Raw genomic sequence first — 57,542 nt, forward strand, 5'->3', positions numbered from 1 at the left:
GCGCGCACCAGCGGCCCCTGCGTCAAATCGAACGGTTGAGTGGCCGCCTGACGGCACAGCGTGTCGGCTTGCGCGGGGTGACGTCGCAGATCGTGGAACGCAAGCGGCAGCCCGTTTGCCGGCAAAATCTGCACCTGTGGCCGATCTTCCCAAGTAATGAACCGGCTACGCAGCGATTCGTGACGCGCATAGAGCGCATCCAGACTATGTTGCAGCGCCTGCCGGTCCAACCGGCCGTGCAGCCGCAGCGCCAGGGGGATATGGTAGGTTTCGCTCATCCCCTCCAACTGGGTCAGGAACCACAGGCGTTGCTGGGCGAACGACAGGGGCAATTCGCCGTCGCGCGCCACCGGCAGTATCGGCAGCGGTTCCTGAGCCGGCGCAACTTCCAGCGCCTGCGCCAGCACGTGCAGTACCGGGCTGGCGAACAGCGCCTGCAACGGTAACTGCCATCCGGCCTGTTGCACGCGGTTAGCCAGGCGCACCGCCATCAGCGAATGCCCGCCCAGTTCGAAGAAGTGGTCATAGCGACCGACGCGCTCTACGCCCAGCAGCTCGCGCCAGATAGCCGCCAGCAGGTTTTCCGCCTCGCCCTGCGGCGGCGCATAGGCTTCACGCACGTAGGCGTCGACCTGCGGCACCGGCAGAGCCCGCTTGTCCAATTTGCCGTTGCCGGTCAGCGGTAACGCCTCCAGCCAAACGTAAGCCACCGGCACCATATAATCCGGCAGCCGCGCCTGCAGATGCTGACGCAGCCCGGTCGCCAGCGTAGCGCGTTCGGCTTCCGGTGCCGGAACCACCCACGCCACCAGTCGCTTGCCCCCATCGCCATCGTCAATCGCGTCCACGGCTACACTGCGCACGCGCGGATCGGTACTCAGCTGTGCCTCCACCTCGCCGCATTCGATGCGGAAACCGCGGATTTTTACCTGCTGGTCATTGCGCCCCAGGTATTCGATATCGCCCCCCGGCAGATAGCGCGCCAGATCGCCGGTACGATACATGCGCGCACCCGGCGCCCGGTTGAAAGGATCATCGAGAAAACGTTCCGCCGTCAATTCGGGCCGGTTCAGGTAACCCCGCGCCACCCCTTCGCCGCCGACGTAAAGTTCGCCGATCGCCCCCATCGGCACCGGTTCGCCGTCGGCGCCCAGCAGATACAAGCGCAAATCCGGGATGCGGCTGCCGATCGGACTGGTGGTGATCGCCGTATCCTGCGCCGACAGCGGCCGATAAGTCACATGCACCGTGGTCTCGGTGATACCGTACATGTTGATCAATCGTGTCTGCCGGTTCTCTGGACGAGCAAACCACGGCGCAAGATCGGAAGGCTTCAGCATTTCGCCACCGAACACGATCTCGCGTAGCTGCTGGCGCGCTTCGCTGTGCGCCTGAGCCTGGATAAAGGCTTTGAAAGCACTCGGCGTCTGGTTCAATACCGTGATGCCGCTGCGGCAGACGAAATGATAAAAATCCGGCGCCGAGCGGGCGATCGCCTGCGGTACGATGAACAGCTGGCCGCCATACAGCCAGGCGCCCCAGATCTCCCAGACGGAGAAGTCGAAGGCGAATGAGTGGAACAGGCACCACCTGTCGGCGGCGCTGAAGTTGAACCAGGCGTTCGTCGCGCTGAACAACCGCGCGACCTGCCGGTGCTCCACCATCACCCCTTTGGGTTTGCCGGTCGAGCCGGAGGTATAAATCACATACGCCAGGTGCGCCGGGCGCACCCCGACATCCTGCAGATCGTCGCCTTCCCCCGTCAGTGGCTGTTCCAGCGCCAGCAGCGGCACCTCGCAGTCACCCAGCGCTTGTCGGCCAAGCTCATCCGCCAACAGCAGCACCGGCGCCGAGTCCGCCAGGATGTACTGTAGCCGCTCGCCGCTATAGGCGGGATCCAGCGGCACATAGGCGCCGCCGGCTTTGAGGATCCCCAGCAGCCCGACCAGCATCGGCAGCCCGCGCCCGGCGCACAGCGCCACCAGGCTGTCCGGCTGCACGCCAAGCTGTACCAGCCGATGGGCCCAACGGTTCGCCTGGGTATTCAATTCCGCGTAGGTCAGGCTGTCATCGCCATACGTCACCGCGATCGCCTCCGGCGTCCGTCTGACCTGTGCTTCGAACAACCGGTGCAGACAAGCCGCCGGCGTGTGTGAAGCGACGGTGTGGTTGAGGCCCTGCAGCAACTGCGCACGTTCTTCCTCGGAAACCAGACTGAGTTCGCCGACGGTGCGACGATGAGAACCCGCCCTCACCGCGTCGTTGAGCAGCATCAGCAGATGTTGCGTCGCACGCAACATCTGTTCGTCAGCCACGGAGGCGGCGTCGTAGACCCAACGGAAAGCGCCGTCAGCCTTGCAGATTTGCAATACCGCGCGCGAACCGGAAGCCATGATGGCGGCAACCCCCTCGTCTTCAGGCTGCAACCCCTGCGCCGAGCGCCGACTGACGATCGATACCGCCGTCGGCCAAGTCTGAGGTGCTCGCAGGTCCGCATCGCGCGTCAGCAACGCGGGATGATAATCGGCATGAGCGCGCAGCTGGCTATATTCCTGTTCCAGCGCGGCCAACGCCTGCTGGAAATTGCTGGTGTGATCAACAGAGATCTGCAGCGGCAGCACGCGCGCGCTCAGGTGGGCCCAACGACCCCAATTCCGATCGTCCGGGCTGATCCACCCCAGCTGAAAATCGGTTTCATTGCACATACGCGCCAGATAAAGGGTTGCTGCCGCCAGCACCTGCTCGCCGGCAATTTTTTCCAGGCGCTGCCAGGCCGTCGCCTGCCAGCGTGCGGGAAGATCCGCCTGGCGGCCAGGCCCCGGCGGGAACGGCGCCGGATAATAACGCGTCAGGCGCGGTTGCCAAAACGCGGCGCTATCGGCGCTGGCGCCATACGCCGCGCCTAACAGCGAGGCTTCGGCAGCGTTAATCGTCGGCAAGACCGAGCCGACAGACAGGCCGCAGGCCTGCGCCAGCGCATCGCCTGGTTGAGTCGAGCCGTCGGCGCGCAAGAACGGCCCGACGTGCACCACGCCGGGGCTCGCGGCAATCACCCAGCCGTCGGCCTCGACGTGCAGCAGGGTACCGGGGTGGGCCTGTCGCTCATCGCTCACCGCCTGCAGCGCCGTCACGCCCAACACGCGATCCGCCAGCAGTATCTTCGCCGCGCATCCCGCGCCATGGCTCAGCGAGCTCACCAGGCGCTGCAGCGCCTCAGCCGGGCGATCCCAACGAATGATGCCGCCGGCAGGCGGTTGCCGACGATTGGTGTAAAAGCTGCCGCCGGCCTCGGCATCCGCCAGCGCCGCCACTTGCCGATCCAACGCCTCGATCGTCCCCGCCGTTGATGCGTTCAGCGCCCGTAAAATAAACTGGAAACGGCGCTGCAAAACATCCAGATCGCCTAATGAATTTGCATAAGCGGCGTCAGAAAAAGTGACGTCCAGCTCATTCGCCTGCTGGTCTTCATACAGCATAATCTGTAGATCGCCGGACGGAATATTCCCGCCATAATACCAACGGGTGCGGCATCCCCAGAAAGGATCGCCGTGGTCGAAAGAAACAATGTTAATTGAAGGGCCAAACCAGGCGGAATCCGTCGCGCCATTGTCACGCCGAATGTCCTCCCCACGATATAATTGATGGCGAACCACTTTTGCTATTTCGGCCGCAACCTTTTGGATAAATTCGGCCAGGCTCAGCTGGGGTTCGACCTTGATAATCAAAGGGACAACGTTAGAGGTCATACCAATACTGTTTCGTTCTCTCGTCCCGGTCACCGGCATGCTGAAATTAAGATATTCACTGCCGGTCAGGCTGTAGAAACATAATGCTACGGCGGCGGCCAATATATGTGCGCGGTGTACACCGATATTGTCAGCTTGTTGCTGCAGCTGATCCAATGCCTCTTTTTCCAGCAGCTGCGTGTTGCGGTTCATCGCGGCGTCCGGAGTCAATATGGCTCTACGCGACAAACTCTGCGGCGCAGCGGCAGTATATTCCCGCCAAAAAGCCTGATCGGAAGAAAAGCGTGAGGAATCGCGGTATTTGATGTCGTTTTCATAAAGCAGAGAGAAATTGCAGTTGGCGAATTCAGGGATGACGCCGCCGGACGCCAGCGCGTTATAGTAAGCCGCGATGCGTCGCATCACTTCCTCGGCACTGCGGCCGTCGGTGATCATATGGTGGAAACGCCGATAGAGGACATAGCGCTGCGGAGCTAGCGTAATCACATGAAAACTAAAAGGTTCCTCTCCCGTGGCACGGCGCGGCAGCGCCGCATCCGCCACCATCCAGCGTCTGGCCGCCTGGAGGGGATCGGGTTCCTTACTGAGATCGAGTGTGAACAGCGGCTCATGTGTGCGTGGCGCGCGGTATTGATAAAGCTCACCGTCTTTTTCCACAAAATGCGCTTGCAGAGCCGGCGTTTCTTCGACGATAGCATCGATGGCTTGCCGCAGCAGCTTAACGTCGAGAGGCCCGTCAACCAGCCCATAGCCCCAGATATTGAACGACAACTCTTTGGAAATGTTTTCCCCCAGCCAGAGTTCACGCTGGGCGATAGTCATTTCATGCAGTTCGACTTTCTCCGCCGCGGCCTGAGCATCCGTACGGAATTCCCCACTCTTCACATCAGTTTGTTTGTTCATAATATTCTCTAGCACGTTTTCATTACGTTAATGAAAGGGACCGTCCGGATTTAGGCAAAGCCTGGCCGTCCGACAGTTCAAGTCAGAATAAAAAACCGTAGAAAAGCTGGGTTTCCCCCAACTAAGAAAGAATGAAATGGTTAATCCAGAGGTTCCCCCTGTGCCTCAATTTGTAGAGCTGTGAAGTATAGGAGAGGATATTTTTTTTGGCGAAATGTGCGAAAGGGAATAAATGACCATTTTATTTCCCCGATATTACTTAGGGATGACAAGCGTATTCCTCTTGTATTAATCCGATATAATTAGAGAGAAATTCATATTCTTTTTTATTGTTCACTATAGTTAATGTGCAACAATGCTTACGATAAGAGCCTCTCCATATCAATAAGTTATACTTTATTGTTTTAATGACAATGATTTATTATTTAATTAATTCATTACCATGAAAAATGACCGCCAATTTTGCCCACGGCGCATCTATCGTTTTTTGTTATAACGATGGGAAAAATTATGCTGAAAAATTTCTTCGTTTTTTCGGGCGCTCATCGACGGCACCGTTCCCAACGACAGACAATGTAAAAATGGGGCGGCAGAGCCCGCCCCTAGAGGTCTTACCACATCAGCCGGCCGATCAGTGGCGCGGCCACCACCGTGATAATGCCGGCCAGCATCATCACCAGGCTCGACACCACGCCCTCCTGCGGCCCCAGTTCATAAGCGCGGGCGGTGCCGGCGCCGTGCGACGAGGCGCCAAACCCGGCTCCCTTGGCCAGGCGGCTGCGCACCGCCAGCCGCAGAAACAGAATGTCGCCCACCGCCATGCCGAACACCCCGGTGATCACCACGAACAGCGCCACCAGATCCGGCTGCCCGCCCATCTGTTTGGCGGCCTCCAGCGCGAACGGCGTGGTGATCGAACGCACCGCCAGGCTGCGCTGTACCTCTTCCGGCAGCGTCAGCAGGCGCGCCAGCCACACCGAGCTGTACACCGCCACCAGCACCGCCGTCGTTACCCCGGCGGTCAGCGACAGCCAGTGGCGGCGGATGATGTGCAGGTTCTCGTACACCGGCACCGCGAAGGCGATGGTCGCCGGCCCCAGCAGCCACAGCAGCCAGTGGGTTTCACCGATATAGTCCTGATAGGAGATGTGGGTGACCACCAGCAGCAGCACCAGGATCATCGGCGTCAGCACCAGCGGCATCAGCAGTAACGTGCGGCGGCGGCGATAGAGTTTCTTGTTGGCGAAATACAGCGCCAGCGTCGCCAGAAAGCAGGCCAGGCTGAGGATAAAGTCATTCATGGCGCTGCTTCCGTCGCTGCAGCCAAATCTCCAGCCGATACACCCTGTCCACCACCAGCCCGGTGGCGCCCAGCGTCAGCATGGTGCTGATCGCGATCACCAGAAAGATCTTCCAGCCCTCGACCATCAGCAGCTGAGCATAGTTGACCACCGCCACCACCGCCGGCACGAAAAACAGCAGCATTTCCGCCAGCAGCCAGCGGGAGCCGGCCTTGACCCAGCTCAGCGGCAGAATGCGCAGCAGGATCAGCGCCAGCAGCATCAACATGCCGACGATATTGGCGGGGAGCGGCAGGTGGAATTGTTGCACCAGACGATCGGCGATCAGGAACAGCGCCGCATACAACGCCACCTGAATCGGCACCTGCAAACGGGTCAGCAGGGAGGGGGCAACGCGGCGTAACGCCAGAGACATGAAAGATGACCTCAAACAATAATTGACGGCCTACAGTATACGCAGCCGGGAAACCACGCCTGAAATGAATTAAAATTATCGACATCATGCCGTCCGGGAATAGTTTCCCGCCGGTAGCGCCCTCAAGGAGAACCCTAACGTGGATGTCCGCACCCTGCGCTACTTCGTTGAAGTGGTGCGCCAGCAAAGCTTCACCCGCGCGGCGGAAAAACTGTTCGTCACCCAGCCCACCATCAGCAAGATGCTGCGGCATCTGGAAGAGGAGCTGGAATGCACGCTGCTGATCCGCGAAGGCCGCAAGCTGCGCCTGACCGACAGCGGCCAGGCGCTGTATCAGCGCGGCCTGACGATCCTCGACGAATTCCGCCAGCTGGAGGCGGAGCTGGAAGACATCAGCTCGTTGAAAAAGGGCGTGCTGCGGCTGGGCATTCCGCCGATGGTGGGCAGGCAGATCGCCGATCTGATCCGCCGCTTTCGCCAGACCTACCCCGGCATCGAATTGAAAATTTCCGAGCTGGGCGGGCTGTCGGTCGAACAGGCGGTGATGTCCGGCGAACTGGATCTGGCGATGACGGTGCTGCCCTTCGATTCGGAACAGCCGCTGACCTTTCTGCCGCTGCTGGGCCATCCGATGTGCGTGGTGGCGCCGCGCACGCCGCAGTGGCTCAACCGCACCAGCATCAATATCGCCGAATTGGCCGACAGCCCGATCCTGATTTATAACGAAGACTTTGCGCTGTACAAGATGCTGATGAAGGCGTTTCGCCAGGCCGGTTTTGAACCGCAAATCGCGGTGCGCAGCGGCCAATGGGACTTCCTCGCCTCGATGGTGCAGGCCGGCGTGGGCATCGCCATGCTGCCGGAGCCGGTCTGCCGCTGGCTGGACAAGGAAAACCTGGTCTGGCTACCGCTGGAACCGCGCATGGAGTGGAAAATCGGGCTGATCTGGCGCCAGGGCAGCTACCTGTCGCACGGCGCGCAGGCCTGGATCGCCTGCTGCCGCGACTACTGGCCGCCGCTCAAGTAGCCAAAAAACAAGGGCCGCACAGGCGGCCCTTCGGGACAGAAATAAAGAGGAAAACATGATTCCTCTTCTGAGGTTTACCCTTCGCGTTCGATCAGCAACGCTTCGAGCAGGTCGAGATCGTGCAGCAGTTTTTGCAGCGTCTCGTTGCTGATTTTCTGCGTGGCGCGCAGATGGTACAGCTCGCCGCGCTCGGCGCGCAGCGCCGTCAGGCGGAAACGCCGCTCGAGGTTTTCCATCGCCAACGCATTCTCGATATCGTCTTTCGACGCGATGCGCCGCCGTAGCATGCCCGTCACCCGCGAACTGACCTCTTTCAACACCTGCGGATCGAGGTTCTCTTCGGTATCGGCGACCAGACGCTCTTCCATTTTATTCACGCTCTCGATTGCCACTTCGGCCGCCATGGCGATCGCCATGCGCTCTTCGTGCTTGCTGGCGCTCTTGTCGGCCACCTGAACGCCGCGCAGCAGCAGCGGCAATGCCAGCACGCCGACGATCAACGACAACAGGATCACACCGGCGGCGATAAACACCAGCTGATAGCGCGCCGGGAAGGCGGTGCCGTCACTCAGCAACAGCGGTATCGACAGCACACCGGCCAGGGTAATCGCCCCGCGCACCCCGGCGAACGACGCCACCCACAGCTCACGCGTGCTGTAGTCGCCAAACTGCAGCGGGCGCTTTTTCATAAAGCGGTTGCTGGCCTTCTTCATCACCCACAGCCAGGTGAAACGCAGCACCAGCAGCGCGGCGTAGATGGTGGCCACGTCGGCGAACAGGTACCAGGTCTGGATGGTCGGATCCAGCTCCGCCTGCAGGATAGAGGTTTCAAGAATGCCCGGCAGCTGCAGGCCCAACATGATGAACACCATGCCGTTGAACACGAACTCCAGCATCGCCCATACGCTGTTGGCGCGCAGGCGCATCGCCAGCGGCGCGTTGCGGATCACGCCGGATTGGCTGATGGTCATCCCCGCCGCTACCGCCGCCAGGATGCCGGAGACGCCGATGTGTTCGGCGATCAGGTAAGAAGCGAACGGCAGCAGCAGCAGGAATACGATCTGGGTCGCCGGATCGTCGCCACTCCAGCGGCTCATCACCCGCAGCGATTTACTGTAGGTCCAGGTGACCGCCACGCCGGCCAACAGGCCGCCGATCGCCACTTTGAGGAACTCGAGGGTTGCGCCGCCCACGGTGAACACCATGGTGCCCATCGCCACCGCGATGGCGAACTTGAGCGACACCAGGCCGGATGCGTCGTTCATCAGCGCCTCGCCTTCGAGCACGCCCATGATCGGCTTGGGAATGCGCCCTTTGCCGACGATGCCGGACAGCGCCACGGCATCGGTCGGCGACAGCACCGCCGCCAACGCGAAGGCCGCCACCAGCGGAATGCCCGGCACCATGGCGTAGATCAGATAGCCGACGCCGACCACGGTGATCAGCACCAGCACCAGCGCCAGGCCGAGAATTTCACGCCCGTGGTGCAGGAATTCGCGCGTTGGCGTTTTCCAGCCGTCGGCGAACAGCAGCGGCGGGATGAACAGCACCAGGAACAGTTCGGGATCAAAGTCGACGTGCAGCCCGAAATGCGGCCAGGCCAACAGGGCCCCGATGGCGATTTGCATCAGCGGCAGCGGCACCTGGAACGGCAACATGCGCGTCACCACCCCGGACAGGGAGACCACCAGGATCAAAATGAGGATTGTAAAAAAGATTTCCATGCTTTCCTTAGACTCTACGATTCAGACGACATCGGCTCAGGGCCTGCGTTGGTCCCGATAGTAGATCACTTTTTTTACAGCCGTTAAAGCTTGTTGTGCCTTTCAAAACGCGGTGCAGAGCAGAAGAAGACTTATCTTAAGAAGGGAAATGCCGTGACAGCTTCCCTCGCCCGGCGGGCGAGGGAAACCTGAGGGTCTTAAATCGCCCAGCCGCCGGCGTAGAACGCCACCAGCGCCACGGCGATCAGCACGGTGCCGATGTTCAGCTTGCGCCATTCGCCGGAGAAGATGCGACCGATGACCAGCGAGCTGAAGCCCAGCATGATGCCGGTAACGATGTTGCAGGTCAGTACGATGAACACCGCGCACAGCAGGCCGGCCATCGCGTCGACGAAGTCGTTGAAGTCCAGCTTGGTGACGTTGCTCAGCATCAGCAGGCCGACGTACATCAGCGCCGGGGCGGTGGCATAGACCGGCACCAGATAGGCCAGCGGCGACAGGAACAGGATCAGCAGGAACAGAATGCCGACCACGGTGGCGGTCAGGCCGGTCTTGCCGCCCGCGGCGGTGCCGGCGGCGGATTCGATGTAGACCGCGGCGGGCGCGGCGCCCACCAGGCCGGAGAAGATGCTGCTCAGAGAATCCGAGGTCAGCGCCTTGCCGCCATTGATGATCTGCCCGTCTTTATCCAGCAGGTTGGCCTGCCCGGCCACCGCGCGGATGGTGCCGGTAGCGTCGAACACCGCGGTCATCACCAGCGCCAGCACGCTCGGCAACACCACCGGCTGCAATGCGCCCATGATATCCAGGCTGAAGATCAACGATTTGCCGTCAGCGTCCGCCAGGCTCGGCATGGCGAACAGCCCCTGGTATTTCACCGCCGGGTCGAAGATCAGGCCGATGATGGAAATGGCGATGATCACCAGCAAAATGCCGCCGGGCACGCGCAGTTTTTCCAGGCCGAAGATCACCGCCAGGCCGACCAGCGTCATCACCACCGGGAAGGAGGTGAACGCGCCGAGCGCCACCGGCAGACCATCCAGCGGGTTCTTCACCACCAGGCCGACGCCGTTGGCGGCGATCAGCAGCAGGAACAGACCGATACCGATGCCGGTGCCGTGCGCCACGCCCATCGGCAGGTTGCGCAGGATCCAGGCGCGGATGCCGGTGACCGAGATAATGGTAAACAGTACGCCCATCAGGAACACCGCACCCAGCGCCACCGGAATGCTGATGTGCTGGCCCAGCACCAGGCTGAAGGCGGTGAAGGCGGTCAACGAGATCGCACAGCCGATCGCCATCGGCAGGTTAGCCCACAGCCCCATCAGCAGCGAGCCCAGCCCGGCCACCAGGCAGGTGGAGACAAACACCGCCGCCGGCGGGAAGCCCGCTTTGCCCAGCATGCTCGGCACCACGATCACCGAATACACCATCGCCAGGAAGGTGGTCAGCCCCGCCACCACCTCCTGGCGCACGCTGCTGCCGCGCGCGGAAATTTTAAAATAGCCATCAAGCCCGCCGGTTGGTTTTGCGGCGTGGTTCGCTTGAGAGTTCGACATAGGTTACTTCCCCTGTGTTTCATGAATCGGCCCGTCGCAGCAGGCCTGTAATCTCGCCCGCGCCCGATCGTCACGTAATCGTTTACGTCACGTTCCGCATCCTTGCCCTTCTGTCGCAGCGCCAACGGCGATGCGCACCAAGGCAAACGTTTAACTCGCAGCGCGCGGTACGGGTGATTTATGGTGGTTTATTCAAGGCAAACGATTATCCTGCCTTCCATAGCGTCTAATCAACTAAAGATCGCGGCAATTTATGCAGAAAGCGGCGGGAATAGCGCCAGCACGATAAAACCGGGGCGACAGGCGCCCCGGCGAACGCCGTCACGGCAGGGTTATTGCGTCTGCACCGCGGCGGGATCCATATACATCAATTCCCAGATATGGCCATCCAGATCCTGAAAACCGTGGCCGTACATCACGCCGTAGTCCCGCGGCGGGTGGTAGGTGTTGCCGCCGCCGGCGACCGCCTTGCGCACCAGTTCGTCCACCGCCGCCCGGCTGGGTTGCGACAGGCATACCAGCACTTCGGTGGCCTGTTTGGCGTCGCCGATCGGGTTCGGGGTAAACATCCTGAATTTGTCGTGGGTCAGCAACATCACGTAAATCGTGTCGCTGACCACCATGCACGCGGCGGTGTCATCGGTAAATTGCGGGTTGAAAGTGAAACCCAGGTGGGTAAAGAACGCCATCGAGGCGGGCAGATCGCTGACGGGCAGGTTAACGAAGATTTGCGTAGCCATGGGCTACCTCCGATAAAGAATGACCCCATCGAGTATAGCCCATCCGATTAGCTCAGCAGGGCGTAAGGGCCGCCCTGCTCCAACGCCCGCTGGTAGGCGGGCCGGGCATGAATGCGCTGCAAAAAACCGCGCAGTTTCGGGCAATCATCCAACGCGCCTCGCGCTGCCATCGCCTCCAGCGGGAAGCTCATCTGAATGTCCGCCGCGCTGAAGTCATTGCCGACAAACCAGCTGCCCTTGTTCAGGTGCTGTTCGAGGAAGTCGCAGTGCGGCGCGATCTGCTTGTCGAGATATTCGCGCTGCACGCCCTTGCCGATCGCGCCGGCCACCGGCCGCAGCAGCCAGGGGATCGGCGGCTGGCCGAGCCGGCTGAACACCAGTTTCATCACCAACAGCGGCATCAGCGATCCTTCCGCGTAGTGCAGCCAGTAGCGGTATTGCTGGCGCGCGTGGAAGTCGGTCGGCATGAACATCCCTTGCGCGTCATAGGCTTCCTGCAGGTATTCGATGATGGCGCCGGATTCCGCCAGCGTCAGATCGCCGTCGACGATCACCGGCGATTTGCCCAGCGGGTGGATCTTTTTCAGCGCCGCCGGCGCCAGCATAGTCTGCGGATCGCGTTCGTAGCGTTGCACCTGATAGGGCACGCCCAGCTCTTCCAGAAACCACAGAATGCGCTGCGACCGCGAGTGATTGAGATGATGAACAATGATCATAAAGAAGCTCCTGTCCGCTGCCACACCAGTTCGCCCACCTGCACGCCGTTGCCGAGCTGCAAGGGCACCGCGCGCAACGTCAGTCGATCGCCGCTGAAAGCGTAAAAACGCACCTGACGGCTGCCTACCCAGTTGGGGAATGAACAGCCTTCGACCTGATGTACCACCCGCTGCTCGCTTTCCTCCACCTGATAACGGCCGCAGTAGCAAATCATATGATGAAGGCCGCGCGGATCTCCCGCTCGGCCCCCTGCGCCAAATCGTCAGCGGCGAAACGCGGCCGCACGGCGCTGTACAGCTGCGCCGCCATCGTGCCGTTGGCCTCATAGTGGATGCGCCCCAGCACCTGCTCACCCAGCGGGTGATTCAGCTCGCCGTCCTGGTTCTCAAATGCCGAGGACACCAGCGCCCTGCTGCCGATAAATGCGTTTACCGTCATTACGCTTCTCCGGTTAAGGATCGTCTGTAAAGGGTAGTGGCGATTTTTACCGCACGCCAGCGGATGAAAAAACAATCAATTTATTTGACAGAGATACTCAAAACTCTCCGATTTTTTATTCCAGCCTGCCGCACTACTATTTAATACATCGAGAGAAAACGGGCTCTAATCCAATCAATACGCTGAGGAACACATCATGAAAAACATCAAAATTTTTGCTACCGCTGCGCTGCTGGCTACCGCTTCTTTCGCTACCTTCGCCGCTGACCTGCCTTCCAGCCAACCCGCTGCAGACGCCCAGAAAATCGGCGTAGTCTCCGTTAGCGGCGCCACCAACCTGAGCGCGCTGGAAAGCGAACTGGCCAGCAAAGCCGCCGCGTCGGGCGCCAGCTCATACCGCATCGTCGCCGCCGGCGGCCAGAACAAACTGTACGGCACCGCAGAAATCTTCAACTGATCGTCGAACAGCCAACCGACGGAAGAAAGAAGCCCCGCAAGGGGCTTTTCTCGTTTTAGCGGCAAAGCTCTTTGTGAACAGTGGCCGCCAGACATTTCACCGATACTGGGAATAACGCCTTACCCTCACCCACTTTGGAGAAATAACATGACCACAGCACACCCTCTGCAAGGCAAAGTCGCGTTCGTTCAAGGCGGTTCACGCGGCATCGGCGCCGCCATCGTTAAACGGTTGGCGAGCGAAGGCGCTGCCGTCGCCTTTACCTACGCCGCCTCGGCCGATCGCGCCGAAGCGGTGGCAAGCGCCATCACTGCCGCCGGCGGCAAAGCCCTCGCCATCAAGGCCGACAGCGCCGATGCGGCGGCGCTGCAGCAGGCGGTGCGCCAGGCGGTCAGCCAGTTCGGCAATCTGGATATTCTGGTGAACAACGCCGGGGTGTTTACGCTGGGCAGCACCGAGGAGCTGGCGTTGGAAGACCTGGATCGCATGCTGGCGGTCAACGTGCGCAGCGTGTTCGTCGCCAGCCAGGAGGCGGCGCGCCACATGAACGACGGCGGCCGCATCATCCACATCGGCAGCACCAACGCCGAGCGCGTGCCGTTCGGCGGCGCGGCGGTGTATGCGATGAGCAAATCGGCGCTGGTCGGCCTGACCAAGGGCATGGCGCGCGATCTCGGCCCGCGCGGCATCACCGTCAATAACGTGCAGCCCGGCCCGGTGGACACCGAAATGAACCCGGACGCCGGCGAATTCGCCGATCAGCTCAAGCAGCTGATGGCGATCGGCCGCTACGGCAAAGACGAAGAGATCGCCGGCTTCGTCGCCTACCTGGCCGGCCCGCAGGCGGGTTATATCACCGGCGCCAGCCTGAGCATCGACGGCGGCTTCTCGGCGTAACGCCCTCTGAAATACAAAAAGCCCCGTGAAGGGGCTTTTTTGTTGGCTGCAAACAGCCGGATATCAGAACGGGATATCGTCGTCGAAATCCATTGGCGGTTCGTTGCTGGTTGCCGGAGCGCTGTTCTGCGCCGGGCGAGACTGCTGCTGGCCGCCGCTGAACTGGTTACCGCCCTGTGGCTGCTGAGGCTGGCCCCAACCGCCCTGGCCGCCGGCAGATTGACCGGCCGGTGCGCCGCCGCCCTGACGGCCGCCCAGCATCTGCATGGTGCCGCCGACGTTAACCACGATCTCGGTGGTGTAGCGATCCTGGCCGCTCTGATCCTGCCATTTACGGGTCTGCAGGGAGCCTTCGATGTAGACCTGAGAGCCTTTACGCAGGTATTCGCCCGCCACTTCGGCCAGTTTGCCGAACAGCACGACGCGGTGCCACTCGGTCTTCTCTTTCTGTTCGCCGGTCGCCTTGTCACGCCAGCTTTCGGAGGTCGCCAGGGTAATGTTGGCCACTGCGCCGCCGTTCGGCATGTAACGGACTTCTGGATCCTGACCCAGATTCCCGACCAGAATTACTTTGTTTACGCCTCTGCTGGCCATGAGCACTTCTCCCGATGATTGATTTCTACACAGTATAAACGCGTCAGTTTACCACGCTGAGTGCGAAACCACACCCGTGTTGATAAGTGCGAATTGCATTCCAGAATTGTCTTTTCAATCGACCTTGTTGCATTCGCATACTGGATATTCATTCAGGTTTTTTTGTGTCATAATTATGCGTTTCGACCAGGCTGTGCCGGTTTTTTGCGAGATCCATCACAAAATCCCCCGCAAAAATCGCGACAGGCGCGGTGTATCATCAAGACGGGAAGTGTAAATGGACAATATTGAAGTTCGTGGTGCTCGAACCCATAATCTGAAAAACATCAACCTGATCATCCCGCGTGACAAACTGATCGTCGTCACCGGCCTGTCCGGTTCCGGCAAGTCATCGCTGGCTTTCGATACGCTGTATGCCGAAGGGCAGCGCCGCTACGTCGAATCGCTCTCCGCCTATGCGCGCCAGTTCCTGTCGCTGATGGAAAAGCCGGACGTCGACCATATTGAAGGTCTGTCGCCGGCGATCTCCATCGAGCAGAAATCCACCTCGCACAACCCGCGATCCACGGTCGGCACCATCACCGAGATCCACGACTACCTGCGCCTGTTGTTCGCCCGCGTCGGCGAGCCGCGCTGCCCGGATCACCATGTGCCGCTGGCGGCGCAGACCGTCAGCCAGATGGTCGACAACGTGCTGAGCCAGCCGGAAGGCAAACGCCTGATGCTGCTGGCGCCGGTGGTGAAAGATCGCAAGGGCGAACACACCAAAACGCTGGAAAACCTGGCCGCTCAGGGCTATATCCGCGCGCGCATCGACGGTGAAGTGTGCGATCTGTCCGATCCGCCGAAGCTGGAGCTGCAAAAGAAACACACCATCGAAGTGGTGGTCGACCGTTTCAAGGTGCGCGACGACATGGCGCAGCGCCTGGCCGAATCGTTCGAAACCGCGCTGGAGTTGTCCGGTGGCACCGCGGTGGTGGCAGATATGGACGACGAGAAAGCGGACGAGCTGCTGTTTTCCGCCAACTTCGCCTGCCCGATCTGCGGCTACAGCATGCGCGAACTGGAACCGCGCCTGTTTTCCTTCAACAACCCGGCCGGCGCCTGCCCGACCTGCGACGGCCTGGGCGTGCAGCAGTTCTTCGATCCGGACCGCGTGGTGCAAAACCCCGAGCTGTCGCTGGCCGGCGGCGCAATCCGCGGCTGGGATCGCCGCAACTTCTATTACTTCCAGATGTTGCGCTCGCTGGCGGAGCACTATGAGTTCGACGTAGAGGCGCCGTTCAACACCCTGAGCGCCAACGTGCAGAAGGCGGTGCTGAGCGGCTCCGGCAAAGAGTCGATCGAATTCAAATCCATCAACGATCGCGGTGACACCACCGTGCGCCGCCATCCGTTCGAAGGCGTGCTGCATAACATGGAGCGCCGCTATAAAGAGACCGAATCCAGCGCGGTGCGCGAAGAGCTGGCGAAATTCATCAGCAACCGCCCTTGCGCCTCGTGCCACGGCACCCGCCTGCGCGAAGAAGCGCGCAACGTGTTCGTCGAAGACACTACGCTGCCGGAGATCTCCGATCTGAGCATCGGCCATGCGATGACCTTCTTCCAGAACATGAAGCTCAGCGGCCAGCGCGCCAAGATCGCCGAAAAAGTGCTGAAAGAGATCGGCGATCGCCTGAAATTCCTGGTGAACGTCGGCCTGAACTACCTGTCACTGTCCCGCTCGGCGGAGACGCTCTCCGGCGGCGAAGCGCAGCGTATCCGTTTGGCCAGCCAGATCGGCGCCGGCCTGGTGGGCGTGATGTACGTGCTGGATGAGCCGTCGATCGGCCTGCACCAGCGCGACAACGAGCGCCTGCTGGAAACGCTGATCCACCTGCGCAACCTCGGCAACACGGTGATCGTGGTGGAGCATGACGAAGACGCCATCCGCGCCGCCGATCACGTGATCGACATCGGCCCCGGCGCCGGCGTGCACGGCGGCCAGGTGGTGGCGGAAGGCACCGTCGACGACATCATGGCGCAGCCGGACTCGCTGACCGGCCAGTTCCTCAGCGGCAAGCGCGAGATCGCCATTCCGGCGCAGCGCGTGCAGGCCGATCCGACCAAGGTGCTGAAGCTGAGCGGCGCGCGCGGCAACAACCTGAAGGACGTGACGCTGACGCTGCCGGTCGGTCTGTTTACCTGCATCACCGGCGTGTCCGGCTCCGGCAAATCGACGCTGATTAACGATACGCTGTTCCCGATCGCCCAGCGCCAGCTCAACGGCGCCACCATCGCCGAGCCGGCGCCGTTCCGCGAAGTGACCGGCCTGGAGCATTTCGACAAGGTGATCGACATCGATCAGAGCCCGATCGGCCGCACGCCGCGCTCCAACCCGGCCACCTATACCGGCATCTTCACCCCGGTACGCGAGCTGTTCGCCGGCGTGCCGGAGTCGCGCAGCCGCGGTTATACGCCGGGCCGCTTCAGCTTCAACGTCAAGGGCGGGCGCTGTGAAGCCTGCCAGGGCGACGGGGTGATCAAGGTCGAGATGCACTTCCTGCCGGACATCTACGTGCCGTGCGATCAGTGCAAGGGCAAGCGCTATAACCGCGAAACGCTGGAAGTGAAGTACAAGGGCAAGAGCATCCACGAAGTGCTGGAGATGACCATCGAAGAAGCGCGTGAGTTCTTCGACGCGGTGCCGGCGCTGGCGCGCAAGCTGCAGACCCTGATGGATGTCGGCCTGTCGTACATCCGTCTCGGCCAGTCGGCCACCACGCTCTCCGGCGGTGAGGCGCAGCGCGTCAAGCTGGCGCGCGAGCTGTCGAAACGGGGCACCGGCCAGACGCTGTATATCCTCGACGAACCGACCACCGGTCTGCACTTCGCCGATATTCAACAGCTGTTGGCGGTACTGCATCAGCTGCGCGATCAGGGCAACACCATCGTGGTCATCGAGCATAACCTGGACGTGATCAAGACCGCCGACTGGATCGTCGATCTGGGGCCGGAAGGCGGCAGCGGCGGCGGCGAGATCCTGGTCGCCGGCACGCCGGAAACCGTGGCCGAGTGTGAAAAATCGCACACCGCGCGCTTCCTGAAACCGCTGTTGAACAAGTAGTATCGCCGGCGTGCGGGCCGTCGCTCAGGCGGCCCGCACGCTGACCCGTTTCGCTGCAATCAAACAGAAACGGGCAAGGTTTCGACATTTTCAGGCATTTCCCTCCGCGCTCACCGCTTTTATCATCAATGTTCCCTCGGCGGCCGCCCTGTCTGATTCAGGCCGCGTCTCACCGGCACTCCGCTGCCGGCCAAGCGTTGTCCCCCATACATTGATAACTGGAGCGACCATGAACATTACCCATGCCTATGCCGCGCATGATGCGAAGTCTGCGCTGGTGCCTTTCGATTACCCACCGCGCGCCCTGCGCGACCACGATGTGCAAATTCAGGTGCTGTTCTGCGGCGTGTGCCATTCGGACCTGCATCAGGCTCGCAACGAATGGAGCAATACGATTTACCCGGTGGTGCCGGGCCACGAAATCGTCGGCCGCGTTAGCGCCGTCGGTGGCCATGCCTCGCGTTACCGGGTCGGCGATCTGGTCGGCGTCGGTTGCATGGTGGATTCCTGCCGCAGCTGCCCGAGCTGCGATGAGGGGCTGGAACAGTATTGCGAGAACGGCTTTACCGGCACCTATAACGGTCAGGACCGCCAGACCGGCGCCGTGACCTACGGCGGCTACTCCACCAATCTGGTGGTGGATCAGGACTTCGTACTGCGAGTGCCGGAAAATCTCGATCCGGCCGGAGTCGCGCCGCTGCTGTGCGCCGGCATTACCACCTATTCGCCGCTGCGCCAGTGGGGCGCGGGACCAGGCAAAAAGGTCGGCATCGTCGGCCTCGGCGGGCTGGGGCACATGGGCGTCAAACTGGCGCGGGCGATGGGCGCGCACGTGGTGCTGTTCACCACCTCGCCGTCGAAAATAGAAGACGCCAAGCGCCTCGGCGCCCATGAAGTGGTGATTTCGCGCAACCCGGAGGAGATGGCGCAGCACGTCAACAGCTTCGATTTCATCCTCAACACGGTGGCGGCCCAGCACGATCTGAACCCGTTCCTCAACCTGCTGCGCCGCGACGGTACCCTGACGCTGGTCGGCGCGCCGGAGCACGATCATCCGTCGCCGCAGGTGTTCAATCTGATCATAAAGCGCCGCCGCATCGCCGGTTCGCTGATCGGCGGCATCGCGGAAACGCAAGAGATGCTGGACTTCTGCGGCCAACACGGCATCACGTCCGATATCGAGCTGATCCCGATGCAGCAAATTAATGAGGCCTATGAGCGCATGCTGAAAAGCGACGTGAAGTACCGCTTCGTGGTGGATATAGACTCGCTGCGAGCCTGATGACAACGGGCGCCCGGCGGCGCCCGTTTTTTTATAGGTGCTTGATGACCCTGGCCGGGTTGCCGCCCACCACGCAGTTGGCCGGCACGTCTTTGGTCACCACCGCGCCGGAGGCCACGACCGCATTATCGCCGATGGTCACACCCGGATTGATCACCGCGCGTCCGCCGATCCATACGTTGTCGCCAATCTTGACCGGCTTACCGAACTCCGCGCCGCCGACGCGGGTCTCGGCGTCCAGCGGATGGGTCGCGGTGTAGATATGCACGCCCGGCGCCAGCAGGCAGTTGTCGCCGATATGTACCTCGCACACGTCGAGGATCACGCAGTCGAAATTGGCGTAGAAGTTCTTGCCGAGATAAATGTTATAGCCGTAGTCACAGCGGAAGGTCGGCTCGATGGTGCCGCCCTGATAGCCGCCCAGCAGCTCGTCCAGCCACTGCTTGCGCAGTTCGCCCTCTTCCGGCGAGGAGTGGTTATAGCGATGCGTCAGCTGGCGTGCGCGCCGACGCTCGCTGCGCAGCAGGTCATCGCCGGCGTCGTACAGCTCCCCGGCGATCATCTTGCGCTTTTCTTCGCTGATGGCCATGTCGGCCTCCTTATGTTATCCGCGTATCTTGAATGCCCAAGCGTAGCCGCTTTTGTCTGACGACAAAAAGGGAACGTTCCCAATTTAAAATCACGATCACGCTTTGACGCGAAAAAACAGGAGAAAAACGGGCGGCGCCGCCGCCCGGCAATCAGGCGCGCAGTTCCTGGCGCACGTGTTCGGGCAGGCCTTCCACCACCAGCTGATAGGAGCTGTCGATCAGCGTGTAAAACTGCGAGTTCGGCAGGTTGCCGTCGAGAAACACCGTGTTCCAGTGTGCCTTGTTCAGGCCGGCGCAGGCGACGATCTCCGGATGGTGTTCGCGCAGGCTTTCCGCCAGCTCCGGGCTGGACTTGACCGCCAGCGCCGGCCGCCCTTCGACCTCGCACACCATGGCGAACATCACGTCGCCCACCTTGATCTGACTGGCCTGCCACTGGTTCTGGTCGCTTTGCTCCGCGCCCGGCTTCGCCATGCAGTACTCCAGCAATGCGCTGTTATTCATTGGGTTACTCCCCCTGTAATGTGGCCACAATACGGCGTGCTCCGCCGTGGATGCGGTGCTCCCCCAGCCAGATGCCCTGCCATGTGCCCAACATCAGCCGCCCGTGCCTGACGGGCAGCGTCAAGGAAGCGCCCAGCAGCGAGGATTTGATGTGCGCCGGCATGTCGTCCGGCCCTTCGTAGTCATGCTGATAGGGTGCGTTTTCCGGCACCTGACGCAGGAAATGCTGCTCCATATCGGCTCGCACCGTGGGATCGCAATTCTCGTTGAGCGTCAGCGAGGCCGAGGTATGCTGCAGCAACAGATGCAGCAGGCCGGTTTGCAGGCGGTGTAAGTGGGTTAACTGGTTGACGATCTCGTCGGTAACCAGATGAAAGCCACGCGCTTTTGCGCTGAGGATTAGCGTTTGCTGATGCCACATGAGTGAGCGCCCCTCAATCAGTATATTCTCTCTCCGGTTTGCGGCAACTTCGGCGGCGCGCCGGCAATAAAAAAGGAGCGATATCGCTATCGCTCCCCGATGAACGTCCGTTCAGACTAACAGGCGTTACTGCACCGCAGCAAATGCCTCGGCCACCTGACGCACGTTGTTGTGGTTCAGGCCGGCCACGCACATGCGGCCGCTGTGGATCAGGTAGACGCCGAACTCTTCACGCAAGCGATCGACCTGCGCCGCGCTGAAGCCGGTGTAACTGAACATGCCGCGCTGCGCCAGCAGGTAATCGAAGTTGCGCTGCGGCAGCGCGCTCTTCAGGGTGTCCACCAGCGCGTGACGCATCTCGAGAATGCGGGTGCGCATGCTCTCCACCTCGTCCAGCCATTGGGTTTTCAACTGGGCGTCGTTCAGCACCTTGGCCACCAGCTGCGCGCCGAAATTCGGCGGGCTCGAGTAGTTGCGACGCACGGTGGCCTTCAGCTGGCCCAGCACGCGCCCGGCCGCCTCTTCGCTTTCGCACACCACCGACAGGCCGCCGACGCGCTCGCCGTACAGCGAGAAGATCTTCGAGAACGAGTTGCTCACCAGACACGGCAGGCCGGCCGCCGCGATGGCGCGAATGGCGTAGGCGTCCTGCTCCATGCCGCCGCCGAAGCCCTGGTAGGCGATGTCGAGGAACGGAATGATTTCACGCTCGGCGATCACCTTGACCACCTCATCCCACTGGGCAGGGGTCAGGTCGGAACCGGTCGGGTTGTGGCAGCACGGGTGCAGCAGCGCGATGCTGTGCTTCGGCAGCTGTTTCAGCGCGGCGAGCATGGCGTCGAACTTCACGCCCAGGCTTTCGCTGTCGAAATACGGGTAGGTATTCACCTTGAAACCGGCGCCGCTGAAGATGGCGACGTGGTTTTCCCAGGTCGGATCGCTGACCCACACCTGCGAATCCGGGAAGTAGCTTTTCAGGAAGTCGGCACCCACTTTCAACGCGCCGGAACCGCCTACGGTCTGAATGGTGGCGATGCGCCCCTGCTGCAGCATCGGGTGCTGCGCGCCGAACAGCAGATGCTGGATGGCGGAACGGTAGGGTTGCAGCCCTTCCATCGGCAGGTATACCGAGGCGCCGTGCTCGACGCTGTTCAACTGCGCTTGCGCCGCGGCGACCGCCCGCATCTGCGGAATGATGCCCTGCGCATCGTAGTACAGGCCGATACTCAGGTTCACCTTGTGCGCGCGCGGGTCTTGTTTGAATTTTTCCATCAGCGACAGAATGGGATCGCCGGCATAGGCGTCAACGTTCTGGAACACGGGGTTTTTCTCCTGGTTTATTGTGGTTTTGGGCACAGCGTTACGTTCCTAATATAGACGGAAAACCGCATTCGGTTTTAGCTTTCTCGCGCCACCGGCAATAAACCGTTTTCCTTGATGCGATTGAGCACCACCGCCGTTTTGATATGCGCCACGCTTTTGTGCGGCGACAGCGTCTGGCTGATGAATTCGCTCAGCGCCGGCAGGTCCGCCACCGCCACTTTCAGCAGGTAATCGGCGTCGCCGGTGGTCTTGTAAGCGTCAAGGATCGCGTCCACGTCCTCCAGCATCTGATGAAAGCTGTCGATCTGCTCCTGCGCGTGCGTGATCAGACTGACTTCGATCAGCCCCACCAGCCCCAGGCCGACCGCCTCCGGCGCCAGCCGCGCGTGGTAACCGCGGATCAGCTGTGCCTGCTCCAGACTGATGCGCCGCCGCGAACATTGGGAAGCGGAGAGCCCCACCAGCTCGCTCAGCTCCTGGTTGGTCAGACGGCCGTTGGCCTGTAACAGCGTCAGGATTTTCATATCAAAATCGTCAATGTTGTACATAGCCACCTGTAAACTGTGTTAATAAATGTTGACGTTACAGCCTACCAGTTTTTTTACCGTTGCCGACGTCACACCCTGGCGCTTAAATCGCGTACAGCAGCAACGCCCGGCGTTTTCGCCGGTAAGCGGTATAAAAAACGGCTAACTCATGCAAGCAAACGACAATTAACGGCGAAGTAACGCATAAAACCACGAATGTATAAAAAGGACGCCAGATGAAAAAGCTACTCCCCCTCGCGCTGCTGCTCGCCGCCGGCAGCGCCGGCGCGCAATCCCACCTGGATAAGGTGCTGCAGCAAAAGACCCTGGAGGTCTGCACCACCGGCGACTACAAGCCCTATACCTTCCTCAAGGAAGACGGCAGCTATGAAGGCATCGACATCGACATGGCGGAATCGCTGGCCAAGAGCCTGGGCGCGAAAGTGAAGTGGGTGAAAACCAGCTGGAAAACCCTGACGCCGGACTTCGCCTCCGGCAAGTGCGACATTGCGATGGGCGGCATCTCCGTCACATTGGAGCGGCAAAAACAGGTGTTCTTCGCCGACAAGCTGGATACCGACGGCAAGATCCCGCTGGTGCGCTGCACCGACGTGAAGAAATACCGCACTCTCGAGCAGATCAACAAACCGTCGGTGCGCCTGCTCGAGCCGGCGGGCGGCACCAACGAAGCCTTCGTGCACGCCTATCTGCCGAAGGCCAAACTGACGCTGACGCACGACAACATGAGCATTTTCCAGCAGTTGGTGGACCGCAAGGCGGACGTGATGATCACCGACGCTTCCGAGGCGCTGTACCAGCAGAAGCGCTATCCGAAGCTGTGCGCGGTGAATCCGACCAAGCCGATGCAGTACGGCGAGAAGGCCTACATGCTGCCGCGCGACGATCTGAGCTGGAAACTGTATGTGGATCAGTGGCTGCACCTGGCCAAAGCGACCGGGGAGTATCAGAAGATTATCGATAAGTGGTTGGCGGTAAAGAAGTAACCCGCTGAGAAACGGGGCCGACGCGCGTCGGCCCCTGCGGCGTATCAGTCGCCGATATATTCCATCGCCACGCGCTGCGTGAGCTTGGTGATCAGCTCGTAGGCGCTGATGCCGGTGCAGGCGGCGATGCGCTCGACCGGCAGCGCCGGCCCCCACAGCACCGCTTCATCCCCCACCTTATCGACGGCGTCCGGCCCGAGATCGACCGAAATCATGTCCATCGACACCCGGCCGACGATCGGCACTTCGCGGCCGTTGATCAGAATCGGCGTACCGGTCGGCGCGCTGCGCGGGTAGCCGTCGCCGTACCCCATCGCCACCACGCCCAGCCGGGTATCGCGCGGGCTTACCCAGGTGCCGCCGTAGCCGACCGCTTCGCCGGCCTTGTGCTCGCGCACCGCGATCAGGCTGGACTTCAGCGTCATCGCCGGCTGCAGCCCATGCTCGGCGCCGCTGCCGTTATCCAGCGGCGACACGCCGTACAGGATGATGCCGGGACGCACCCACTCGTTGTGGGCGTCCGGCCACAGCAGCGTGCCGCCGGACGCGGCGACCGAGCGCTGGCCCGGTTTGCCGCGCGCGAACTGCTCGAAGCAGGCGATTTGTTTCAGGGTGGCGTCGGACTCCGGCTCGTCGGCGCGGCTGAAGTGACTCATGATATTGACCGGCTGCGCCACGTTGCGGCAGGCGCACAGGCGCTGATAAAACGCCTCCGCCTGTTCGGGGCGCACCCCCAGCCGATGCATGCCGGTGTCGAGCTTCATCCACACCGGCACCGGGCGCGCCAGCTCGGCCAGCTCCAGCGCTTCGAGTTGCTCGATGCTGTGCACCGCGGTTTCGATGTTGTTCGCCACCAGCACCGGCAGATCTTCGGCGCTGAAGAAGCCTTCCAGCAGCAGGATCGGTTTGACGATGCCGCCGGAGCGCAGCATCAGCGCTTCGCCGATGCGCGCCACGCCGTAGCAGTCGGCGTCTTGCAGGGTGTGTGCTGTTTCCAGCAGGCCATGTCCATAAGCGTTTGCTTTCACAACGGCAATCAGGCGGCTTTGCGGCGCCTGGCGGCGCACCTGTTGCAGATTATGTCGCAGAGCGCGGCGGTCGATTACAGCGGTTGCCGCTTTCATTTCAGTTCCTTAGCTGATTATTCGTCATCGTATTGTGGCCCCGCGTAGTTGTCGAAACGCGACCACTGGCCGTTAAAGGTAAGGCGCACGGTGCCGATCGGGCCGTTACGCTGCTTACCGATAATAATTTCCGCGATCCCTTTCAGATCGCTGTTCTCGTGATACACCTCATCACGATAGATGAACATAATCAGGTCGGCATCCTGCTCGATAGAGCCGGATTCACGCAGGTCGGAGTTGACCGGGCGCTTATCGGCGCGCTGCTCCAGGCTTCGGTTCAGCTGCGACAGCGCCACTACCGGCACCTGCAGCTCCTTCGCCAGCGCCTTCAGCGAGCGCGAAATCTCGGCGATCTCCAGCGTACGGTTGTCGGACAGGGCCGGCACGCGCATCAGCTGCAGGTAGTCGATCATGATGAGGCTAAGCCCGTCGTGCTCGCGGAAAATGCGCCGCGCGCGCGAGCGCACTTCGGTCGGCGTCAGGCCGGAGGAGTCGTCGATGTACATGTTGCGCTTCTCCAGCAGGATACCCATGGTGCTGGAAATGCGCGCCCAGTCCTCGTCGTCGAGCTGGCCGGTACGGATGCGCGTCTGATCCACGCGCGACAGCGACGCCAGCATACGCATCATGATCTGTTCGCCGGGCATCTCCAGGCTGAAGATCAGCACCGGTTTTTCCTGGGTCATCGCGGCGTTTTCGCACAGGTTCATGGCGAAGGTGGTTTTCCCCATCGATGGACGGGCGGCGACGATGATCAGATCGGACTTTTGCATGCCCGCGGTTTTCTTGTTGAGGTCCTGATAGCCGGTATCGACCCCGGTCACGCCGTCGTGCGGCTGCTGATACAGCTGCTCGATACGCGATACGGTGTCTTCCAGGATGCGCTCGATGCCCTTCGGGCCTTCGTCTTTGCTGGCACGGTTCTCGGCGATTTGGAACACGCGGGATTCCGCCAGATCGAGCAGGTCTTCGCTGCTGCGCCCCTGCGGATCGTAGCCGGCGTCGGCGATCTCGTTAGCCACCGAGATCATCTCGCGCACCACCGCGCGCTCGCGCACGATGTCGGCATAGGCGCCGATGTTGGCGGCGCTCGGGGTGTTTTTCGACAGCTCGGCCAGGTAGGCGAAGCCGCCGACCGAGTCCAGCTCACCTTTCTGCTCGAGCGATTCGGACAGGGTGATGAGGTCGATAGGCTTGCTCATCTCCAGCAAACGCTGCATCTCGGTAAAGATCAGGCGGTGCGGGCGGCTGAAGAAGTCGTTGGCGACCACGCGCTCCGCCACGTTGTCCCAGCGCTCGTTATCCAGCATCAAACCGCCCAACACCGACTGCTCGGCCTCCAGCGAGTGCGGCGGCATCTTCAGCCCTTCCATCTGACGATCTCTGGAACGCTCTCTGGTTTCGTCCGCGTTTGTTTTGTTGGTTGGTTTTTTTCCTGCCATGAAACGTAGTCTTTATCCGGTTGCGAATGAAGGATCTTGACGCGAGAGTATACGTGATTTTTGCGTCATAACCGATGCAAAAAAGGTATTGAATCCCGCACGGGTGAACTGGATCTCCCATACTAAAAAGAATAGGGTGAAATCAGACACTCAAACGAGGTAACGATATGGCCAAGCGCATTCAGTTTTCCGCCACCGGCGGGCCGGAAGTCTTGCAATACGTTGATTTTACACCGCTCGATCCCGCCGCCGGCGAAGTGCAGATCGAGAACAAGGCGATCGGCATCAACTACATCGACACCTATGTGCGCAGCGGGCTGTACGCGCCGGCGAGCCTGCCGAGCGGCCTCGGCACCGAGGCGGCCGGCGTGGTGGTCAAGGTCGGCGCCGGGGTCAGCGCGATCAAACCGGGCGACCGGGTGGTGTATGCGCAGTCGTCGCTCGGTGCCTACAGCGAAGTCCACAATGTGCCCGAAGAAAAAGTGGCGCTGCTGCCGCACAACCTCAGCTTTGAGCAGGGCGCCGCTTCTTTCCTCAAAGGGCTGACGGTGCACTACCTGCTGCGCCAGACCCACGACGTGCAGCCGGGTGAGGTGTTCCTGTTCCATGCCGCCGCCGGCGGAGTTGGGCTGATCGCCTGCCAATGGGCCAAAGCGCTGGGCGCGCGCCTGATCGGTAGCGTCGGCTCCGACGAAAAGGCCGCGCTGGCGAAACAGGCCGGCGCCTGGGCCACCATCAACTACCACAAAGAGGATATCGCCCAGCGGGTGGCCGAGCTGACGCACGGCGAGAAGGTCGGCGTGGTGTACGATTCGGTGGGGCAAAGCACCTGGCAGGCCTCGCTCAACAGCCTGAAACGGCGCGGCCTGATGGTCAGCTTCGGCAACGCCTCCGGCCCGGTGACTGGCGTCGATCTGGCGCTGCTGAATCAGAAGGGCTCACTGTACGTCACTCGCCCTTCCCTTAACGGCTACATCACCAACCGCGCCGAGCTGCAGTACGCCAGCAACGAGCTGTTCTCGCTGATCGGCAGCGGCGCCATTCGGGTGGAGGTGAAAGACGAGCAGAAATTTGCGCTGGCCGACGCCCAGCGGGCGCACCAGGTGCTGGAAAGTCGCAGCACCAGCGGCTCCAGCCTGCTGATCCCCTGATAGCGGCAAAAGAAAAGGGCTCCTTACGGAGCCCTTTCTGTTACTGCGTTTTGTAGGGGTAGAGCAGAGTCCGCCAGAGACAGGGGGTTGCTTCAGCAACACGAATTTTGGTTGTCTCTCACGGTGATGAAATTGGTCGCATCACTGCATCGACAAACATCCTAACAGCCCCGTCCGGCAAAAAACACGCTTTATGTGCCACATCGCGCGGTAAAACTGCCAAGCTGTGATCGCTGCCGCATTAGCGGGGCGGCAAGTTGTGCAAGTTTCATCGCGACTGACTGATTATTCAGCGAAAAATCAGTAACGCCTGGCCTGTGGTTTCTGCATCGAACGGTAAATCCATACCCCGACGACCGCCAAAATCAGCCACGGCAGCAGCTTGATGACCACCGCGAACAACCCGCCCAACAGCATGAACGCCGCCGCCACCAACAGCGCAGCGAAGATCCCCAGCAGCGAGATGCCGGTCACCATCAGCATCACCACAAAGCCAATGAGAAAGAAGATTTCCAACATGATTGCTCCTTTGCAACTCAACGTATCTGCAGAGGGAATTACAAGAAACGTGCCAGAACGACGAAAGGGCTAACCTATTGAAAAAACAGGGTAGGCATCCGGCAACGCGCCGAATGCCTGGCAAAAAAGACTAACTGTTGGTCAAAATTTTTGTGGGTTACGCCATTTCCACACGCGGCTGACGCACCAGCGCCAGCGCCTGCTCCACCACTCGCGCATCGGCACCCGGCTTGTGGGCGTTCTCGCTCAGGTGGCGACGCCACTGGCGCGCGCCCGGCACGCCCTGGAACAAACCGAGGATGTGGCGGGTGATGTGGCCGAGATAGGTGCCGTTGGACAGCTCGCGCTCGATATACGGATACAGCGCTTCGACGATCGCCACACTGTCCGGCACTGCGGTCTGCGCGCCGAACAGTTCGCTGTCGACCCGCGCCAGGATGCCCGGATTCTGGTACGCCTCGCGCCCCATCATCACGCCGTCCAGATGCTGCAGATGCTGCTGCGCCTCTTCCAGCGTTTTCACCCCGCCGTTGATGGCGATGGTCAGCGCCGGGAAATCCCGCTTCAGCTGATAAACGCGCGGGTAGTCCAGCGGCGGCACTTCGCGGTTCTCTTTCGGGCTGAGGCCGGAGAGCCAGGCCTTGCGCGCGTGGATGGTGAACATGTCGCACTCGCCGCGCCCGGCGACGGTTTGGATAAAGTCGCACAGGAAGGCGTAGCTGTCCTGATCGTCGATGCCGATGCGGGTCTTCACCGTCACCGGGATCGACACCACATCGCGCATCGCCTTGATGCAGTCGGCGACCAGCGTCGCCTGCCCCATCAGACAGGCGCCGAACATGCCGTTTTGCACGCGATCGGACGGGCAGCCGACGTTGAGGTTAATCTCGTCGTAACCGCGCTGCTCCGCCAGTTTGGCGCAGTGCGCCAACGCGGCCGGATCGCTGCCGCCCAGCTGCAGCGCCACCGGATGCTCTTCTTCACTGTAGGCCAGGTAGTCGCCCTTGCCGTGAATGATCGCGCCGGTGGTCACCATTTCGGTGTACAGCAGCGTTTCCTTGGTCAGCAGGCGGTGGAAGTAACGGCAATGACGATCGGTCCAGTCGAGCATCGGCGCGATGGAGAAACGATTGGCGGCGTAGGTTGGGGCTTGGTTGTCTTTCGTCATGCTGAGTTACTGGCTACCTGAGTCTGTCTTCAACGAACGGCGCACGGCCGCAAACGGCTATTATAACGACAATCGGTGCCGTTGGGAAAACCGCCTTCGCTTCCCCCCTATTCCAACGTGCGGATAACCCGGCACGGCTGCCCCAGCGCCAGCACATTGGCCGGGATGTCGCCGGTCACGATGCTGCCCGCGCCGATAGTCGTGCCGTCGCCGATGGTCACGCCCGGCAAGATCACCACGTTACCGCCGATCCATACGTTGCTGCCGATGGACACCGGCTGCGCCGAGGTGCGGAAAGGAAAGGCCGGGTCGCCGGTAAAGCGTTCGCCGGCCTTCAGCGGGTGGCTCGGCGTGTAGATTTGCACGTTGGGGCCGATCAGCGTGTTATCGCCGATGGTGATGGTATTGCAGTCGAGGAACACCGCATTGACGTTGATAAAACAGTTTTTACCGATGCAGACATGCTGCCCGTAGTCGCACCAGAACGGCGTTTCGATCCAGCTCGCCTCACCCCAGGCACCGAACAGTTCGCCGAGCAGGCGGTTTTTCTCGTCCGCCTGATGCGAATCCAGCGCCCCCAGGCTTTTGGTCAACGCCCTGGCCCGATGGTACATCGCAATCAGTTCTTCATCGCGGCTGTTGTACTCCAGGCCGCTTAACAGCTTCTCTCTTTCCGTCATCACACAAGGCTCCTGTTCGTCACGCGGGTGAAGCGCGTTATACCGCTCTCGCCAGCGGCTCTCCAGCGCTAAAATCGGCAACGTTGATTTGCCGCCCGGCGGAGGGGAAAAGTTGTGACACATCTCTCTTTTAGCGCACTCAGCGCGCCTTTCCCTGCGCAATCCTCAGGGGAAAAGGGGGCAACTCTCGGCGATTCGCCGTAATCATGGTAAAATCGGCTTTTTTACGTACCGGGATATTTGCGATGAACTCAACCACCCAGGAAAAGCTGCTGGCGCAGGCGGAACGCCTCTGCCAACAACGCAATGTGCGATTGACGCCGCAACGGCTGGAAGTGCTGCGTCTGATGACTCAGCAACCCGGTGCAATCAGCGCTTATGACCTGCTCGATCTGCTGCGCGTCGCCGAACCGCAGGCCAAGCCGCCGACGGTCTATCGCGCGCTGGATTTTCTGCTGGAGCAAGGGTTTATCCATAGAGTGGAGTCCGCCAACAGCTACGTGCTGTGCCACCACTTCGAACAGCCGATGCACACATCCGCACTGTTTATCTGCGACCGCTGCGGCCAGGTGACCGAACGCACTACCGAAGGCGTAGAGGAAACGCTGCAGAAGCTGGCGCAGGAAGCCGGATTTGCGCTGCGGCACAGCGTGGTGGAAGCGCACGGCCTGTGCGCCGGCTGCGTGGAGGTTGAGGCGTGCGACAGCAAGCATGACTGCGCCGAACACGATCACAGCATCGCCATCAAGAAGAAGTAAGACGAAGTCAGGTACTTCCCTGTACCTGCGGCCGGGGCGCCAGAGGATGAGAGCGACGCCGGCCTGCGCTGGGCAAGCTGCCTTCAATGGCGGCCCTGCAAATTACCAGCGGTGTTTGGTGTGATCTTCCCAGGCTTTCACCTCTTTCTCGGCCGCCTCTTTCTGGTAACCGTAGCGCTCCTGGATTTTGCCGACCAGCTGTTCGCGTTTCCCTTCGATGACCGTCAGATCGTCATCGGTCAGCTTGCCCCATTTTTCCTTCACTTTGCCTTTAAGCTGCTTCCAGTTACCGTCGGCTTGATCTTTATTCATCGTCTCTCCGTTAACCTGCGGTGAATCAGTGATCCCTGTCGCCGACCGGGGTTAACCAGAAATTTTCCTGGCCGATACGCCCTTCACCTTAAGGAATATCGCTCCCCATCATTCGCCAGCCACATGATTCATTCTAGTTAAACATGGAAACAAAAAAGCCAAATACCAGAATAAAAAACCATTAAGAAATAAAATAAAAATAAAAAACGCCAACAAACAACGAACTAAGCCGGGCAGAACCTGGCTGAAAACATGTAAGCAAACATGAATAAAAATATAAGATAAATTAATTATTAACCCAACAAAGCGCCCGGTTTAGCGTGCGGTAAACCAGCTGCCGCGCACCTGATGGCGGTGCCAAATCCAGCCCAGCGCCAGACCGCGCAGCGCCAAAAACACCGCCAACGCCAGCCAGAGCCCGTGGTTGCCAAGCAGCGGCACGCTGAACAGCGCCAGACCGTATCCTGCCGCGGCCACTGCCATGCTGTTGCGCATCTCGGCACCGCGCGTGGCGCCGATAAACATGCCGTCCAGCAAATAACACCACACTCCGACCAGCGGCAGGATGACCTGCCACGGTAAATAGTGGGCGGCCAACGCACGCAGCTCCGGCAAGGAGGTCAACGCCGCCACGATCTGCTGACCGGTAACGGCATACGCCAGGGCGAAGCCCAGCGCGACCAGCCCTGCCTGCCTGCAGGCCGCGTGCCACACCTTACGCAGCTGGCTGTCGTCCCGGGCACCGTAGGCGTGGCCCGAATGGGCTTCCACCGCATAAGCGAAGCCGTCGAGCGCATAGGCGGTGAACGTCAGCAGATTCATCAATACCGCGTTGACCGCCACCACGTCGCTTCCCAGGCGAGCGCCGAAGATGGTCAGCGATGTAAAGCACAGCTGCAGCAACAGTGAACGCAACATGATGTCGCGGTTAAGCGCCAGCAGCCGACGCAGATCGCCACGCCAGGCCTGGCGCAGCATCGGCAGGGTGATACCGCGCAGGCGCATCACCCGCCACGCCAGCCACAGGCCGAGCAGCAGCGTGGCGTATTCGGCGATGGCGGTTGCCGCCGCCGCCCCTCGCACGTTACAGCCCAGGCCCATCACCAGCCAGATATCCAGCACGATGTTCAGCAGGTTGCCGACAATCAGCAGGATCACCGGCGCACGCACGTACTGCACGCCGAGCAGCCAGCCCAGCAGCACCAGATTAGCCAGCGCCGCCGGAGCACTCAGCCAACGAATCTCAAGAAAACGCCGCGCCTGTTCCAGCACCTCGCCATTGCCGCCGACAATCTGCAGCGCCAGTTCGATCAGCGGATAGCGCAGCAGGACGATCGCTCCCCCGGCCAGCAGCGCCAGCAGCAGCGGCTGCATAAAGGCGCGCGCCAGCGCCTGCGGGTTTTGTGCCCCCAGCGCCTGCGCCGCCAGGCCGGTGGTGCTCATGCGCAGGAACAACAGCAGCATGAACAGGAAGCTGGTCGCCACCGCGCCGATCGCGACGCCCCCCAGGTAGATCGGGCTGTCGAGGTGGCCGATCACCGCGGTGTCCACCAGCCCGAGCAGCGGTACGGTGATATTGGAGAAAATCATTGGCAGAGCCAGGCGCCACAGGGCTTTATCGGTGTCGCTGGTGAAGGCGGAAATCAAGCGCATGATGAGATGTTCCCGTAGCAGTGGCGAAAGGCAGGGTCAGAAACAAAAACGCCCCAGAACAGGGGCGATTGATACAAGAGGCGGCACTGAGGGTGCGACGGGTGCGACGATTAAATCCAGTCGCCGTTGCGGATCACGCCGACCGCCAACCCTTCGATAGTGAAATTCTGCTGGCGCAGATCGACCACGATCGGTTGGAATTCGTTGTTCTCCGGCAGCAGCTCGACCACGTTGCCGTGTTTTTTCAGGCGCTTGACCGTCACTTCGTCTTCGATGCGCGCCACCACGACCTGGCCGTTGCGCACGTCTTGCGTTTTGTGCACCGCCAGCAGATCGCCGTCCAGAATGCCGATGTCGCGCATCGACATGCCGTTCACCCGCAGCAGGAAATCGGCGCTCGGTTTAAACAGGGAAGGATCCACTTGGTAGTGCCCTTCGATGTGCTGCTGCGCCAGCAGCGGCTCGCCGGCGGCGACGCGGCCAATCAGCGGCAGCCCTTCTTCTTCTTCCATCAACAGGCGGATACCGCGCGAGGCACCGGAGACGATTTCGATCACGCCTTTGCGTGCCAGCGCCTTCAGGTGTTCTTCGGCGGCGTTAGGCGAGCGGAACCCCAGACGCATCGCGATCTCGGCACGCGTTGGCGGCATGCCCGTTTGCGAAATATGATCGCGAATCAGATCGTAGACCTCTTGCTGTCTGGTAGTTAGTGCTTTCATTCCGCCCCCTGTTTGTTTATACAGTCTTGCTGTGAGTATATACAGGTAAGCGCGGATTGGGAACCGAAGAATAAATAAAAATCAGTCAGTAGGCGCCTTTCGTCAGCCGAAATGCTGCCATAAGACCGTACCCCAAACGAACAGCGCCAGTACGATCGCCAGCGACACCGCCGCCGATCCCATGTCCTTGGCCCGCCCGGAGAGCTCGTGATGTTCGCTGCCGATGCGATCCACCACCGCCTCGATCGCACTGTTCAGGATCTCGACGATCATCACCAGCGCTACCGATCCGATCAATAAAATGCGCGCTATCGCACCCACATCCAGCCAGACAGCCAGTATGATAGCCAGAACGGTCACCACCAGTTCCTGGCGGAAAGCCGCTTCATGCTGCCAGGCGGCGGAAAGCCCTTTATAGGAATAGCCGGCGGCCTTGATGATGCGGGTCAGTCCGGTTGCTTGGTTTGCCATGTTTTCGTGCCTTTCTCAGAGGTCGGTCATAATAAAAAGAGTCTAGAACAGTCCGCGCTGACGGCTCTCGGTTTTCGAACACCACAGATCTGCTACCCGGTTTCTGGTATGCTTGCGGCGCATTGCTAACAAGAGGCTTCACGTTGTTTATGTCAGGTTGGCGTAAAATTTATTATAAAATATTGAATTTACCACTTAAATTGTTGGTAAGAAGTAAGGTCATCCCTTCAGATCCGGTTACCGAGCTAGGGTTGGATCCCTCACGGCCGATTTTGTATGTTTTACCTTACAATTCCAAGGCGGATTTGCTGACGCTGCGCACCCAGTGCCTGGCGCAGGATCTGCCCGATCCGCTCAACTCGCTGGAGATCGACGGCACCGTGCTGCCGAGCTACGTGTTCATTCACGACGGCCCGCGCGTGTTCCGCTATTACACCCCGAAAGAAGAGTCGGTAAAGCTGTTCCACGACTATCTGGATCTGCACCGCAGCAACCCGGATCTCGACATTCAGATGCTGCCGGTTTCGGTGATGTTCGGCCGCTCGCCGGGCCGCGAAGGCCACGGCACGCCGCACCTGCGTCTGTTGAACGGCGTGCAGAAATTCTTCGCCGTGCTGTGGCTCGGCCGCGACAGCTTCGTGCGTTTCTCCAACACCGTTTCGCTGCGCCGCATGGCCACCGAGCACGGCACGGATAAAACCATCGCGCAGAAACTGGCGCGCGTGGCGCGCATGCACTTCTCGCGCCAGCGCCTGGCCGCAGTGGGCCCGAGCCTGCCGGCCCGTCAGGATCTGTTCAACAAGCTGTTGGCGTCCAAAGCGATCGAAAAAGCGGTCGAGGACGAAGCGCGCAGCAAGAAGATCTCGCACGAGAAAGCCCAGCAGAACGCCATCGCGCTGATGGAAGAGATCGCCGCCGATTTCTCCTACGAAACCGTGCGCCTGTCCGACCGCGTGCTGAGCTGGACCTGGAACCGGCTGTATCAGGGCATCAACGTCACCAACGCCGAGCGCGTGCGCCAGCTGGCGCAGGACGGCCACGAGATCGTCTACGTGCCCTGCCACCGTAGCCACATGGACTACCTGCTGCTGTCCTACGTGCTGTATCACCAGGGCCTGGTGCCGCCGCACATCGCCGCGGGCATCAACCTCAACTTCTGGCCGGCCGGCCCGATCTTCCGCCGCCTGGGCGCGTTCTTCATCCGCCGCACCTTCAAGGGCAACAAGCTGTACTCGACGGTGTTCCGCGAATACCTCGGCGAGCTGTTCACCCGCGGCTACTCGGTGGAATACTTTGTGGAAGGTGGCCGTTCCCGCACCGGGCGTCTGCTGGAGCCGAAGACCGGCACCCTGTCGATGACCATCCAGGCGATGCTGCGCGGCGGCACCCGTCCGATCACGCTGGTGCCGATTTACATCGGTTACGAGCACGTGATGGAAGTGGGCACCTACGCCAAAGAGCTGCGCGGCGCCACCAAGGAAAAAGAGAGCCTGCCGCAGATGCTGCGCGGCCTGCGCAAGCTGCGCAATCTGGGCCAGGGTTATGTCAACTTCGGCGAGCCGCTGCCGTTGACCGCTTACCTCAACCAGAACGTGCCGCAGTGGCGCGAGTCGATCGATCCGATCGAAGCTCAGCGCCCAAGCTGGCTGACGCCGACGGTCAACGATCTGGCCGGCCAGATCATGGTGCGCATCAACAATGCCGCCGCGGCCAACGCCATGAACCTGTGTTCCACCGCGCTACTGGCTTCGCGCCAGCGTTCGCTAACCCGCGAACAGCTGGTCGAACAGCTCGAGTGCTACCTGCAGCTGATGCGCAACGCGCCTTACGCACGTGACGTTACCGTGCCGACGCAAACGCCGGACGAGCTGCTGGATCACGCGCTGAACATGAACAAGTTCGAGGTGGAGAAGGACAACATCGGCGACATCATCATCCTGCCGCGCGAGCAGGCGGTGCTGATGACCTATTACCGCAACAACATCCACCACCTGCTGGTGCTGCCGTCGCTGATCGCCAGCATCGTGATGCATCATCGCCGGGTATCACGCGCCGAACTGCTGCGTCAAATCGGCATGATCTACCCGATGCTGAAAGCCGAGCTGTTCCTGCATAACGACAAGGAACAGCTGCCGGAGGTGCTGCAGCCGGTGATCGACGAGTTGATCCGTCAACAGCTGATCTGCGACAAAGGCGACGAGCTGGTGCTGAACCCGGCGCGCATTCGCCCGCTGCAGCTGCTGGCCGCCGGGGTGCGCGAAACCCTGCAACGCTACGCCATCACCATGTCGATCCTCAGCGCCAACCCGAGCATCAACCGCGGCGCGCTGGAGAAAGAGAGCCGCATCATGGCGCAGCGTCTGTCGGTGCTGCACGGCATCAACGCGCCGGAGTTCTTCGACAAGGCGGTGTTCTCCACCCTGGTGGCGACGCTGCGCGAAGAAGGCTATATCAACGACAGCGGCGATGCGATACGCGAGCACACCCTTGAGGTGTACAACATGCTGAGCGATCTGATCACGCCGGAAATCAAGCTGACCATCGAAAGCGTCAACATGCCGGCAGAGACCAACACCCTGCCGCAAGCCGACGCGGAAGAAGAGCAGGACGAGTGATGTCGTCCGGCACAGAAACACAAAAGGCACCCCTGGGGTGCCTTTTTTCTTGCTTTGCGAAACCGTTACGCCGGCAGATAGCTCAGCGCAATGCCGATAAATACCACCAACCCGACATAGTTGTTCTGCAGGAAGGCCTTGAAGCAGGCTTCGCGCTCGCGGCCGGCGATCTGTTTCTGCTGGTGAATGAACAGCGCGCCCGCCAGCAGCAGCGACCAGTAAAACGCCCCGCCGAGCTGCGCCAGATAACCGACCCACACCAGCAGCAACAGCGTCACGAACTGCAGCAGCCCGACGATCAGCTTGTCATAACGGCCGAACAGGATAGCGGTGGATTTGATGCCGATCTTCAGATCATCGTCGCGATCGACCATCGCATACAGCGTGTCGTAGGCCACCGTCCAGCAGATGTTGGCCAGCAGCAGCAGCCAGCAGCTGAGCGGCAGCGATTCGCTGACCGCCGCATAGCCCATCGGAATGCCCCAGCCGAACGCGGCGCCCAGCACGAACTGCGGCAGGTTGGTCACCCGCTTCATGAACGGATACACCCAGGCCAGCGCCAGCGCCGCCAGCGACAGCCAGATGGTCATCGCATTGAGCGTCAACACCAGGCAGAACGAGATCAGCACCAGCACCGCGAACAGCACCTTTGCCTCTTTCGCGCTCACCCGGCCGCTCGGCATCGGCCGCCCGGCAGTGCGTTTCACGTAGCCGTCCACCGCGCGATCGGCATAGTCATTCACCACGCAGCCGGCAGCGCGCATCAGGAACACGCCGAGCACGAACACCAGCAAAATCGACAGCGACGGCACGCCTTTCCCGGCCAGCCACAGCGCCCACAGCGTCGGCCACAGCAGCAACAGCGTGCCGATCGGTTTATCAATGCGCATCAAATGGCTGTAAGCCCGCCATTTACTTTGAGTCACGCTTCCCTCCAAGGTCTTGCTCTCCTCTCTTATGCAGGAACCGCTGAATACAGCGGTGAAGCCGGTAAAAACAGTTCGGTCAGCAACAGCGGTTTGCCCGCCAGCCGCAGCCGTGAACGGCGCGCCCACAGCGCATCCTGTCGGCCGATATGGATATAGTCGCGGGTCAGATCGCCGCTGCTGAACAGGTAGCGTCCCAGCGGCAGCGTGCCCAGATCCACCAGCGCCTGGTCGGGGCCGGTCAGCGTATTTTCCGGGATCACCGTGCGCCCCAGCAGCCAGGGCTGGTCGTCGCCCAGCAGCACCACTTCGCGCAACCAGTAGCGCGGGCTGTCGGGCAGGTGGTTCGCCTCGTCGCCCAGCGCCTCGCGCGTGACGAAGCATTCGCGCTGCGGTTCGACGCGCACCTGGGCGCAATGGCGTTCAAATCGGCGGGTCATGGAGCCTAACTCCATCAGCCAGTCGCTGACGGCGGCGGGCGCCGGAGGATCCTGTTCGGACAACCACTCCAGCGGCGGCAGGATGGAATCCCTGATGCCAGACATTGTTTTACTCCTCGCCTGAGCCGCGGCCGGTACGGCGCGCCAGACGATACAAACTGTTAACAGGCCCCCATTGTAGCGCAGAAATACGAAAGCGGCAGGCTGATTCGTGGCGAAAACGGCGGTGGCTTCCGCCGGAAAAACCGGGCTCCTGTCATCTTTTTGCCATCCGCGTTCTCTATCTTCGTTCCCCGGCACGATGACGATTCTGTGATCGCCTGCAAAGTTTCATCTTTGTCGCGTTGTTTTATCTACGCGCGTAGATACTCTGACACCGCAGCGTTGAATCGCCATGCGTCCGACATCATTTGTCGGCACACCTTTGTTGCCGGCACCAGGGAAACCATCTTTAACCGCGCCCCTCCGGGCGCAGAACAAAAGAGGATAGCACTGCCATGAGCGAAACAACGCTTGCCACTTCACAGACCGCCGACGCCGCGCTGGCGGCCGATGAACGCCTGGCAACCAAAGAGGGGCGCAGCCAATTTTGGCGCGCCACCTTCTCCTGCTGGCTCGGCACCGCCATGGAATACGTCGATTTCGCGCTGTACGGCCTGGCGGCCGGCATGGTGTTCGGCGACGTGTTCTTCCCCGAGGCCACGCCGCTGGTCGCCCTGCTGGCCAGCTTCGCCACCTACTCCGTCGGCTTCGTCGCGCGGCCGATCGGCGCGCTGGTGTTCGGCTGGATCGGCGATCGCAAAGGCCGCCGCGTGGTGCTGATCACCACCGTGGCGCTGATGGGCCTCTCCACCACGCTGATCGGCCTGATCCCGTCCTATGCGCAAATCGGCGTTTGGGCGCCCACCTGCCTGGTGATCCTGCGCTTCGCGCAGGGGTTCGGCGCCGGCGCGGAGCTGTCCGGCGGCGCGGTGATGCTGGCGGAATACGCGCCGGCCAAACGGCGCGGGCTAGTGGCGTCAATCATCGCCATCGGCTCCAACAGCGGCACCCTGCTGGCGTCGCTGGTGTGGCTGCTGGTACTGCAGCTCGACAAGGAAGACCTGATGAGCTGGGGCTGGCGCATTCCGTTCCTCGCCAGCATTCTGATCGCCGGCGTGGCGCTGTACCTGCGCCGCCACGTGCGGGAAACGCCGGTCTTCGAGCGCGAGCTGCAGCAAAACCACCAGCGCATGCTGGACGCCGCCCAGGCCACACCGGATACGCGCAGCTACCTGCAGCGCACCAAGGCGTTCTGGGTGATGCTCGGCCTGCGCATCGGCGAAAACGGCCCTTCCTACCTGTGCCAGGGCTTTATCGTCGGCTACGTCGCCAAGGTGCTGATGGTCGATAAATCGGTGCCGGCGCTGGCGGTGCTGATCGCCTCGCTGTGCGGTTTTCTGGTGATCCCGCTGGCCGGCTGGCTGTCTGACCGCTTCGGCCGCCGCGTCACCTACCGGTGGTTCTGCCTGCTGCTGGTGCTGTACGCCTTCCCGGCGTTCTGGCTGCTCGACAGCCGTGAACCGGCGATCGTCATCTCGGTGATCGTGGTCGGCATGTGCATCGCGTCGCTGGGGATCTTCGGCGTGCAGGCGGCCTATGGCGTCGAACTGTTCGGCGTGAAGAACCGCTACTCCAAAATGGCGTTCGCCAAGGAGCTCGGTTCAATCCTCTCCGGCGGTACTGCGCCGCTGATCGCCACCGCGCTGCTGTCCGGTTTCGGTCACTGGTGGCCTGTCGCCGCCTATTTTGTTGTAATGGCGGGCATCGGCTTAATCACCACCTTCTTTGCTCCCGAAACCCGCGGCCGCGATCTCAACCTGCCGCAGGATGCCGCGTAGCGAGAAGGCGAACAGGACCTCAATGTGGATAATCACTCCGCGCGACGCGTTACCCGCGCCGACGTGGCCCGCGTAGCGGGCACCTCCGTCGCCGTGGTCAGCTATGTGATCAACAACGGCCCGCGCCCGGTGGCGGAAGCCACCCGGTTGCGCGTGCTGGCGGCGATCGAGCAGACCGGCTACCGGCCGAACGACATCGCGCGGGCGCTGGCCTCCGGCAGCACGCAAACCTACGGGCTGGTGGTGCCGGATATTTCCAACCCGTTCTTCGCCACCCTGGCGCGGGCGCTGCAGCAGGAAGCCTTCAGCCGCGGCCGCGTGCTGCTGCTGGGCGACGCCGGCGACGATCGTCAGCGCGAGTATGAGCTTATCAACAACCTGCTGCGCCGCCAGGTCGACGGCCTGCTGTACACCAGCGTCGATCGCCACCCGTGGTTCGATCTGATCCGCGCCTCCGGCACGCCCTGCGTAATGATAGACACCATCGACAGCCAGGCCGGCGTCTGTGCCATTCGCGTCGACGAGCGCGACGCCGCCTGCCAGGCAACCCGCCATCTGCTGCAACACGGCTATCGCGACATCGGCATTTTTATCGGCCCGCTGACCATGCTCAACGCGCAGGATCGCCTGAACGGCTGGCGCGATGCGCTGCTGGAGGCGGGCATTGCGCCACGCGACGAGTGGATTTTCGAAGTACCCTACACCCGCCAGGGCGGTTACCAGGCCACCCAGCGCCTGGTGCAAGGCCCACGCCCGCGCGCCGTTTTCACCTCTAACGAGCAGCAGGCGCTCGGCTGCCTGTCGGCGCTGGCGGAGCATGGGCTGCGCGCGCCGGACGATCTGGCGCTGATCTGTTTTAACGGCACGCAGCAATCCGAATTCAGCGTGCCGCCGCTCAGCGCAGTCGAGCAGCCGATCGACGCCATGGCCAAGCGGGCCATCGCCATGATGGCCGCCGGTGCCGCGCCCGCCGAGCTGCATGAATTCGCTTTTCAACTGCGCATCCGCCGTTCCTGCGGCTGTTAGCGGTTTTTCAGGACACCTTATATGCGTTTAATCATTGATTGCGATCCCGGCAACGGCGTTCCCGGCGCCAACGTCGACGACGGCCTGGCGCTGGCCCTGGCGCTGGCGGCCAAACCGCAGCTGCAGCTGGAGCTGATCAGCATCGTGGCCGGCAACACCCCGCGTGAAGTGGGTTTCGCCGTCGCCACCGAGCTGCTGGCGCAGAGCGGCTATCAGGTGCCGGTCGCCCTCGGCGCGGCGCGCGCCCTGAGCGAGCCGCCGGAGCCGTGGCGCGCGCATCTGGACCGCCCAATCGCCGATCCGAAGCTGGCGGCGCTGTGGCGTGACCTGCCCGCGCCCTCGCTGGCCAACGCGCCCGCACCGGACGCCGCCATCGCCATCGGCGAACTGATCTGCCGGCATCCCGGCGAGATCACGCTGGCGGCGATCGGCCCGCTGACCAACGTTGCGCATGCCATGCAGCTTTACCCGCAGATGGCGCAGGCGGTGAAAGAGATTGTGATCATGGGCGGCGTGTTCAACGTCGACGGGTACATCAAGGACACCAATTTCGGTTTGGATCCGGAAGCGGCGCGGCTGGTGTTGAACAGCGGCGCCACCATCACGCTGGCACCGCTGGATGTCACCACTCAGACCATGCTGACCCAGGCGGATCTGGCCGCGTTGACCCAGCCGGATACCCCGCTGTGCCGCTATTTACGCGCCACCACGCGGCCGTGGATCGACTATTCACGCCATACGCGGCACCTGCCGGGCTGTTGGATCCATGATGCGTTGGTGATCGCCTGGCTGCTGGCGCCGCAGCTGGTCACCACCGAGATGTTCCATGTAGATGTGGCGCTGGAAGGGGCGTTGACGCGCGGCAGCTCACGCCGCTGGCGGCCGGACAGCCTGCGCCTGACGGTCGGCATGCCGGCGCCGCAGGGCAAGCCGGTGCGTGTCATGCAGCAGGTAGACAACGCTCGTCTGTTGGCGTTGATCGGCGCAACGCTGGCCCGCGGATGAAAAAAGGTGCGCCAAAGCGCACCAATCATCGAGCCAGCATCGGCAGCGCCGGGTGTTACCCCTTGCCTTTAACGCTGCTGATAAACGTTTTACGCGCGGTGGTCGAGCCCAGTTTCTCGGCCTCATTCATCAGTTTCAGCGCCTTGTCGATATCGCCCGCCTTCACCGCCTGTTTGATGCCGTTATTAAAGTAGCTTTCGGTATCGTTGAGCATCGGCTCCGCCGGTTTCTCCGGCGCCGGTGCTGGTGCAGCCACGGCGGCAGGGGCGGTCGAGCCCACCACCACCGGCGCCACGGTCGGCGCAGGCTGCAGCATGCCGATCATCACGTTGCCGGTGCCCTGTTCAGCGGTGACCTTAAGCTTCAGCGTGCCGGTCGTCGCGTGGCCGGCGATCGGATCCGGGATATCCGGCACCGCGTTGCCCACGCCCTGCGCATAGGCCTTGGCCGGGTTAGTCAGCTGCGTGGTTTTCGCCAAGTCCTGACGAGTGGTGTACACCAACAGGTAAATCTGTTTTTGACCGAGCGCCGGCGTCAGTTTCAGCGTGCCTTCGAGGCGATCGGAGGACATCGCCCCCGGCGGCTGGTAAGGGAAGTAGCTGCTCGGGTAATACGCCGCCGGGCGCAGATGCTCGTCCAGCACCAGCACGCTCGGCGCATACAGCGAATTGTTTTTGGCAAGGCTGCTCAGCGTCACTTCCAGCGAACCGCGATCGGCCGGCAGCGTATAGGCGGCGATCGCCCCCTGAATCTCGCCCTGATTGAGTTGCGGGCTGACGGCGTCGAGCTTCACCTCTTGCGACACCGGCGGCTGCAGCGGCTGCCACGGCAGGCTTTGCAGCGTGGCGGCGCTGATGGCCGGCGCGACGGAAACGTTGGCCGGCGTCTCGGCGTTGGCCGCCAAAGGCGCGCCGACGGTCAGCGCCAGCGACAGGCAGAGTGACAGCAGATTCTTTTTCATCGTTATATCCTCTTTCAGCGCCACGGCGAATCAGGCAAGAGATCCGGCCGCAGCAAATGCGGTTGGGGGAGAGCCTGCAGCCCTCCCCGTCCTGTCGTCGTTACCACCAAATTTCCATCTGGGCGCCGAAGGTGACTTCGTCATCCTTGCCGCGGCTGAAGGTATGCATGCTGGTGTCGTTGTATGCGGTGCCGGCGTTATACCCGGTGTCGTCGCCGGTGGCGTAGCCCCACTTCTCATCCCACTTGGCGTAGGTGGCGAACAGACGGATGGCCGGACGCGACCAGATGCTGTTGCCCGCCTGCCACTGCTGCGCCAGGGTCACTTTATACTGGCCGTTGCGATCGCCGGTGCGCTGGGATTTGACGTTGTCGTAGCCCGCTTCCAGCAGAGTGCTCATGATCGGCGTCCATTTGTACATCGGGCGCACGCCCACGGTGTACCAGGTGGTGCCGTTGTTGTTGTCGCGGTCGATGTCCTGGAACATGGCGACGTACATCATGGCCCATTGATCGTTGAAGTCGATGGCGCCGTGATCCAGCACGCGGATCATCTTGCCGTTGTTATCGATGGTGGCGCCCTGGCTGCGGCCGTTGTTCTGCGAGGTCATCGAGTCGGTGGCGTACTGCACCACAAACTTGTTGTAACCGCTCAGGATGCTCTGCGTGTGTTCCGCGGTGAACATCCAGCCGTCTTTGCTGGCGCCGTCGGCCAGATGGTAGTGATCCTGCGCATTGGCACGGCCATAGTCCACACCCAGCTCCAGGGTGCCGCCCGGGTTCAGTTCCAGCCCGGCCAAGCGCACGTCGAAGGTATCGTTAACGGTCGGGCGCTGTTTCCATTCGTTATCCAGGTAGCCGTAAGAACCGCCGGACTCCGAGTTGCGGGTCACGGCGGCGGACAGCTTGCCGAAGCCCAGATCGATGTTTTCCAGACCGGCGCCCGGGCCGGAGATATCCCAGTAGTAGAAGTCGATCATGTGAACGTCATGACGCTGATAGAAGCGCTTACCGGCCCACAGCGTAGAGCCCGGCAGCCAGTCGATCAGGTTTTTACCCTGCACGTTGACTTCGCGGAAGCCCGGGGTCACATCTTCCCAGTCGGAACGTTGCGAGACCGAATAGGCCAGGTTGGTGTCGAAATAGAAGCTCTTGTCGCCTTCTTTCCACACTTCCTGCCCCAGCTTCAGCTCGGCATAGGTTTCGCATTCGTTGCCGAGACGGTATTTGCTCGCGGCGCCGGTGGCCTTGAAGCACTGTTGCTCACCGCCGCTGCCGGTCCAGCCGATGCCGGAACGGGCATAACCGTGAAAATCCACGGCCAGCGCCTGAGTCGAGAGAACACCGGCGGCGACAGCCAGTGCCAGAGGAAGTTTGCGCAGAGTAGTCATCATTATTCTCCTGTTATACCGACTTTGGTGCTTTAAACGCCCGGCTCCTGGTGCAGCCGTTTACATGCCGTACCGTCTTCACGGAACAGGTGGCAGCGGTGAGGCGGCAGGCCGATGGCGAATGTGGCACCTTCTTCTACCAGCACCACGTCATTCTGGCGGTACACCAGGTTTTGACGGATGGCCGGGATTTGGATGTGGATTTGCGTCTCGTTGCCGAGCTGCTCCACCACCTGTACGTCGCCGGTAAGCCGCACTTCTGAGGCTTCGCCGGGCAGCAGATGTTCAGGGCGAATGCCCAGGGACAGGTTGGCGCCGGGTTGAACGCCCGCGCCTTCCACCGGCAGCCAGACCAGCTGGCGGTTGGGCAGTTCGACCTGCACCTGTTGCGGCTGCGCCGCGGTCACCTTGACCGGCAGGAAGTTCATCTTCGGCGAGCCGATAAACCCGGCGACGAAGCGGTTGGCCGGGTAGTGGTACAGTTCCAGCGGCTTGCCGACCTGGGCCACGCGACCGGCGTCAAGCACCACGATCTTGTCGGCCAGCGTCATCGCTTCGACCTGATCGTGGGTGACGTAAATCATGGTGCGCTGCAGGCGCTTGTGCAGACGGGAGATCTCGATGCGCATCTGCACCCGCAGCGCGGCGTCGAGGTTGGACAGCGGTTCGTCGAGCAGGAACACGTCCGGCTCGGCCACCAACGTGCGGCCGATCGCCACGCGCTGACGCTGCCCGCCGGACAGCGCCTTCGGCCGCCGATCGAGCAGGTGCGCCAGCTGCAGCACCTCAGAGACCTGGTTTACCCGTTGATTGATTTCCGCTTTCCTGGCGCCGGCCAGCTTCAGGCCGAACGACATGTTGTCCGCCACCGACAGGTGCGGATACAGCGCATAGGATTGGAACACCATGCCAATGCCGCGCTCGGAAGGCGGCACCTCATTCATGCGTTTCTCGCCGATCAGCAGCTCGCCGGAGGTGATGTCCTCCAGCCCGGCGATCATGCGCAGCAGCGTCGATTTACCGCAGCCCGACGGCCCGACAAACACCACAAACTCGCCGTCTTCGATGGTCAGATTGACGTCTTTGGAAATCACGGCCTCACCGAAGGCCTTATAAACGCTGCGCAGTGTGACGCTAGCCATGCGTTACTCCCCTGCTTTCGCAGTTAACATGTCGTGTGAAAATGGCGGAGGCAAAGCCCGCCAAAACCCATTGATGACCCTCTTGCTGCGCGCCGTGCTGCCATGCCAACGGCAAGGTCGCCTCAGACGGCGCGGCCGCCTGAGTATAAGGCTGCAGGTTTATCAGCGCTTCAAGGCATTGATCCTGATGGGTAATAAGTAAGCGCACCACGCCGTCTCGCTGGCTGACCGCGCTCAGCTCGCCGCGCTGGATGAGCGGCGAACGGCGCAGGGCCAACAGCGCCTGGCAGTAACGTAAGGTGGAGTGGCTGTCGTGCTGTTGGCGGCTGATGGCCAACGCACGGTGTTCGATCGCCACCTGCTGATACCAGCTGATTTCGCCGGCGGTGACCTGTTCGGGGGCCTCATGCCACGGCATCGGCGTTTGCGCGCCACGCGGATCCTGCAGGCCGGCGGCATGCGGCAGCCCCAGCTCTTCGCCCTGATACAGGCAGATCGGCGCCGGCAACATCGCCAGCAGCGTCAGAAAGGCGGCGGCGGAGCGCAAATCGCCCTGCCCCCAGCGGCTGACCACTCGGGGCTGATCGGCGTCGCCGGTGCTCCACAGGCTGTCCGCCAACGAGGCGCGGCGGGCATGCAGCACCGCTACCAGCTTCTCCGCGCTGAACGGCATCACGTCCAGCGCCAATGCGCCGTGGGCGAACCGCTGCGGCGCGGCCGCATTGCGAACGCGGTTAACTTCATCGGCGTACCACAGCGTCAGCCCTTCGCCCGTCACCGCCGCCTCGGTCTCCGGCGCCAGCGTCTGCGGCAGCAACAGGCCGTCGATCGACAGCGCTTTCAGGTACGGCAGCGCCGCCAGCATGCCGTGCGCGTCGCCCACGCCGTCCCCGTTTCCATCACGGAAACTGGCCGGATGGATCCGGTACAGGCTGGGCTGAGTGGCGATAGGCATTGACGACATAAATCCGGTATCCCTGCTGCGCGTGGCGTTGAAAATCAATGGGCCGATAGTGCGGGAGTCGCCGGAAAGGGTAATCATCCGTAACAGGATTTTTCATGGGGGAGGAGACGGGAGGATGAGAGAACGACCGCAGCGATGAGAAGTTCCGAGCTTAAGGCAAATCTGTGATCCGGCTGGCAAAAATCGCCCCCCTATTTTGTGCCTGACGCCACAGAATAGAGCGCAACGTTAACTGGATCACACTCCTCATCACAGGGGCGTAGAAGGGGGGAGGATGAGAATATGTCGCGTTGTGACCCACTATTACCGCGAAACGTCTCTCCTTGACTTATGTGCCCACAAAAAGAAGGACTGGATTATGACTCGCAGCATTACCCTCGCCCGCACGCTGGCACTCTCGGCACTGGCCACCCTGGTGCTCTCTTCTTCCGCCTTCGCCAAGATCGAGGAAGGCAAACTGGTCATCTGGATCAACGGCGACAAGGGCTATAACGGCCTGGCCGAAGTCGGCAAGAAATTCGAAAAAGACACCGGCATCAAGGTCACCGTCGAGCACCCGGACAAGCTGGAAGAAAAATACCCGCAGGTGGCCGCCACCGGCGACGGCCCGGACATTATCTTCTGGGCCCACGACCGCTTCGGCGGCTATGCGCAGTCCGGCCTGCTGGCCGAAATCCACCCGTCCAAAGCCTTCCAGGACAAGCTGTTCCCGTTCACCTGGGACGCGGTGCGCTATGACGGCAAGCTGATCGGCTACCCGATCGCCGTCGAGGCGCTGTCGCTGATTTACAACAAAGACCTGGTCAAACAGCCGCCGAAGACCTGGGAAGAGATCCCGGCGCTGGACAAGCAGCTGCGCGCCAACGGCAAGAGCGCCATCATGTGGAACCTGCAGGAGCCCTACTTCACCTGGCCTATCATCGCCGCCGACGGCGGTTATGCCTTCAAGTATGAAAACGGCAAATACAACATCAAGGATGTCGGCGTCGCCAACGCCGGTTCGCAGGCCGGTCTGCAGTTCATCGTCGATCTGGTGAAAAACAAACACATCAACGCCGATACCGACTACTCAATCGCCGAAGCCGCGTTCAACAAAGGCCAGACCGCGATGACCATCAACGGGCCGTGGGCCTGGAACAACATCGAGCAGAGCAAAATCAACTACGGCGTGACGCTGCTGCCGACCTTCAAAGGCAAACCGTCCAAGCCGTTCGTCGGCGTGCTGACCGCCGGCATCAACGCCGCCAGCCCGAATAAAGAGCTGGCGACCGAGTTCCTCGAGAACTACCTGCTGACTAACGAAGGGCTGGCGGACGTCAACAAAGACAAGCCGCTGGGCGCGGTGGCGCTGAAGTCCTATCAGGAAGCGCTGGCCAAAGATCCGAAGATCGCCGCCACCATGCAGAACTCGCAAAACGGGGAAATCATGCCGAACATCCCGCAGATGAGCGCCTTCTGGTACGCCGAACGCAGCGCGGTGATCAACGCCGTCAGCGGCCGTCAGACGGTGAAAGCCGCGCTGGACGACGTGCAGACCCGTATCACCAAGTAACGACGTCGTGCGGGATTAACATCCCCGAAATAATTGGAGTTACACCGCGACGGCAAGTACGCACATCCCCGGGAGCATAGATAACGCTGTGACCGGGGTGAGCGGACGCAGCCAACAAAGGTGTAGCTTCAAGTATGAAGGGGACAAGTGCCCCGCCGTTGCTTCACAGAAAGGAATGCCCTATGCAATTCGCTCACGCCGGGACGCCTGCGCGTAAAAAATCGAAGTGGTGGCAAAGCGACGCGCTGAAATGGCTGGTGGTCGGCCTGTTCAGCCTGGTGACCTGCTACCTGATTGTGTTGATGTATGCACAGGGTGAATACCTGTTCGCCATCCTGACGCTGATCCTGGTCAGCGCCGGGCTTTACGTCTTCGCCAACCGCCGCGCCTATGCCTGGCGCTATGTGTATCCCGGCGTCGCCGGCATGGGGCTGTTCGTCCTGTTCCCGCTGATCTGCACCATCGCCATCGCCTTCACCAACTACAGCAGCACCAACCAGCTGACTTTTGAACGCGCGCAATCGGTACTGATGCAGCGCCAATTCCAGAGCGGCAAAACCTTTACCTTCGGCCTCTACCCGGCGGAAAACCAGCAGTGGCGCCTGCAGCTGACGCCACCGGACAGTGAACAGCCGCTGATCTCCGAGCCTTTCCGCCTCGACGCCGCCGCGCCGCAAACCCTGAAGCTGACGGCGCAGAGCGCCGCGCCGCAGGGCGAACGCGCCACGCTGCGGGCGATCACCCAGAACCGGCAGGCGCTGAGCCAGCTGGTGGCGCAACTGCCCGACGGCGGGGAATTGCGCATGAGCTCCCTGCGCCAGTTCTCCGGCACCCGCCCGCTGTATGCGCTGGACAAAGACGGCAGCACGCTGACCAATAATCAGACCCAGGTGCGCTACCGGCCGAACGGCGACACCGGCTTCTATCAGGCGATCAACGCCGACGGCGGCTGGGCGCAGGAAACCCTGAGCCCGGGCTATACCGTCACCACCGGCTGGAAAAACTTCCTGCGGGTGCTGCAGGACGAGGGCATCAAGAAACCGTTCGTGTCGATCTTCATCTGGACCATCGTGTTCTCGGTGATGACGGTGATCCTCACCGTGGCGGTCGGCATGGTGTTGGCCTGCGTGGTGCAGTGGGAGGCGCTGAAAGGCAAGGCGATCTACCGCGTGCTGCTGATCCTGCCCTATGCGGTGCCGTCATTCATCTCGATCCTGATCTTCAAAGGTTTGTTCAACCAGAGCTTCGGCGAGATCAACATGATGCTCAGCCATCTGTTCGGCATTAAACCGGCCTGGTTCAGCGATCCGCTCACCGCCAAGAGCATGATCCTGATCGTCAACACTTGGCTCGGTTACCCGTACATGATGATCCTGTGCATGGGGCTGCTGAAGGCCATCCCGGACGATCTGTACGAGGCCTCGGCGATGGACGGTGCCAACCCGTGGCAAAACTTCTTCCGCATCACCTTACCGCTGCTGATCAAGCCGCTGACGCCGCTGATGATCGCCAGCTTCGCCTTCAACTTTAACAACTTCGTGCTAATCCAGCTGCTGACCAACGGCGGCCCGGATATGATCGGCACCACCACGCCGGCCGGCTATACCGATCTGCTGGTCAGCTACACCTACCGCATCGCCTTCGAAGGCGGCGGCGGGCAAGACTTCGGGCTGGCGGCCGCCATCGCCACGCTGATCTTCCTGTTGGTGGGCGCGCTGGCGATCCTGAATTTGAAAGCCAGCAAGATGAACTTCGATTAGGGAGAATAACGATGGCCATGGTTCAACCCAAGTCCCAGCGCCTGCGCCTGTGGATCACCCATATTTTCATGCTGTGCTTTATCGCCCTGATCATGTTCCCGCTGCTGATGGTGATCGCCATCTCGCTGCGCTCCGGCAACTTCGCCACCGGCAGCCTGATACCGGAAACCCTCTCCTGGGATCACTGGCGGCTGGCGCTCGGCTTCAGCGTCACCCACGCCGACGGCAGCGTGACGCCGCCGCCGTTCCCGGTGCTGCTGTGGCTGTGGAACTCCATCAAGATCGCGGCGATCACCGCCATCGGCATCGTGACGCTATCCACCACCTGCGCCTACGCCTTCGCCCGCATGCGTTTTCGTGGCAAGAGCACGCTGCTGAAAAGCATGCTGATCTTCCAGATGTTCCCGGCGGTGCTGTCGCTGGTGGCGCTGTACGCCCTGTTCGATCGCCTGGGCCAGTACATTCCGTTTATCGGCCTGAACACCCACGGCGGCGTGATCTTCGCCTACATGGGCGGCATCGCGCTGCACGTCTGGACCATCAAGGGCTATTTCGAAACCATCGACAACTCGCTGGAAGAGGCGGCGGCGCTGGACGGCGCCACGCCGTGGCAGGCATTCCGTCTGGTGCTGCTGCCGCTGTCGGTGCCGATTCTGGCGGTGGTGTTCATTCTGTCGTTTATCGCCGCCATCACCGAAGTGCCGGTAGCGTCGCTGCTGCTGCGCGATGTGAACAGCTACACGCTGGCGGTGGGGATGCAGCAATATCTCAACCCTCAGAACTACCTGTGGGGCGACTTCGCCGCCGCCGCGGTGCTGTCGGCGATACCGATTACCGCCGTGTTCCTGCTGGCGCAGCGCTGGCTGGTGGGCGGCCTGACGGCCGGCGGCGTGAAGGGGTAATTTGTGCCACTGCAGTGCGTTTGATGTCTTTCCGCGATAGCGGTAATCCTGTGTCTTTGGCGGCCATTGGCCGCCATTTTTATCTCCACTATTCCCGTTTCAGCCGATCGGTGTTGGCCAGATAGAGCGTCACCACCAGCACCAATATCGCCGCGGCGTAGATCAGGGTATCGATGGGATTCTTGTGGTCCACGATAATCAAACGAATAATCGCGGTAATGCCGATATAAATAAAATAGCGCAGCGGGAAATGATAACCCGACTCAAAATACTTGACGATCAAGGCGATAAATTCAAAGTACAAGAAATAAATCACGATGCCTTCAATCAACAGATATGAAGAAGACTCTTCGTTGTTGATAAATAACACCTTCGCCAGGTGGAGGGTCTCCTTGACCAGAAACACCACCAGAATTGCCGCCAGCAGCAGCAAACCTACGTTCAGTACCCGCTGCAGCCCTTTCGCTATCATGATCGAACGCGACGTTTTTGCCATAAAACCTCTCTCTGAATACCGCTAATATGATTCAACCGTGCCAATATAGGCATTGTCTTAAAAATTATGCCCCGCGCGAAAGCACTTTAAACCCCATTTAATTCATAAAGTTATAATAAGATGTTTCTGGCTTATAGATTTGTAGCAAATCGAAATGTCAACTATCATGGGTCACAGAGATCTTTACATAAAACCAATAACCTCGAATTAACAAGGGAATTCTTTATGCGCGCTAAACTTAACGGACTGGTCGCTGCGGGCCTGTTTACCTGTGCATTGTCCGGCCACGCCGCCGGCCTGGTAACCCCTGACAACGATCTGCGTAACGATCTCGCCTGGTTGTCTGACCGCGGCGTCATCAACGTCAGCCTGTCCACCTGGCCACTGAGCCAGGAAGAGATCAGTTCCGTTATCGCGCAGGCCAAGCCGGTCACCAATACCGAGAAAAACGTCATCGACCGCGTGCAGCGCCGTGTCGATGCCTTGAAAGCCAACATCCGCGTCAGCGGTTACGCGTCGACGGATAAACCCGGTACCCCGCAGGGCTTCGGCCAAAATGAGTACGCCGACGATCGCCTGACCATCGGTGCCGGCGCCAACGGCGAGTTCTGGGACGTACGTCTGCAGGGTTCGGTGGAAGGCGATCAGCGCGTCAGCGACGGCTCCAAATTCAATATGAACGGCTCCTACGGCGCGGTGAAAATCTGGAACCAGTGGCTCTCCTTCGGCGAAGTTTCCCAGTGGTGGGGCCCTGGCTACGACGGCAGCCTGATCCGCTCCGACGCCGCGCGCCCGGTCGCGGGCTTCATGCTGCAGCGCGCCGACCAATCGCCGTTTGAAACCCCGTGGCTGTCGTGGATCGGCCGCTGGCAATACCAGCTGAGCGCCGGCCAGCTGTCGCAGTACAGTTCAGTACCGCACACCAAACTGATCGGTGGCCGTTTCACCATGATGCCGACCGACTTCGTCGAACTGGGGGCTTCACGCATCATGATGTGGGGGGGTGAAGGCCGCCCGCAATCCTGGAGCTCATTCTGGGATGCGGCAACTGGTAAAGACAACACTGGCGATAGAGCTAACGATCCTGGCAATCAGCTCGCCGGTTTCGACTTCAAGTTGAAGATGCAACCGTTGATCGGCCTGCCGGTCAGCCTGTATGGTCAATTGGTGGGTGAAGATGAGGCAGGCTATCTGCCATCGCAAAATGCCTATTTGCTCGGCCTTGAAGGCCACCCGGAATGGGGTCCGACTACCATCAACTGGTACATCGAGGGTTCAGATACCCGCTCGGATATGAGTCGTAAAAACTACGTCTACAACCACTACGTTTACAGAGGCGGTTATTATCAGCAAGGTTACCCGCTGGGCCACGCCATGGGCGGCGACGGCCAGATGCTGTCCGGCCGCGTAGAGCTGGTGCTGGACGACAGCCAGCGCTGGAGCACCCGCGTGGTTTACGCCAAGGTGAACCCGCTGAGCCAAAGCATCAACCAGGCGTTCCCTAAATCCGATACGCTGAAGGGCATTCAGGTCGGTTGGGGTTACACCTTCCCGTCTCAGGTTAAGTTCGATACCAGCCTGTGGTACACGGACAACGATCACAGCACCGCCGATGACGTGGGCGCGGGCGTCAGCTTCGAAGTACCGATCAACCTGTAATTTTTTGCCGACGTAAAAAAACCCGCCGCGGCGGGTTTTTTTTATTGGCTTCCGCTCAGACGATTAGCGCCATTCCTTGAAGCGGTTGATCAGCGCATTGGTCGAGCTGTCGTGGCTGCTGATTTTCTCGCTGCCCGCCAGCTCAGGCAGGATGCGGTTAGCCAGCTGTTTGCCCAGCTCCACGCCCCACTGATCGAAGGTGAAGATGTTCAGGATCGCGCCCTGGGTGAAGATTTTGTGCTCGTACAGCGCGATCAGGCTGCCCAGGCTGAACGGGGTGATTTCGCGCAGCAGGATCGAGTTGGTCGGACGGTTGCCTTCAAACACTTTGAACGGCGCCACGTGCTTGACCTGCTCAGGGGTTTTACCCTGCGCCGCGAACTCGGCCTCTACCACTTCCAGCGACTTGCCGAACGCCAGCGCTTCGGTCTGGGCGAAGAAGTTGGACAGCAGTTTGGCGTGATGATCGCCCAGCGGGTTATGGCTGATGGCCGGTGCGATGAAGTCGCACGGCACCAGCTTGGTGCCCTGATGGATCAGCTGGTAGAACGCATGCTGGCCGTTGGTGCCCGGCTCACCCCAGATGATAGGGCCGGTCTGGTAATCCACCGGATTGCCGTTGCGATCGACGTACTTGCCGTTGGACTCCATGTTGCCCTGCTGGAAGTAAGCGGCGAAACGGTGCATGTACTGATCGTACGGCAGAATGGCTTCGGTTTCGGCGCCGAAGAAGTTGTTGTACCAGATACCGATCAGCGCCAGCAGCACCGGCAGGTTTTTCTCCGCCGGCGTTTCGGCGAAGTGCTTATCCATGGCGTGCGCGCCGCTCAGCAGCTGCTCGAAGTTGTCATAACCGATGGACAGCGCGATCGACAGACCGATCGCCGACCACAGGGAGTAACGGCCCCCTACCCAGTCCCAGAACTCGAACATGTTGTCGGTATCGATGCCGAATTCGGCCACCGCTTTGCCGTTGGTGGACAGCGCGGCGAAGTGCTTGGCCACGTGCTGTTGATCGGCGGCGCTGCTCAGGAACCAGTCGCGCGCGCTGTGGGCGTTGGTCATGGTTTCCTGGGTAGTGAAGGTTTTGGAGGCCACCAGGAACAGCGTGGTTTCCGGGTTCAACGGCTGCAGCGTTTCGGCGATATGGGTGCCGTCGACGTTGGAGACGAAGTGCATGTTCAGGTGGTTTTTATAAGGGCGCAGCGCTTCGGTCACCATGTAAGGGCCGAGATCCGAACCGCCGATGCCGATGTTCACCACGTCGGTGATCGGCTTGCCGGTGTAGCCTTTCCACTCGCCGCCGATGACGCGCGCGCAGAACTGTTTGATCTTGGCCAATACCGCGTTCACTTCCGGCATCACGTCTTTGCCGTCGACCAGGATCGGGCTGTTGCTGCGGTTGCGCAGGGCAATGTGCAGCACCGCGCGATCTTCGGTGCGGTTGATTTTCTCACCGGCGAACATCGATTTGATGGCGCCTTGCAGATCGGTTTCTTTCGCCAGCGCCTGCAGCTTCTCCAGGGTTTCCTGCGTGATACGGTTCTTGGAATAGTCCACCAACATTTGGTCGTTGAAGGTCGCGGAGAACCGGGAGAAACGATCGCTGTCCTGAGCGAACAGGTCGGCGATCCGTACGTCTTTCATCTGTGCATAATGTTGCTGCAGGGCTTGCCAAGCAGCGGTTTGACTAGGATTGATATTTTTCATAGCAACACTCTTAGGCTTGAGAATAAAAATGACGCGTTTGTCCGATTGTAGCCTGTTCGACTGTGATTATGATCTCTTTTCTTGCGATAGGCGCTAACTGTCAACGCATTGCCGCCTCGTTTCAGCTTTCACTCTATACTTTGGGCTAACGGCCTGTTATCGGGGTTATCGAATTGTCATCAGGCTGTGTCATCGTCGCTTATTTCGTCATTTGAAAGGGATCTCGCTTATGGAATTATCCGCCCCACTCATGTTGGTGCTTATCGGCCTGGCGTCGCTGCTGGCGCAGTGGCTGGCCTGGCTGCTGCGCCTGCCGGCCATCTTGCCACTGCTGCTGTTCGGCATCGTACTCGGCCCGACGGTGCATCTGGTGCAGCCGGATCTGCTGTTCGGCGATCTGCTGTTTCCGCTGGTGTCGCTATCGGTGGCGATCATCCTGTTTGAAGGGGCGTTGACGCTGCGTTTCGAGGAGATACGCGGCCTCGGCGGCGTGGTGCGCAATCTGGTCACCGTCGGCATGCTGGTTACCTTTCTGGTCATCAGCCTCGCCAGCTGGTGGCTGCTGGATTTCCCGCCGGAGCTGGCGGCGCTGATCGGCGCGGTGACGGTGGTGACCGGGCCAACCGTGATCGCTCCGCTGATGCGCGTGGTGCGGCCGAACGCCAACATTAACCAGGTGCTGCGCTGGGAAGGGATCGTCATCGATCCGGTCGGCGCCATCTTCACCCTGCTGGTGTTCGAATTCATCGTGCTGAAACAGAATGCGGAGTCCTATACCCACCTGTTTTGGACGCTGGGCGTGACCGCCGCCGTCGGCCTGATCGCCGGCGCGCTGTTCGGCTACCTGCTCGGCCTGGCGCTGCGCCGCGTCTGGCTGCCGCGCTACCTGCAGAACCTGGCGGTGCTGGCGATCATGCTGGCCGCCTTCGGCGTTTCCAACGCCATCGCCGACGAATCCGGCCTGCTGACCGTCACGGTGATGGGCATCTGGCTGGCCAACATGCGCGACGTCGATACCAGCGATATTCTGGCGTTCAAAGAGGAGCTGTCGGCGATCCTGATCTCGGCGCTGTTCATCATTCTGGCGGCGCGGCTCGACATCCAGGCGCTGTGGAACATGGGCTGGCCGCTGCTCCTGCTGCTGCTGGCGGTGCAGTTCATCGCTCGGCCGCTGTGCATCGCTGTATCGACCTGGCGCTCTTCCCTGCACTGGCGCGATCGGCTGCTGCTGTGCTGGATCGCCCCGCGCGGCATCGTCGCCGCGGCGGTCAGTTCGCTGTTCGCGCTGACGCTGCAGCGCAGCGGCTATCAGGGCGCGGACCGGCTGGTCACCGTGGTGTTCGCCATCATCATCGGCACCGTGGTGCTGCAAAGCCTGACCAGCGGCATGATGGCGCGCTGGCTGCGGGTGCAGCAGCAAAAACCGCGCGGCGTGCTGATCGTCGGCGCCAACAGCGTGGCGCGCATGCTGGCGCAGGCGCTGATCAAGCTGAACGTGCCGGTGATCGTCACCGACAGCAGTTGGGAATACTACCGCCAGGCGCGCATGGACGGCATTCCGGCCTACTATGGCCACGCCTACTCCGAACACGCCGAGAACTATCTCGACCTGAGCAATATCGCCCAGGTGTTGGCGCTGTCGCCCAATCGCCACCAGAACGCGCTGGCGGTCTACCACTTCGGCCATCTCTTCGGCGAGGATCACGTGTTTGCCATCCGTTCGGGGGCGCCGCTGAAAGGGCGCGGCGCCAGCGCGGAAAGTTCGCGTTTCCGCCGGCATGAAATTTTATTTAATCAGGAAGCCACCTACGGCCGCCTGAGCAGCCTGCTCGCCAGGGGGGCCACCATCAAGGCAACCAAATTGAACGAAAATTTCGGTTGGCTGGAGTATTTGGAGAAACATAAGGGCGTTATCCCGTTATTCAGCCAAAAGGAAGATGGTTCTCTGCAACCGATTGGCGCCGGTTCCACGCCCGCGATGCCCTGTACGCTTATCGCGCTGGTACAAGATGAAAATCCCTCACCGTCTGTACGTTGACAGAATGGCGATAACCGGCTATTCCTAACAGCCTACTTGCGCACCCGGTGCGCAAGCCAGAAGAGGCGCGTCGCCCAGGTAGAGTGTCAGAGGAGCCGTTTCTCCGTTGACGGCACCCGAGGGGGAGCGACGCCGAGGTAGGGTAATGGCCGGCCATTATCGTATCGACTACAGGGGCTGAATCCCCTGGGTTGTCACCAGGGGATCGCCCACAGGGCGATCGACAAGGTGGGGCGCTTCTGGGTGTATCGTAGACCTCTACGCCTGCCCCCTGTTTACCGCTCTCCCCTTGTGCCAAGGCTATGGAATTACAGTGCCCCAAACGGGCATCCCTGACACGAGGTTTCTAGATGAACCAAGCAGCACCCCAGAATTCCACCGTGGTAGCCAAGTTCGGCGGCACCAGCGTCGCCGACTTTGAAGCCATGAACCGCAGTGCCGACGTCGTGCTGGCCAACCCGCAGGTCCGCCTGGTGGTGTTGTCCGCTTCGGCGGGCGTCACCAACCTGTTGGTCGCCCTGGCCGAGGGTTGCGAGGCCGACAAGCGCAATTACCAGCTTGATGAGATCCGCCGCATCCAGTACGCCATCCTCGATCGCCTCACGGCACCGGTGGTGATCCGCGAAGAGATCGACCGGCTGCTGGAAAACATCGCCATGCTGTCAGAGGCCGCGTCGTTGGCCACCTCGACGGCGTTGACCGACGAGCTGGTCAGCCATGGGGAGCTGATGTCCACCCTGCTGTTCGTTGAAATCCTGCGCGCCCGCAACGTGCAGGCCGAATGGTTCGACGTGCGCAAAGTGATGCGCACCGACGATCACTTCGGCCGCGCCGTGCCGGACAGCGCCGCGCTCAGCGAACTGGCCCGAGCGCAGTTGCAGCCGCGCCTGCAGGAAGCGCTGGTGGTCACCCAGGGCTTTATCGGCAGCGAGCCGAAAGGCCGTACTACCACGCTCGGCCGCGGCGGCAGCGACTATACCGCCGCGCTGCTCGGCGAGGCGCTCGGCGTTGGCCGGGTGGATATCTGGACCGACGTGCCGGGCATTTACACCACCGATCCGCGCGTGGTGCCGGCGGCCAAGCGCATCGATAAAATCGGTTTCGAAGAAGCGGCGGAAATGGCCACCTTCGGCGCCAAAGTCCTGCACCCCGCCACCCTGTTGCCGGCGGTGCGCAGCGACATTCCGGTTTTTGTCGGCTCGAGCAAGGATCCGGCGGCCGGCGGCACGCTGGTATGTAACACCACCGAAAATCCGCCGCTGTTCCGCGCGCTGGCGCTGCGCCGCAAGCAAACGCTGCTGACGCTGCACAGCCTGAACATGCTGCACGCGCGCGGTTTCCTGGCCGAGGTGTTCAACATTCTCGCGCGCCACAACATCTCCGTCGATCTAATCACCACCTCGGAGGTCAGCATTGCGCTGACCATGGACACCACCGGCGCCACCTCCGTCGGCGGCAGCCTGCTGACCACCTCGCTGCTGACCGAGCTATCGTCGCTGTGCCGGGTGGAAGTGGAAGAAAACCTGGCGCTGGTGGCGATCATCGGCAACCAGCTGTCGCGAGCCTGCGGCGTAGGCAAAGAGGTATTCGGCGTGCTCGATCCGTTCAATATCCGCCTGATCTGCTACGGTGCCAGCAGCTATAACCTGTGCTTCCTGGTACCGGGCGAAGAAGCCGAACAGGTGGTGCGCACTCTGCATCACAACCTGTTCGAATAAGTCATTATCCCTGATTGCGGGCGCAGCACGCTGCGCCCCTGCGTCTAAAAAATCCGTTAAAAACCTGCAGGGGTTCAGCATGTTGA

Annotated in this window: 48 protein-coding genes, 1 pseudogene and 1 riboswitch; of the genes and pseudogenes, 18 read left to right on the forward strand and 31 right to left on the reverse strand. The window is 61.2% G+C overall.

The window, feature by feature from the left end:
• From HMPREF3138_RS08435 to HMPREF3138_RS08445, 3 genes are all read right to left on the reverse strand, one after another.
• On the reverse strand, window positions 1–4,649 hold a 4,649-nt coding region (locus HMPREF3138_RS08435), incomplete at its 3' end, for a non-ribosomal peptide synthetase (protein ID WP_139145130.1).
• Window positions 4,650–5,260: 611 nt separating this feature from the next.
• On the reverse strand, window positions 5,261–5,950 hold the full coding sequence (locus HMPREF3138_RS08440; protein WP_004936833.1) for an LrgB family protein: 690 nt from the start codon (window positions 5,948–5,950) through the stop codon (window positions 5,261–5,263).
• Window positions 5,943–6,365: a CidA/LrgA family protein gene (locus tag HMPREF3138_RS08445; RefSeq protein WP_028127545.1), complete on the reverse strand. Its 423-nt coding sequence runs from the start codon at window positions 6,363–6,365 to the stop codon at window positions 5,943–5,945. Before HMPREF3138_RS08445 ends, HMPREF3138_RS08440 begins: the two co-directional genes overlap by 8 nt.
• A 139-nt stretch (window positions 6,366–6,504) precedes the next feature.
• On the opposite strand from HMPREF3138_RS08445, the gene HMPREF3138_RS08450 reads away from it, so the two are divergent.
• The gene (locus HMPREF3138_RS08450; RefSeq protein WP_038874296.1) at window positions 6,505–7,392 is read left to right on the forward strand and encodes a LysR family transcriptional regulator; all 888 of its coding nucleotides are present in this window, start codon (window positions 6,505–6,507) and stop codon (window positions 7,390–7,392) included.
• A gap of 74 nt (window positions 7,393–7,466) precedes the next feature.
• Here HMPREF3138_RS08450 and HMPREF3138_RS08455 read toward each other — a convergent pair whose 3' ends face one another.
• The 5 genes and pseudogenes from HMPREF3138_RS08455 to HMPREF3138_RS08475 all read right to left on the reverse strand — a co-directional run bounded on the left by HMPREF3138_RS08455 (window position 7,467) and on the right by HMPREF3138_RS08475 (window position 12,570).
• Entirely contained in the window at window positions 7,467–9,116 is a 1,650-nt protein-coding gene (locus HMPREF3138_RS08455) for a Na+/H+ antiporter (RefSeq protein ID WP_025304430.1), read from the reverse strand.
• A gap of 197 nt (window positions 9,117–9,313) precedes the next feature.
• Window positions 9,314–10,675 (reverse strand): NCS2 family permease, encoded by a 1,362-nt coding sequence (locus HMPREF3138_RS08460; protein ID WP_004936819.1) that lies wholly within the window; start codon window positions 10,673–10,675, stop codon window positions 9,314–9,316.
• Window positions 10,676–11,007: 332 nt separating this feature from the next.
• Window positions 11,008–11,415, reverse strand: a complete 408-nt coding sequence (locus tag HMPREF3138_RS08465; protein ID WP_038874298.1) for a VOC family protein — start codon at window positions 11,413–11,415, stop codon at window positions 11,008–11,010.
• Between the two features lie 47 nt (window positions 11,416–11,462).
• Window positions 11,463–12,131, reverse strand: a complete 669-nt coding sequence (locus HMPREF3138_RS08470) for a glutathione S-transferase family protein (protein WP_038874300.1) — start codon at window positions 12,129–12,131, stop codon at window positions 11,463–11,465.
• Window positions 12,128–12,570: pseudogene (locus HMPREF3138_RS08475) on the reverse strand (lipocalin-like domain-containing protein). Before HMPREF3138_RS08475 ends, HMPREF3138_RS08470 begins: the two are co-directional and overlap by 4 nt.
• Before the next feature lie 196 nt (window positions 12,571–12,766).
• Here HMPREF3138_RS08475 and HMPREF3138_RS08480 point away from each other — a divergent pair.
• Together HMPREF3138_RS08480 and HMPREF3138_RS08485 are read left to right on the forward strand one after the other, a co-directional pair.
• Complete coding sequence (locus tag HMPREF3138_RS08480) at window positions 12,767–13,027, forward strand: multiple stress resistance protein BhsA (protein WP_038874302.1); 261 nt, start codon at window positions 12,767–12,769, stop codon at window positions 13,025–13,027.
• Between the two features lie 147 nt (window positions 13,028–13,174).
• Window positions 13,175–13,924, forward strand: coding sequence for a 3-oxoacyl-ACP reductase family protein (locus HMPREF3138_RS08485; RefSeq protein WP_038874304.1), 750 nt, complete (start codon window positions 13,175–13,177; stop codon window positions 13,922–13,924).
• Window positions 13,925–13,987: 63 nt separating this feature from the next.
• Here the strand turns inward: HMPREF3138_RS08485 and ssb1 are convergent, their stop codons facing one another.
• Window positions 13,988–14,518, reverse strand: coding sequence for a single-stranded DNA-binding protein SSB1 (gene ssb1 / locus HMPREF3138_RS08490; protein ID WP_004936793.1), 531 nt, complete (start codon window positions 14,516–14,518; stop codon window positions 13,988–13,990).
• 277 nt (window positions 14,519–14,795) lie between these two features.
• Here ssb1 and uvrA point away from each other — a divergent pair, with 277 nt between their 5' ends.
• Together uvrA and HMPREF3138_RS08500 are read left to right on the forward strand one after the other, a co-directional pair.
• Window positions 14,796–17,624 (forward strand): excinuclease ABC subunit UvrA, encoded by a 2,829-nt coding sequence (uvrA, locus tag HMPREF3138_RS08495; protein ID WP_070558926.1) that lies wholly within the window; start codon window positions 14,796–14,798, stop codon window positions 17,622–17,624.
• A 229-nt stretch (window positions 17,625–17,853) separates the two neighbouring features.
• Window positions 17,854–18,906: an NAD(P)-dependent alcohol dehydrogenase gene (locus tag HMPREF3138_RS08500; RefSeq protein WP_038874308.1), complete on the forward strand. Its 1,053-nt coding sequence runs from the start codon at window positions 17,854–17,856 to the stop codon at window positions 18,904–18,906.
• 31 nt (window positions 18,907–18,937) lie between these two features.
• On the opposite strand, the gene maa is transcribed toward HMPREF3138_RS08500, so the two are convergent.
• The 5 genes from maa to HMPREF3138_RS08525 all read right to left on the reverse strand — a co-directional run bounded on the left by maa (window position 18,938) and on the right by HMPREF3138_RS08525 (window position 22,292).
• Window positions 18,938–19,495 carry a maltose O-acetyltransferase gene (maa, locus tag HMPREF3138_RS08505; RefSeq protein ID WP_038874310.1) on the reverse strand — a complete coding sequence of 186 codons (558 nt, stop codon included), beginning with the start codon at window positions 19,493–19,495 and terminating at the stop codon, window positions 18,938–18,940.
• Window positions 19,496–19,646: 151 nt separating this feature from the next.
• On the reverse strand, window positions 19,647–20,000 hold the full coding sequence (locus HMPREF3138_RS08510; RefSeq protein WP_038874311.1) for an MmcQ/YjbR family DNA-binding protein: 354 nt from the start codon (window positions 19,998–20,000) through the stop codon (window positions 19,647–19,649).
• 4 nt (window positions 20,001–20,004) lie between these two features.
• Entirely contained in the window at window positions 20,005–20,421 is a 417-nt protein-coding gene (locus HMPREF3138_RS08515; protein WP_004936779.1) for a secondary thiamine-phosphate synthase enzyme YjbQ, read from the reverse strand.
• Window positions 20,422–20,547: 126 nt separating this feature from the next.
• Window positions 20,548–21,741, reverse strand: coding sequence for an amino acid aminotransferase (locus tag HMPREF3138_RS08520; protein WP_038874312.1), 1,194 nt, complete (start codon window positions 21,739–21,741; stop codon window positions 20,548–20,550).
• A 77-nt stretch (window positions 21,742–21,818) separates the two neighbouring features.
• A complete protein-coding gene (locus HMPREF3138_RS08525) occupies window positions 21,819–22,292 on the reverse strand; it encodes an Lrp/AsnC family transcriptional regulator (protein ID WP_038874314.1) in 474 nt (157 codons plus the stop codon).
• A 215-nt stretch (window positions 22,293–22,507) separates the two neighbouring features.
• Between HMPREF3138_RS08525 and HMPREF3138_RS08530 the strand changes: the two genes are divergently transcribed.
• Complete coding sequence (locus HMPREF3138_RS08530; protein WP_038874315.1) at window positions 22,508–23,275, forward strand: transporter substrate-binding domain-containing protein; 768 nt, start codon at window positions 22,508–22,510, stop codon at window positions 23,273–23,275.
• Window positions 23,276–23,319: 44 nt separating this feature from the next.
• On the opposite strand, the gene alr is transcribed toward HMPREF3138_RS08530, so the two are convergent.
• Together alr and dnaB are read right to left on the reverse strand one after the other, a co-directional pair.
• Window positions 23,320–24,399 (reverse strand): alanine racemase, encoded by a 1,080-nt coding sequence (gene alr / locus HMPREF3138_RS08535; RefSeq protein WP_038874317.1) that lies wholly within the window; start codon window positions 24,397–24,399, stop codon window positions 23,320–23,322.
• Between the two features lie 17 nt (window positions 24,400–24,416).
• Complete coding sequence (gene dnaB, locus HMPREF3138_RS08540) at window positions 24,417–25,841, reverse strand: replicative DNA helicase (protein ID WP_025160134.1); 1,425 nt, start codon at window positions 25,839–25,841, stop codon at window positions 24,417–24,419.
• A 167-nt stretch (window positions 25,842–26,008) separates the two neighbouring features.
• On the opposite strand from dnaB, the gene HMPREF3138_RS08545 reads away from it, so the two are divergent.
• Window positions 26,009–26,992: a quinone oxidoreductase gene (locus tag HMPREF3138_RS08545; protein WP_038874319.1), complete on the forward strand. Its 984-nt coding sequence runs from the start codon at window positions 26,009–26,011 to the stop codon at window positions 26,990–26,992.
• Window positions 26,993–27,292: 300 nt separating this feature from the next.
• Here the strand turns inward: HMPREF3138_RS08545 and pspG are convergent, their stop codons facing one another.
• The 3 genes from pspG to HMPREF3138_RS08560 form a co-directional block, all read right to left on the reverse strand.
• Window positions 27,293–27,511, reverse strand: coding sequence for an envelope stress response protein PspG (pspG, locus tag HMPREF3138_RS08550; RefSeq protein ID WP_025304448.1), 219 nt, complete (start codon window positions 27,509–27,511; stop codon window positions 27,293–27,295).
• A 157-nt stretch (window positions 27,512–27,668) separates the two neighbouring features.
• Window positions 27,669–28,679, reverse strand: coding sequence for a tRNA dihydrouridine(20/20a) synthase DusA (gene dusA, locus HMPREF3138_RS08555; protein WP_038874320.1), 1,011 nt, complete (start codon window positions 28,677–28,679; stop codon window positions 27,669–27,671).
• Between the two features lie 107 nt (window positions 28,680–28,786).
• Entirely contained in the window at window positions 28,787–29,359 is a 573-nt protein-coding gene (locus HMPREF3138_RS08560) for a sugar O-acetyltransferase (protein WP_038874322.1), read from the reverse strand.
• A 245-nt stretch (window positions 29,360–29,604) separates the two neighbouring features.
• Between HMPREF3138_RS08560 and zur the strand changes: the two genes are divergently transcribed.
• Entirely contained in the window at window positions 29,605–30,117 is a 513-nt protein-coding gene (gene zur / locus HMPREF3138_RS08565) for a zinc uptake transcriptional repressor Zur (protein ID WP_015379223.1), read from the forward strand.
• Window positions 30,118–30,219: 102 nt separating this feature from the next.
• On the opposite strand, the gene HMPREF3138_RS08570 is transcribed toward zur, so the two are convergent.
• The 4 genes from HMPREF3138_RS08570 to HMPREF3138_RS08585 all read right to left on the reverse strand — a co-directional run bounded on the left by HMPREF3138_RS08570 (window position 30,220) and on the right by HMPREF3138_RS08585 (window position 33,272).
• A complete protein-coding gene (locus tag HMPREF3138_RS08570) occupies window positions 30,220–30,429 on the reverse strand; it encodes a CsbD family protein (RefSeq protein ID WP_004936743.1) in 210 nt (69 codons plus the stop codon).
• A gap of 315 nt (window positions 30,430–30,744) precedes the next feature.
• Window positions 30,745–32,082 (reverse strand): MATE family efflux transporter DinF, encoded by a 1,338-nt coding sequence (gene dinF, locus HMPREF3138_RS08575; protein WP_038874323.1) that lies wholly within the window; start codon window positions 32,080–32,082, stop codon window positions 30,745–30,747.
• Between the two features lie 110 nt (window positions 32,083–32,192).
• Entirely contained in the window at window positions 32,193–32,801 is a 609-nt protein-coding gene (gene lexA, locus HMPREF3138_RS08580) for a transcriptional repressor LexA (protein WP_025160136.1), read from the reverse strand.
• 102 nt (window positions 32,802–32,903) lie between these two features.
• Window positions 32,904–33,272 (reverse strand): diacylglycerol kinase, encoded by a 369-nt coding sequence (locus tag HMPREF3138_RS08585; protein ID WP_038874325.1) that lies wholly within the window; start codon window positions 33,270–33,272, stop codon window positions 32,904–32,906.
• A 149-nt stretch (window positions 33,273–33,421) separates the two neighbouring features.
• Between HMPREF3138_RS08585 and plsB the strand changes: the two genes are divergently transcribed.
• Window positions 33,422–35,887 carry a glycerol-3-phosphate 1-O-acyltransferase PlsB gene (gene plsB / locus HMPREF3138_RS08590; RefSeq protein WP_038874387.1) on the forward strand — a complete coding sequence of 822 codons (2,466 nt, stop codon included), beginning with the start codon at window positions 33,422–33,424 and terminating at the stop codon, window positions 35,885–35,887.
• 65 nt (window positions 35,888–35,952) lie between these two features.
• Here plsB and ubiA read toward each other — a convergent pair whose 3' ends face one another.
• Both ubiA and ubiC read right to left on the reverse strand, forming a co-directional pair.
• Window positions 35,953–36,825 (reverse strand): 4-hydroxybenzoate octaprenyltransferase, encoded by an 873-nt coding sequence (gene ubiA, locus HMPREF3138_RS08595; RefSeq protein ID WP_038874326.1) that lies wholly within the window; start codon window positions 36,823–36,825, stop codon window positions 35,953–35,955.
• 17 nt (window positions 36,826–36,842) lie between these two features.
• Entirely contained in the window at window positions 36,843–37,358 is a 516-nt protein-coding gene (gene ubiC / locus HMPREF3138_RS08600; RefSeq protein ID WP_038874327.1) for a chorismate lyase, read from the reverse strand.
• Window positions 37,359–37,750: 392 nt separating this feature from the next.
• On the opposite strand from ubiC, the gene HMPREF3138_RS08605 reads away from it, so the two are divergent.
• The 3 genes from HMPREF3138_RS08605 to HMPREF3138_RS08615 are packed head-to-tail and all read left to right on the forward strand — an operon-like array spanning window position 37,751 to window position 41,164.
• Window positions 37,751–39,133, forward strand: coding sequence for an MFS transporter (locus HMPREF3138_RS08605; protein WP_038874329.1), 1,383 nt, complete (start codon window positions 37,751–37,753; stop codon window positions 39,131–39,133).
• 24 nt (window positions 39,134–39,157) lie between these two features.
• Entirely contained in the window at window positions 39,158–40,159 is a 1,002-nt protein-coding gene (locus HMPREF3138_RS08610) for a LacI family DNA-binding transcriptional regulator (RefSeq protein ID WP_038874331.1), read from the forward strand.
• Between the two features lie 21 nt (window positions 40,160–40,180).
• A complete protein-coding gene (locus HMPREF3138_RS08615) occupies window positions 40,181–41,164 on the forward strand; it encodes a nucleoside hydrolase (protein ID WP_038874333.1) in 984 nt (327 codons plus the stop codon).
• Between the two features lie 55 nt (window positions 41,165–41,219).
• Here HMPREF3138_RS08615 and malM read toward each other — a convergent pair whose 3' ends face one another.
• From malM to HMPREF3138_RS27455, 4 genes are all read right to left on the reverse strand, one after another.
• On the reverse strand, window positions 41,220–42,125 hold the full coding sequence (gene malM / locus HMPREF3138_RS08620) for a maltose operon protein MalM (protein WP_038874335.1): 906 nt from the start codon (window positions 42,123–42,125) through the stop codon (window positions 41,220–41,222).
• A 100-nt stretch (window positions 42,126–42,225) separates the two neighbouring features.
• On the reverse strand, window positions 42,226–43,518 hold the full coding sequence (locus HMPREF3138_RS08625; RefSeq protein ID WP_048234809.1) for a maltoporin: 1,293 nt from the start codon (window positions 43,516–43,518) through the stop codon (window positions 42,226–42,228).
• A gap of 29 nt (window positions 43,519–43,547) precedes the next feature.
• Window positions 43,548–44,657 (reverse strand): maltose/maltodextrin ABC transporter ATP-binding protein MalK, encoded by a 1,110-nt coding sequence (malK, locus tag HMPREF3138_RS08630; protein WP_038874339.1) that lies wholly within the window; start codon window positions 44,655–44,657, stop codon window positions 43,548–43,550.
• Window positions 44,650–45,621 (reverse strand): alpha-amylase family glycosyl hydrolase, encoded by a 972-nt coding sequence (locus tag HMPREF3138_RS27455; protein WP_038874389.1) that lies wholly within the window; start codon window positions 45,619–45,621, stop codon window positions 44,650–44,652. The genes malK and HMPREF3138_RS27455 overlap by 8 nt, the downstream gene beginning before the upstream one ends.
• Window positions 45,622–45,979: 358 nt before the next feature.
• Here HMPREF3138_RS27455 and malE point away from each other — a divergent pair, with 358 nt between their 5' ends.
• The 3 genes from malE to malG all read left to right on the forward strand — a co-directional run bounded on the left by malE (window position 45,980) and on the right by malG (window position 49,835).
• Window positions 45,980–47,173, forward strand: a complete 1,194-nt coding sequence (gene malE / locus HMPREF3138_RS08640; RefSeq protein ID WP_025304464.1) for a maltose/maltodextrin ABC transporter substrate-binding protein MalE — start codon at window positions 45,980–45,982, stop codon at window positions 47,171–47,173.
• 182 nt (window positions 47,174–47,355) lie between these two features.
• On the forward strand, window positions 47,356–48,933 hold the full coding sequence (gene malF / locus HMPREF3138_RS08645; RefSeq protein WP_038874341.1) for a maltose ABC transporter permease MalF: 1,578 nt from the start codon (window positions 47,356–47,358) through the stop codon (window positions 48,931–48,933).
• Between the two features lie 11 nt (window positions 48,934–48,944).
• The gene (gene malG, locus HMPREF3138_RS08650; protein ID WP_038874343.1) at window positions 48,945–49,835 is read left to right on the forward strand and encodes a maltose ABC transporter permease MalG; all 891 of its coding nucleotides are present in this window, start codon (window positions 48,945–48,947) and stop codon (window positions 49,833–49,835) included.
• Between the two features lie 88 nt (window positions 49,836–49,923).
• Here malG and psiE read toward each other — a convergent pair whose 3' ends face one another.
• Entirely contained in the window at window positions 49,924–50,331 is a 408-nt protein-coding gene (gene psiE, locus HMPREF3138_RS08655; protein ID WP_004936694.1) for a phosphate-starvation-inducible protein PsiE, read from the reverse strand.
• Between the two features lie 225 nt (window positions 50,332–50,556).
• Between psiE and HMPREF3138_RS08660 the strand changes: the two genes are divergently transcribed.
• A complete protein-coding gene (locus HMPREF3138_RS08660) occupies window positions 50,557–51,990 on the forward strand; it encodes a capsule assembly Wzi family protein (RefSeq protein WP_038874345.1) in 1,434 nt (477 codons plus the stop codon).
• 63 nt (window positions 51,991–52,053) lie between these two features.
• On the opposite strand, the gene pgi is transcribed toward HMPREF3138_RS08660, so the two are convergent.
• A complete protein-coding gene (gene pgi / locus HMPREF3138_RS08665; RefSeq protein WP_033639258.1) occupies window positions 52,054–53,700 on the reverse strand; it encodes a glucose-6-phosphate isomerase in 1,647 nt (548 codons plus the stop codon).
• A gap of 229 nt (window positions 53,701–53,929) precedes the next feature.
• On the opposite strand from pgi, the gene HMPREF3138_RS08670 reads away from it, so the two are divergent.
• Entirely contained in the window at window positions 53,930–55,738 is a 1,809-nt protein-coding gene (locus HMPREF3138_RS08670; RefSeq protein WP_038874347.1) for a cation:proton antiporter, read from the forward strand.
• Window positions 55,739–55,790: 52 nt separating this feature from the next.
• Window positions 55,791–55,985: riboswitch (Lysine riboswitch) on the forward strand.
• A 103-nt stretch (window positions 55,986–56,088) separates the two neighbouring features.
• Entirely contained in the window at window positions 56,089–57,456 is a 1,368-nt protein-coding gene (lysC, locus tag HMPREF3138_RS08675) for a lysine-sensitive aspartokinase 3 (RefSeq protein ID WP_038874349.1), read from the forward strand.
• The last annotated feature ends 86 nt before the right edge of the window (window positions 57,457–57,542 follow it).

The sequence above is a fragment of the Serratia sp. HMSC15F11 genome, from assembly GCF_001808215.1.
Lineage (GTDB): Bacteria > Pseudomonadota > Gammaproteobacteria > Enterobacterales > Enterobacteriaceae > Serratia > Serratia nevei.

Bases quoted from the DNA above. Each gene is read 5' to 3' on its own strand.
- HMPREF3138_RS08660 (WP_038874345.1), top strand. From the start codon at position 50,557: ATGCGCGCTAAACTTAACGGACTGGTCGCTGCGGGCCTGTTTACCTGT.
- malM (WP_038874335.1), bottom strand. From the start codon at position 42,125: ATGAAAAAGAATCTGCTGTCACTCTGCCTGTCGCTGGCGCTGACCGTC.
- HMPREF3138_RS08605 (WP_038874329.1), top strand. From the start codon at position 37,751: ATGAGCGAAACAACGCTTGCCACTTCACAGACCGCCGACGCCGCGCTG.
- zur (WP_015379223.1), top strand. From the start codon at position 29,605: ATGAACTCAACCACCCAGGAAAAGCTGCTGGCGCAGGCGGAACGCCTC.
- HMPREF3138_RS27455 (WP_038874389.1), bottom strand. From the start codon at position 45,621: ATGTCGTCAATGCCTATCGCCACTCAGCCCAGCCTGTACCGGATCCAT.
- HMPREF3138_RS08670 (WP_038874347.1), top strand. From the start codon at position 53,930: ATGGAATTATCCGCCCCACTCATGTTGGTGCTTATCGGCCTGGCGTCG.
- HMPREF3138_RS08625 (WP_048234809.1), bottom strand. From the start codon at position 43,518: ATGATGACTACTCTGCGCAAACTTCCTCTGGCACTGGCTGTCGCCGCC.
- dinF (WP_038874323.1), bottom strand. From the start codon at position 32,082: ATGCGCTTGATTTCCGCCTTCACCAGCGACACCGATAAAGCCCTGTGG.
- ubiC (WP_038874327.1), bottom strand. From the start codon at position 37,358: ATGTCTGGCATCAGGGATTCCATCCTGCCGCCGCTGGAGTGGTTGTCC.
- HMPREF3138_RS08525 (WP_038874314.1), bottom strand. From the start codon at position 22,292: ATGTACAACATTGACGATTTTGATATGAAAATCCTGACGCTGTTACAG.
- HMPREF3138_RS08515 (WP_004936779.1), bottom strand. From the start codon at position 20,421: ATGTGGCATCAGCAAACGCTAATCCTCAGCGCAAAAGCGCGTGGCTTT.
- HMPREF3138_RS08585 (WP_038874325.1), bottom strand. From the start codon at position 33,272: ATGGCAAACCAAGCAACCGGACTGACCCGCATCATCAAGGCCGCCGGC.
- pspG (WP_025304448.1), bottom strand. From the start codon at position 27,511: ATGTTGGAAATCTTCTTTCTCATTGGCTTTGTGGTGATGCTGATGGTG.
- HMPREF3138_RS08560 (WP_038874322.1), bottom strand. From the start codon at position 29,359: ATGACGGAAAGAGAGAAGCTGTTAAGCGGCCTGGAGTACAACAGCCGC.
- dnaB (WP_025160134.1), bottom strand. From the start codon at position 25,841: ATGGCAGGAAAAAAACCAACCAACAAAACAAACGCGGACGAAACCAGA.
- HMPREF3138_RS08460 (WP_004936819.1), bottom strand. From the start codon at position 10,675: ATGTCGAACTCTCAAGCGAACCACGCCGCAAAACCAACCGGCGGGCTT.
- malG (WP_038874343.1), top strand. From the start codon at position 48,945: ATGGCCATGGTTCAACCCAAGTCCCAGCGCCTGCGCCTGTGGATCACC.
- HMPREF3138_RS08500 (WP_038874308.1), top strand. From the start codon at position 17,854: ATGAACATTACCCATGCCTATGCCGCGCATGATGCGAAGTCTGCGCTG.
- HMPREF3138_RS08455 (WP_025304430.1), bottom strand. From the start codon at position 9,116: ATGGAAATCTTTTTTACAATCCTCATTTTGATCCTGGTGGTCTCCCTG.
- lysC (WP_038874349.1), top strand. From the start codon at position 56,089: ATGAACCAAGCAGCACCCCAGAATTCCACCGTGGTAGCCAAGTTCGGC.
- HMPREF3138_RS08615 (WP_038874333.1), top strand. From the start codon at position 40,181: ATGCGTTTAATCATTGATTGCGATCCCGGCAACGGCGTTCCCGGCGCC.
- HMPREF3138_RS08485 (WP_038874304.1), top strand. From the start codon at position 13,175: ATGACCACAGCACACCCTCTGCAAGGCAAAGTCGCGTTCGTTCAAGGC.
- alr (WP_038874317.1), bottom strand. From the start codon at position 24,399: ATGAAAGCGGCAACCGCTGTAATCGACCGCCGCGCTCTGCGACATAAT.
- dusA (WP_038874320.1), bottom strand. From the start codon at position 28,679: ATGACGAAAGACAACCAAGCCCCAACCTACGCCGCCAATCGTTTCTCC.
- HMPREF3138_RS08440 (WP_004936833.1), bottom strand. From the start codon at position 5,950: ATGAATGACTTTATCCTCAGCCTGGCCTGCTTTCTGGCGACGCTGGCG.
- HMPREF3138_RS08510 (WP_038874311.1), bottom strand. From the start codon at position 20,000: ATGAATAACAGCGCATTGCTGGAGTACTGCATGGCGAAGCCGGGCGCG.
- plsB (WP_038874387.1), top strand. From the start codon at position 33,422: ATGTCAGGTTGGCGTAAAATTTATTATAAAATATTGAATTTACCACTT.
- HMPREF3138_RS08465 (WP_038874298.1), bottom strand. From the start codon at position 11,415: ATGGCTACGCAAATCTTCGTTAACCTGCCCGTCAGCGATCTGCCCGCC.
- psiE (WP_004936694.1), bottom strand. From the start codon at position 50,331: ATGGCAAAAACGTCGCGTTCGATCATGATAGCGAAAGGGCTGCAGCGG.
- HMPREF3138_RS08570 (WP_004936743.1), bottom strand. From the start codon at position 30,429: ATGAATAAAGATCAAGCCGACGGTAACTGGAAGCAGCTTAAAGGCAAA.
- uvrA (WP_070558926.1), top strand. From the start codon at position 14,796: ATGGACAATATTGAAGTTCGTGGTGCTCGAACCCATAATCTGAAAAAC.
- HMPREF3138_RS08445 (WP_028127545.1), bottom strand. From the start codon at position 6,365: ATGTCTCTGGCGTTACGCCGCGTTGCCCCCTCCCTGCTGACCCGTTTG.
- malE (WP_025304464.1), top strand. From the start codon at position 45,980: ATGACTCGCAGCATTACCCTCGCCCGCACGCTGGCACTCTCGGCACTG.
- ssb1 (WP_004936793.1), bottom strand. From the start codon at position 14,518: ATGGCCAGCAGAGGCGTAAACAAAGTAATTCTGGTCGGGAATCTGGGT.
- pgi (WP_033639258.1), bottom strand. From the start codon at position 53,700: ATGAAAAATATCAATCCTAGTCAAACCGCTGCTTGGCAAGCCCTGCAG.
- malK (WP_038874339.1), bottom strand. From the start codon at position 44,657: ATGGCTAGCGTCACACTGCGCAGCGTTTATAAGGCCTTCGGTGAGGCC.
- malF (WP_038874341.1), top strand. From the start codon at position 47,356: ATGCAATTCGCTCACGCCGGGACGCCTGCGCGTAAAAAATCGAAGTGG.
- lexA (WP_025160136.1), bottom strand. From the start codon at position 32,801: ATGAAAGCACTAACTACCAGACAGCAAGAGGTCTACGATCTGATTCGC.
- HMPREF3138_RS08480 (WP_038874302.1), top strand. From the start codon at position 12,767: ATGAAAAACATCAAAATTTTTGCTACCGCTGCGCTGCTGGCTACCGCT.
- HMPREF3138_RS08545 (WP_038874319.1), top strand. From the start codon at position 26,009: ATGGCCAAGCGCATTCAGTTTTCCGCCACCGGCGGGCCGGAAGTCTTG.
- HMPREF3138_RS08470 (WP_038874300.1), bottom strand. From the start codon at position 12,131: ATGATCATTGTTCATCATCTCAATCACTCGCGGTCGCAGCGCATTCTG.
- maa (WP_038874310.1), bottom strand. From the start codon at position 19,495: ATGGCCATCAGCGAAGAAAAGCGCAAGATGATCGCCGGGGAGCTGTAC.
- HMPREF3138_RS08530 (WP_038874315.1), top strand. From the start codon at position 22,508: ATGAAAAAGCTACTCCCCCTCGCGCTGCTGCTCGCCGCCGGCAGCGCC.